Below are 54,736 nucleotides of genomic sequence, written 5' to 3'. Positions count from 1 at the left end.
TCCCGCTCCTCGCGCCCCTGTGCGAGCGCCTCCTCGCGCAGCCGGCGGACCTCCGCCCAGCGCCGCTCGCGCGGCAGCAGCTTCAGCACCTGGTCCGTCAACTGTGCTTCGGTGAGCGGCAGTTCGCCGCGCGCCAGGTCCAGGAAGGCGGACCGGCGGGACGGCGGGAGTGCGCGCAGCAGGGCGGCCAGCCGGTGCGGCTCGGCCAGCCAGCGGCGGCCCAGCGCGGGCAGCGCCGCCGGTTCGGCGCGGGCGAGCAGGCGCAGCGCGGCGCGGGAGGGCAGCGGCGACCAGTGCCGCGGGGCGCGGTCCGGGTGGGCCAGCCAGGCGGTGGCGCGCTCCACGTCGAGCCGGGCCAGGTGGCCGAAGCTCGCGGCGAGCCGGCTGGAGAAGTAGCGCGGGCCGAAGCGCTCCAGCAGCTCCAGCACCCGGGCGGGCCGGAGCGGCAGGGCCTCCAGGACGCTGTCGTCGTGCTGCTGCCACCACCCGCTGCGGTCCTCCGTCGGCCAGCCGGCGAGCTCGCGCTCGGCGTGGTCCAGCACCAGGTCGGGATGCCAGGTGGCCAGCCGGTACCAGGAGTTGACGGCGTGTGCGAGGCCCGGAAGCTCGGCGGCGATCACCGCGGGGGAGCAGGCCGGCAGCAGCGCCGCGGCCTCCGCCGCGCCCCAGTGCTCCCGCACCTGCGGCAGCAGGCGCTCGGCGAGCGCCGTCCGCCGGCCGAGCACCACCGCGTTCCGCAGACCGGCGCGGACCTCCATCGACCCGTCCCGGTACGCGGCCACCACCGCCTCGTCCGGCACCGGCAGGTCCCGCACCGCGCGGATCGCCCGCCCGCGCACCTCCCGGTCCGGATGCGTGAGCCACCCCGCCAGCCGGTCGGTCCGGGCCGCGACCACCGCCGCGAACACGGCCAGCCGCAGCTCGAACCAGCCCCGTCCGGCCAGCTCCTCGATCAGCGCGTCGACCTCGGCGGGCGACGCCTCCCGCACCGCCCGGGCCAGCAGCGTGTTCCGCTCGCGGTAGGGGAGCGGGTCCAGGGCGGCGAGGAGGCGATCGGCGTCGAGTCGAGACATGCGGGTCATTCTGGCGGACGACCGGCGGCGGTGGCCTGCGAGTTTCCACCGCCGACGGGAACGCCCCAGGGGAACGCCCCGCCGGGAGCGGGTCGCGGCGGGGCGTCTCCTGGCGGGGCGTCAACTCGCGGAGTTCAGCCCGCTCAGCCCTTGTACTGGGCGAAGATCTTGGAGAACTCGTACGGCGACTGCGTCACGTTGGTGCACTTGTAGAGCGGGCCGCCGGTGCACGCCGCGGCGTCGCGGGTCATCTCCCAGAAGGCCAGTTCGCCGAGGTGGTGCTGCTGGGCGAAGGTGACGAGCTGCTGGGCGTCGGCCTGGTTGTAGATGCCGTGGTCGTCGTTCTCGCCGAGCATCGGGGTGATGCCGGTCATCGCCCACAGCTGGGCGTCGGTCTTGGCGGGGTAGAGCGTCGCCAGCTGGTCGTGGGTGCTCTGGCCGGCCTGGACGGCGTCGGTGCCGTAGTCGGTGGTGGGCCGGTTGTAGTCCATCGCCATCACGTTGACCACGTCCACGGTGACGCCGGCGTCGCGGGCCGAGCGGACCACGCTGACGCCGTCCGCGGTGAGGCCCTCGGGGAGCACCGGCAGGGTCAGCGAGACCTTGAGGCCGGGGTGGGCCTGCTGGAGCTTGGCGAGCGCGGCGGAGCGGCGGGTGTTGGCGGCGGAGTCGACCACCGCGGTGCCCTCGATGTCGAAGTCGACGTACTTCAGGTCGTAGGCCTTGACCACGGCGTCGTACTCGGCGAAGAGCGAGTCCACGGTGGAGCAGGCCTGGGCGAGTTCGGTGCCGGAGGCGCCGCCGAAGGAGACCTTGACGTCGCCGCCCGCGGCGCGCAGCGCGTCGATCTGGTCCTTGGCCCAACCGGTGCGCGGGTCGTAGGCGTTGAACCAGGTGGCCTTGCAGCCGTTGGAGGTGACGAAGGCCAGCGTGAAGGACTTCAGGTTGCCCGCGGCGGCCATGTCCTTGAGCACGGGGGTGGGCCAGGAGCCCATGTCCACGTACGGTGCGACCGGCAGCGCCACGCCCGGCGGCGGGGTGGTGGTGGCGGACTGGCTCGGGCTGGCGCTCGGGGACGCCGACCGGGAGGGCGAGGCCGAGGCGCTGGGGGAGGTGGACTGCGACGGCGAGGCCGAGGGGGAGGAGCCGGCCGGGCCGGAGAGCACCACGTCGTCCACCTGGTAGGCGCCCTGGCCGTACCAGCCGTGGGTGTAGACGGTGACGCTGGTGGTGGCCGCGCCGGTGGTGAAGGAGGCCGAGAGCTGCTGCCAGCCGCCGTTGCCGGGCGTCCAGGTGGCCGGGTCGGTGACGCCGCTGCCGGTCGCGCCGAGGTAGACGTAGTGGCCCTGCACCCAGGCGGAGAGGCTGTAGGTGGTGTTGGGCTGCACGGCGACGGTCTGCGAGCACTGGGCGGTGTCGCTGCTGCTCGCCGCCGCGTTCAGCGCGTAACTGCCGCCGTGCACCGGCGAGGTGACGACCGTTCCGGTGCCGTTGGCGCAGCTCCACGCCCCGAGCGAGCCGGACTCGAAGCCGGGGTTGGCCAGCACGTTGACGGCGGCGGCGTCCGCGCCGGAGGCCAGGGTGGCGAGCGCGCCGGCCGCGACGACGGTGGCGCAGGCGAGCGGGAGCAGCTTGCCGCGCCGGGAGGCGGCGTGGCTGCGGTGGAGCGCGCGGGGCATGGGGGTGCCTTTCGGGACGTAGCCCGGCCTGACCGCGTGGAGGTCCGTGGGGGAGCGCGGTCGCCGGACCGGTGGGGGTCGGTCCTGAACGCCCGTCCGGGGGACGGGCCTTGAGCACGGTGCAGGGCGGGCGGCTGAGGCCGTCCGGTGCAACTCAAAATGGACTAGACCAACTGCGCGCGTCAAGCACCCGGCCGGCACTTGACCCGTCCTTAAGGCTCCCTTCGCCTGATCATCCGGGGTTGACTTCGAGTGCACTCCAACCGGCAGGGTGGCTCCCGCAGACGCGATCAGCGAGACGAGGGGAAGTCGGGATGCAGCAGCGGACGGTGGGTCAGGGCGGTTCGGCGGTCGGCGCGGTGGGCCTGGGCTGCATGGGGATGTCCTGGGCCTACGACCCGACCGGGTGGGACGAGCGGACCTCGGTGGAGGTGATCCGCACGGCGGTGGACTCCGGGGTCACCCTGATCGACACCGCCGACTACTACGGTCCCTACGTCAACGAGGAGTTGGTGGGCCGGGCGCTGGCCGACGGCTGGCGGGAGCGGGCGTTCCTGGCCACCAAGGTCGGGCTGACCGTCGGCCCGAACGGCGAGCGGATGGTCCGCGACGGGCGGCCGGAGCACATCCGCCGCTCCATCGACGAGTCCCTGCGGCGGCTCGGCACCGACCACGTCGACCTCTACCAGCTGCACCGGGTCGACCCGGCCGTCCCGCTGGAGGAGAGCTGGGGCGTCCTCGCCGAGGCGGTCGCCGCCGGAAAGGCCCGGGCGATCGGGCTCTCCGAGGTGACGGTCGAGGAGATCCGGCGGGCCCAGGCCGTCCACCCGGTGGCCTCGGTGCAGTCCGAGCTCTCGCTGTGGAGCCGCGGCGCCCTGGCCGAGGTCCTCCCCTACACCGAGCGGCAGGGCATCGCCTTCCTGCCGTTCTCCCCGCTCGGCCGCGGCCTGCTCACCGGCCGCTTCACCACCCCCGCCGACCTGCCGCCCGGCGACCTGCGGGCCCAGCTGGAGCGCTTCCAGCCCGACGCCCTCCAGGCCAACCAGCCGCTGGTCGACCGCGTGCAGGCCGTCGCGGACCGGCACGGCGCCACCTCGGCCCAGATCGCCCTCGCCTGGGTCCTCGCCCAGGGCGAGTACGTCATCCCGATCCCCGGCACCAAGACCCCGCGCTACCTCGCGCAGAACGCCGGCGCGGCCGGGCTGACCCTGACCGCCGATGACCTGGCCGCCCTCGACGCCCTCCCGCAGGCGGTCGGCAGCCGGTGACACCCGCCCGCGGGAGCTCGGCGCGGTGGACGCCGGGTCGCCGCGGGGGCGTCAGCCGCGGACCAGGCTACGGCCGGCCTTGCGCGCGGCGTCCAGCGCCTCGGTGTGGAACTGCTCGGCGAGCGGCTTGAGTTCGGCCATCGCCGGGTTGGCCGCGGCCATCGTGAGCTCGCGCTTGACCACGGTCAGCTCGCCGCCCCAGATGTCGCCGAGGACGCGCTCCAGGTACGGGGTGGAGTGGTCCCAGCCCTCGCGCGGGGTGCCGGGGCCGTAGCCGCCGCCGATGGTGGTGACCAGCAGGGTCGGGGTGTCCTTCAGCAGCTGGGCGGTCGGGCCGGCGGCCGCGATGACCAGGTCGACCCAGGTCTTGAAGTGCTGCGAGACGCCGTAGTTGTAGAGCGGCACGGCGATGATGACGGCGTCCGCGGCGCGCACCTCCTCGGCGAGGGCGGCGGCGGTGGCCAGCGCGGCCCGCTGCTCGGGGCTGCGCTGCTCCTCGGGGGTGAAGCTGCCGAGGGTGGCGTGGGTCCAGGCGTCGCCGGGCAGCGGGTCGGTGCCGAGGTGGCGGCTGGTGACGGTGCCCTCCGGGTGGGCGGCGGCCCACTCGGCCTGGGCGGCGTCGGCGATCTCGGCGCTGGAGGAGGCGGCGGGCAGGATGCTGGCGTCCAGGCGGAACAGGTTCATGACAGGTTCTCCAGGAGCATGGTCGGTCGCCCCGGCGGGTCCGGGGCGTGGCGGGTCGGCGGCACGGCGAAGTGGCGGTGCCCGTGGGATCGGGCCCGGCATCACCTAAACGGACTGTACCCCGGTTATCTTCCCGGGCGGTAGGTTGGTCCCATGGACAGACCGCTGGTGCCCTTCGGCGAACCCCCCGCCGAGCGGGCGGACGCCGCCCGCAACCGCGTGCTGCTGCTGGCGGCGGCGCGCGAGATGATCGACGAGCTGGGCGTGGAGAAGGTCACCATGGACGGCCTCGCCGAGCGGGCGGGCCTCGGCAAGGGCACGGTCTTCCGTCGCTTCGGCACCCGGGCGGGCATCTTCCGGGCGCTGCTCGACCACGACGAGCACGCCCTGCAGGCCCGGGTGCTCAGCGGCCCGCCGCCGCTCGGCCCCGGCGCCGACCCGGTCGACCGGCTGATCGCCTACGGCCGGGCCCGGATCGACTTCCTGGTGGGGCGTCACCAGCTGGCCCGGGCCACCCTGGACCGCAAGGCGCCCATCCCGGCGGCCGGCAGCCCGATGTTCTCCCGGCCGCACATCAGGATGCTGCTGACCCAGGCCCGCCTGGGCGTCCCCGAGGTGGACAGCCTCTCGCTCCAGCTCACCAGCGCGCTCGAGGGCCCGCTGCTGCTCTACCTGTCCGCCGACCCGGCCGAGGACGCGGACCGCACCGCGGCCGGCCGGGCGCTGGCCGACAGCTGGCAGTCCCTGATCGAACGGATCGCCCGCCGCTGACGGCCCGTCACCCCCTTCCGGCCCCCCTCCGAACGCGAAAGCACCGCGGGAGGCGCCTGCCCTCCCGCGGTGCTGACGTGTGCCCGGCGGCCGCTCAGCCCTGGTGGACCCAGATCATCTTCCGGCCGGTCTCCGCCGGGGCGGTGGGCTCCTCGTCGGCGATCCGGTCCAGGGCGTACCCGAGCTTGCGCGGGACGGCGGCGCTGGCGGCGTTGGCCTCGTCGCAGTGGATCTCGACCCGCTCGATGCCCGGCAGGCCGAGGGCGGCGCCGGTGAGCGCGCGGGCGGCGGCGGTGGCCAGGCCGCGCCCGGTGTGCTCGCGGTCGACCCAGTAGCCGATCTCCAGCGCGCCGGGGCCGATCCGGCCGTGCAGGCCCAGCGCGCCGATCACCTTGGCGGGGTCGTCGTCCAGCCCGAGGACGTACATGAAGTCGGTGCCCTGCTCCCAGATCTGCTCGCCGCGCACCGACATCTCCAGGCTGCCGGAGAGGGTGGGCGTCTGCTGGGCCCAGGGCATCCACGGGCGCAGGTGGTCGAGGTTGGCCGTCACCGCCGCGTTGAGTCCGGGGGCGTCACCGACCCGGCGGCGGCGCAGGTGGACGCCCCCGTCGAGGGCGAGGTGCTCCGGCGGGCGGCCCGTGGTGATCGGCTGCGGAGCGTTGTCAGATGCGTCGGTGGAGTAATACATGGAGCGGAGTATGAACCATGTGATACCGCCCCGACCAGGGGATATCTGGTTCCGGACGCCTCCCGGGCCGGTCAGAGCCGCACCAGGACCTCCTCCAGCGGTTTGCGCTCCAGGTCCGGGACGCGGGCGCCCTCGGCGGGGTAGCCGACCGGGATGACGTAGGCGGCGCGCTCCTCCGGCGGGCGGTCGCAGACCTCGTTGAGGAAGCGCATCGGGCTGGGGGTGTGGGTGAGGGTGGCCAGGCCCGCCTGGTGCAGGGCGGCGAGCAGCAGGCCGACCGCGATCCCCACGGACTCCTTCGTGTAGTAGGGCCTGGGCGAGTCGGGGCCCTTGTGCACCTCGAAGACCACGATCACCGCGGGCGCGTCCTCCAGGAACGGCTTGCGCCAGTCGGTGCCGATCGGGGCGAGGGCGGCCAGCCATTCCGCGGACGCCCGGTGCCCGTAGAACTCCCGCTCCTCGGCCTCGGCGGCCTCCCGCAGCCGCCGCTTGCGCTCCGGGTCGGTCACCACGACGAACCGCCAGGGCTGGACGTGCGCCCCGCTGGGCGCGGTCGCCGCGGTGCGCACCGCCCACTCCAGCACGCCCTCGGGCAGCGGACGGGTGTCGTAGTCGCGGACGGTGCGGCGCCGGGCCATCACCTCGTGGAAGGCCCGGCAGCGGTCGGCCGCCTCCTGGGCGGGGACGGCCATCGGGTGGAGCGGCACCGTCGGGTAGGTCGGCGCCTCGCTGGATGCACTGTCAACCATGCGCGACAGCACAGCACATGAGGGATCGTCAGTGGAAGGCGCCGTGCAGTCGAAGGCGCAACCTGGCAAGAACTGTCAGGCTTCGCGGACCTTGCCGTCCGCCACCACCAGCCGGCGGTTGACCGCGACGGTGTCCAGCATCCGCCGGTCGTGGGTGACCAGCAGCAGGGTGCCGGTGTACGAGGCGAGCGCCGCCTCCAACTGCTCGATCGCGGGCAGGTCGAGGTGGTTGGTGGGCTCGTCCAGCACCAGCAGGTTCACCCCGCGGGCCTGCAGCAGGGCGAGCGCCGCCCGGGTCCGCTCACCGGGGGAGAGGGTGGCCGCCGGGCGCAGCACGTGCACCGACTTGAGGCCGAACTTGGCCAGCAGGGTACGGATGTCCTCCGGGTTGGCGTCGGGCACCGCGGCGGAGAAGGCGTCCAGCAGCGGCTGCGTGCCGTCGCCGCCGTCGAAGAGGTGGCCGCGGGCCTGCTCGACCTCGCCGATCTGCACCCCGGAGCCGAGCGCGGCGCTGCCGGAGTCCAGCTCCAGCCGGCCGAGCAGGGCGGCCAGCAGGGTGGACTTGCCCGCGCCGTTGGCGCCGGTGATGGCGACCCGGTCCGCCCAGTCGATCTGCAGGTCGACCGGGCCGAAGGCGAAGTCGCCGCGCCGGGCGGCGGCCTGCCGGAGCGTGGCGACCACCGAGCCGGAGCGCGGCGCGGCGGCGATCTCCATCCGCAGCTCCCACTCCTTGCGCGGCTCCTCGACCACGTCCAGGCGCTCGATCATCCGCTGGGTCTGCCGGGCCTTGGCGGCCTGCTTCTCGGTGGACTCGGCGCGCTGGGCGCGGGCCTTCTTGTCGTTGTCGCCGCCCTTGCGACGGGCGTTGCGCACGCCGTGCTCCAGCCAGTTGCGCTGCATCTGGGCGCGCGCCTCCAGCCCGGCCCTGGTGTCGGCGTACTCCTCGTACTCCTCGCGGGCGTGCCGCCGGGAGATGGCGCGCTCCTCCAGGTAGGCGTCGTAGCCGCCGCCGTAGAGGTTCACCTGCTGCTGGTGCAGGTCGAGTTCGAGCACCCGGGTGACCGTGCGGGCGAGGAACTCGCGGTCGTGGCTGATCAGCACGGTGCCCGCCCGCAGACCCTTGACGAAGGACTCCAGGCGCTCCAGGCCGTCCAGGTCGAGGTCGTTGGTGGGCTCGTCGAGCAGGAACACGTCGTAGCGGGAGAGCAGCAGCGAGGCCAGGCCCGCGCGGGCGGCCTGGCCGCCGGAGAGCGCGGTCATCGGCAGGTCGAGGGAGACCTTCAGGCCGAGCGTGCCGGCGACCTCCTCGGCGCGTTCCTCCAGGTCGGCGCCGCCCAGCTCCAGCCAGCGGTCCAGGCTCACCGCGTACGCGTCGTCGGCGCCCGGGCGGCCCTCCACCAGGCCCTCGGTGGCCTCGTCCAGCGCGGCCTGCGCCGCGGCCACACCGGTGCGGCGGGCCAGGAAGTCGCGCACCGACTCGCCCGCGCGGCGCTCCGGCTCCTGCGGGAGGTGGCCGACGTTGGCGGTCGGCGGGCTGAGCCGCAGGCTCCCCGCCTCGGGGGTGTCCAGCCCGGCGAGCAGCCGCAGCAGGGTGGACTTGCCCGCGCCGTTCACCCCCACCAGCCCGATCACGTCGCCCGGGGCGACGACCAGGTCGAGCCCGGCGAACAGCGTGCGCTCACCGTGGCCGGCGGCGAGGTCCTTGACGACGAGAGTGGCAGTCATGATGCCCCGATCCTAAACGGGACTCCTCCCGGGACTTAATTCCGTTGCGGCGGCTCCCGGCGGCTGCGTAGCCTCGGAGGCGTCACATCCCCGCCTGTCTGGAGAAAGCCGTTGCTCGTCTGAGGTCATGAGACACCGCGCCACGCCACACCCGTGTCATCTCCGGGTGCCCATCGGCGTGCGGGCGCGAGTGCGACCTCGGCAGGGCAGCAGGCCGTTCGACTGCGCACCCGTGTCCCCGGTGTCTCTCCGTGTTGCTCCCCTTTCCACGGCAACCACGCAGGAGGCTCCTCCATGGCGCAACCGACCACCTCCATCCTCTGCACCGACCTCGGCTTCGAGTGGCCCGACGGCCGCAGCGTGCTGAGCGGCTTCCACCTCGCGGTCGGCCCCGGCCGCACCGGGCTGATCGGGCTGAACGGCGCGGGCAAGTCCACGCTGCTGCGGCTGATCGCCGGGCGGCTCACCCCGGTCTCCGGCACCGTCCGGGTGGCGGGCGAACTCGCCTACCTGCCACAGGACCTGACGGTCGCTTCGGACCAGCGGGTGGACGAGACGCTCGGCATCCGGGGCAAGCGCGAGGCCCTGCACGCCATCGAGTCGGGAGACGTCGACGAGCGGCACTTCACCGCGCTCGACGACGACTGGGACGTCGAGGAGCGCGCCCGCGCCACCCTCGACCGGCTCGGCCTGACCGAACTCGAACTCGACCGCACCACCGGGCAGCTCTCCGGCGGCCAGGCCGTCCTGCTGCACCTCGCCGCGCTGCTGCTGCGCCGCCCGGACGTCCTGCTGCTCGACGAGCCGACCAACAACCTGGACACCCAGGCCCGCGCCCGGCTGTACGACGCGGTGGCCGCCTTCCCCGGCGTGCTGCTGCTGGTGAGCCACGACCGCGAGCTGCTCGACCTGGTGGATCAGATCGCCGACCTGCGGGACGGCGAAGTCACCTGGTACGGCGGCAACTTCACCGCCTACCAGGAGGCGCTGGAGCAGGAGCAGGAGACCGCCGAGCGGCTGGTGCGCAACGCCGAGGCCGACGTGAAGCGGCAGAAGCGGGACTTGGTCGAGGCGAGCCAGCGGCTGGCCAAGTCCGCCGCCTACGGCAAGGCGCGCGCGGTCCGGCGCAACGACCCCAAGGCGCTGGCCGACAAGATGCAGGCCAAGGGCGAGGAGACCGCCGGCCGGCTGCGCGGCATGCACACCGAGCGGCTCAACGAGGCCAAGGAGCGGCTCGCCGCCGCCGAGGAGGCGGTGCGGGACGACGCGGAGATCCGCATCGACCTGCCGCGCACCGCCGTCCCCGCCGGGCGCACCGTGCTGACGCTGGACCACGTCCGGCTGGCGTACGGCGGCGAGGTCGACCTGGAGCTGCGCGGGCCGGAGCGGATCGCCCTGGTCGGCCGCAACGGCTCCGGCAAGACCACGCTGCTGCGCACCATCGCGGGGGAGCTCTCCCCGGCCGGCGGCGGCGAGGTGACCGTCCCGGTGCCGATGCGCCACCTGCCGCAGCGGCTCGACCTGCTGGACGACGACGCCACGGTGTTCGAGAACGTCCGGGGGTTCGCCCCGGGCGCGGGCGACAACGCGATCCGGGCCCGGCTGGCCCGGTTCCTGTTCCGCGGAGCCCGCGCCGACCAGCCGGCCGGGACGCTCTCCGGCGGCGAGCGCTTCCGCGCCACGCTGGCCGCCCTGCTGCTGGCCGACCCGCCGCCGCAGCTGCTGCTGCTCGACGAGCCGACCAACAACCTGGACCTGGCCAGCGTCCGCCAGCTCACCCAGGCCCTCGCGGGCTACCGGGGCGCGCTGATCGTCGCCAGCCACGACCTGCCGTTCCTGCGGGAGATCGGGATCACCCGCTGGCTGGAGTGGGACGGGGGTGAGCTCCACCCGGTGGACCCGCGCTGACGCGTTCCCGGGCCGGTCGCCGCCCCCGGAGCAGTGGTTGACGGCGCGTCAGATCCTGCTGACGGTCACGTCGTCGCAGTAGCCGTAACCGCTGCCGCTGCGCGCGTAGCAGTAGATGCGCGCGGTGGTGGCGGTCGGCCCGGTGGTGAAGACCGTCGAGCCCTGGCTGTAGGCGGTGGCGGTGAAGGCCGCCCGGGTGCTGGACCCGGCGGTGTCGTACTGCTTCACGCCCAGCGACAGTTCGCTGCCCGTCGCCGACACCTTGCCCCAGCCGGCGAGGCGGTAGCTGGTGTTCGGCTGCACGCTGATCACCTGCTCGGCGGCGGCCTGCGCCGGGCCGACCCGCACCGCGTAGCCGCCGCTGTGCGCGTTGGCGGTGTCCAGCACCGCGCCGCCGTAGTACGTCCAGGGGGCGAGGGCGCCGGATTCGAAGCCGCCGTTGCGCACCGGGTCGGCGGCGGTGCAGGCCGCGTCGTCGAAGGCGGCGGCCTGCGCGAAACCGGTGTCCGGTCGGCAGACCTGCGGCACGGCGGCGCCGAAGTAGTCGTGCCCGCCGTTGGCCGGCACGCTCGCGCCCGCGCCGCGGGCCGGGGACGCGGCGCCGAGCCGGTAGTCCGCCGGGTCGGTACCGCCCGGATTGACGAGCTGCGGGTCGGCGGTCAGCTTGCCCGGGTCGGTCGGCTCGTTGGCCGGGTGGCCGCCGTAGAACGCGTTGGAGTCCCAGCCGAAGTCGCCCGGCTTGTAGGCGTTGCCGCCGAAGCCGGTGTAGCCGCCGCTGCCCAGGTTGTAGAAGAGGTTCCCGCTCATCGCGGTGGTCGAGGTGCCGGAGCCCTGCTGGATGATCGCGGTGGTCGAACCGCTCGGCAGGTACGCCGTGTTGTTGTACATCCGGGCGTTCTTCTCGCCGACCGCGAACAGCCAGCGGCTCTGGTCGGCCCGGCTCAGGTTGTAGCGGACCACCGTCCCGGTCGAGGACGACCCGGCCCCGCAGGCCCCGCAGAACAGCATGAAGCCGCCCTGGTTGTCGTGGCTGTAGTTGTACTGGAAGAGCGCCCCGGTGTTGCCGTAGTCCGAGTCGAAGGCCATGCCGTCGTTGTTGTCGGAGAGCCGGCGGACGTGGTGCACCTCGTTGTACTGGACGGTGGTGTAGTCCGAGTTGATGGTCCAGATGCCCGCGTTGGAGCCCATCGGACGCATCGCGATGTCGTACGCGGTGTTGTGCTCGACCAGGGCGTGGTCGGCCGCGCGGACGACGATGCCGTCGCCGCCGGTGTCGCTGATCGTGTTGCCGCGGAAGACCAGGCGGGTGCTGGCGCGCCAGTTGCTGGTGGTGCCGCAGCCGTCGCCGGTGCCGTAGCTCGGGCGGCACATCCAGGTCGAACGGTTCGTCAGGCCCTCGCGGTCGACGTGCGCGACGGTCGAGTTCTGCACCGTCACGTCGTCGAAGTTGGTGGGCGTGGTGGTGCCGGAGACCCGGAACTGGATGCCGTTGGACCACTTGGTGGCGTCGCCGTTGACGTCGTGCACGTAGACGTCGTCGACCAGGTAGTGGGTGCCGACGCCGTCGGGGAGGTCGGCGATCTCCACCAGCAGGCCGTTGCGTTCGCGCTTGGTGGCGGCGGTGTCGGTGTAGGTGATCTCCAGGTCGCGGATCTCCCACTGCTCGACGTCGGACAGGTGGACGGCGGCGTTCTCGGCGGACGCCGGGTCGCCGGCCACCACGGGCCGCGCGCCGCCGGTGCCGTAGCCCGCCAGCGTGATCGGGGCGCCGGGGGTGCCGGAGCCCTGCGGCTTCAGGGTGCCGGTGCAGGTCGCGCCGCGCTTGAGCAGCAGCTGGTCACCGGGCTGGAACAGGTGCGCGTTCGCGGTGGCGAGGCCGTTCCACGGCGAGGCCTGGGTGCCGACGCCGTTCGAGGCGGCCGAGCAGTCCAGGTACCAGGCGGTTGCGGTGGCCGCGCTCGCCGCGGTCGCGGGGAGGGCGGGGGAGACGAGGGTGGCGGCGGCCAGCGCCAGGGGCACGGCACGCCGGAGGGTGGCGGGCAGGAGCATCGTGGGGACTCCCGAGAATGGAAGGGTGGGATGGGCGCCCGCCCCGCACCGTAGGTTGGCCGTCTGATCGAGTCAATATATTCAGACCTTTCGATCGATAGGCGATCGAATGATGCGAATTGATCGGACGTCAGCTACTCATCCCGCCGTACCCGCATGCCTTCGCCGGGTCAGTGGTACCAGGACTCCTCGGTCGGCCGTGCCCGGTGGGGCATCGGCCGCTGCGGCATCGGCAGCCGCTCGCCCGCCGCGACCAGGGTGCACTCCGGGTCGCCGCGCATCGCCGCGGGCAGCGCCGCCTCGACGGACACCGGCTGCGGCGGGTCGGTGGGCAGCGTGGTGTGCAGGACGGACACCTGCTCGTGGTGCCCCGCCACCTGCTCCCGGCCCACCTCGTGGCCGTCCACCAGCAGCTCGACCGCCCGGGCCGTCCCCAGGTACACCCCCACGGTGACCGAACACCCGGCGTACTCGCGGTGGAAGTAGTAGTCGCGGCTCATGACCTGCTCCCGGACGGGACGAGACGAGGGGTGTGCTGCTCCCATCCTGGCACCGCCCGCCCTGTCCAACCCGTAAGACGCTCCGGCGCGGGCCCGCGCGGGCCGGGCAGGATCGGGGCGCCCTGTTCCCGTCGCGCCTGGAGCGTCCCCGTGACTCCCGTCGAGATCCCCGGTTCGAAGTCGGTCACCGCGCGTGCGCTGTTCCTGGCCGCCGCCGCCGACGGGGTGACCACGCTGGTGCGGCCGCTGCGCTCGGACGACACCGAGGGCTTCGCGGAGGGACTGCTGGCCCTCGGCTACCAGGTGGAGCGCGGCGAGCGGGAGTGGCGGATCACCGGCCGCCCGCAGGGCCCGGCCGTCGACGGGGCGAGCGTGTACTGCCGGGACGGGGCGACCACCGCGCGGTTCCTGCCGACGCTGGCCGCCGCCGGGCACGGCACCTTCCACTTCGACGCCTCCGAGCAGATGCGCCGCCGCCCGCTCGGCCCGCTGACCGGGGCGCTCAAGGCCCTCGGCGTGGAGTTGGAGCACCACGGCAGCGACGGCCACCACCCGCTGAGCATCCGCGCGAACGGCGTCGAGGGCGGCGAGGTGACGCTGGACGCGGGCCTGTCCTCGCAGTACCTGACGGCGCTGCTGCTGCTCGGCCCGCTGACCCGCACCGGCCTGCGGATCACCGTCACCGACCTGGTCTCCGCGCCGTACATCGAGATCACCCTGGCGATGATGCGCAGCTTCGGCGTGCAGGTGGTCCGGGAGGGCTCGGTCTTCACCGTCCCGCCGGGCGGCTACACGGCGGTCCGCTACCCCGTCGAGCCGGACGCCTCCACCGCCTCGTACTTCTTCGCCGCCGCCGCGCTGACGGGCCGTGAGGTGACCGTTCCGGGTCTGGGGCGGGACGCCCTGCAGGGGGACCTGCGGTTCGTGGAGGTGCTGGAGCGGCTCGGCGCGAAGGTGGAGGTCGGGGCGGACTCCACCACGGTCACCGGCGGGACGCTGACCGGCGGGACCGTCAACATGCGGGACATCTCCGACACCATGCCGACGCTGGCGGCGATCGCGCCGTTCGCCTCCGGGCCGATCCGGATCGAGGACGTCTACAACACCCGGGTCAAGGAGTGCGACCGGCTGGACGCCTGCGCGGAGAACCTGCGCCGGCTCGGCGTCGACGTGGCGACCGGGCGGGACTGGATCGAGATCCGCCCGGGAACGCCGAAGGCGGCGGAGATCGCCACCCACGGCGACCACCGCATCGTGATGTCCTTCGCGGTCGCCGGACTGCGCACGCCCGGGATCACCTTCGACGACCCCGGGTGCGTGCGCAAGACCTTTCCCGACTTCCACGAGGCGTTCGCCGCCTGGGCGCGGGGCTGACCGGCCGACGGTCCGTCAGCCTGCCGGCCCGGCCCGTCAGTCCTTCACCGCGCCGCCGAGGCCGGACACCATGTGACGCTGCACCAGCACGAAGAAGACCAGCACCGGCACGGTCATCAGGGTGGAGGCCGCCATGATGCCGCCCCAGTCGTTCTCGTCCGGCTTGAAGAAGACCAGCAGCGCGGCCGGCAGGGTCTGGTGGTCGGTGTCCAGGATCAGCGTCTTGGCGAAGACGAAGTCGTTCCAGGCGGTGATGAAGGAGAACACGCTGGTCGCCGCGAGGCCGGGGGCGACCAGCGGGAACAGGATCCGCCACAGGATGGTGAACCGGCTCGCGCCGTCGATCCGGGCGGCCTCCTCCAGCGACTCCGGCACGGCGGCGACGAAGCCGCGCAGCATCCACACCGCGAAGGGCAGCGAGAACGCCAGGTTCACCAGCATCAGCGAGCCCAGGGAGGACAGGCCGAAGCCCGGGGCGACCGTGCCGAGGTCGCGGACCAGGAAGAACAGCGGAATGGTCAGCGCCTCGACCGGCACCATCTGGGCCACCAGGAACATGATCAGGACGGTGGTCCGGAACCGGAACCTGAACCGGGACAGCGCCACCGCCGCCAGGAACGCCACCGCCGCGGAGAGCACCACCACGACCACCGCCACCAGCAGGCTGTTGGCGAAGTAGCGGGCGAACCCGGAGACCCCCAGCGCGTTGCGGAAGTTCTCCAGGGTCGGCGCGAAGGTCCACGGCCGCGGGTGCGCGGAGGTGATCTCGCCCTTCGGCTTCAGCGCCGAGAGCACCATCCAGTACAGCGGGAAGACGGTGAGCAGGGCGATCACCACCGCGGCGGTGTCGGCGCCGTGCCGCAGCACCCGGTTGTCACGCTTGCCGATCACAGTTCCTCCCCGGAACGCCGCAGGGTGCGGATGTACAGGGCGGTGACGGCGAGCAGGATCAGCGTCATCAGCACGCCGATCGCCGCGCCCAGGCTGTAGTTCTCCGCCACGAAGGCCTTCTGGTAGGCGTACACGTTGAGCACCAGGTTCTGGCCGGCGATGCCGCCGCCCCCGGTCATCACGTAGATCTGGGTGAAGACCTTGAAGTCCCAGATCACCGACTGGATCACCACGATGACCAGCAGCGGCCGCAGCATCGGCAGCATGATCCTGCGGAACACGGTGACGGTGCCCGCGCCGTCGAGGCGGGCGGCCTCCAGGACCGAGTCCGGGATGGCCTGGATGCCCGCGTACAGGGTGATCATCACGAACGGGAAGCTGTGCCAGACCACCACGACCGCGACCATCGCGAACGCCGACCACTTGTCGTACATCCAGTTGTGGCCCTGGGTGCCGAGCGCCTCGTTGACCAGGCCGGTGTTGGTGTCCAGCAGGAACATCCACACCGTGGAGCCGGTCATGGCGGGCGCCGCCCAGGCGCCGAGCGCGCCGAACATCAGCATCAGCCGGGGCCACTTCCCGACCCGGGTGAGCAGCACCGCGCAGACCGCGCCGACCACCAGGGTGGCGACCACGCAGAACGCGGCGAAGCCCAGGGTCTGGCCGAGCACCGACCAGAACTGCCGGTCGCCCAGCACCTCGGTGTAGTTCCGCAGCCCGACGAACTCGGCGGGCACCCCGCCGGAGGCCTGCGGCTGACCGAACTTCAGCACCGAGAGCAGGCCCAGCTGGTACAGCGGATAGCCGAACAGCGGGATCAGCACCAGCGCGGCCGGCAGCAGCAGCCACAGCGGGGCGGGGATCCGGGCGAGCCGCCCGGCGGCGCGGCGGCCCTTCACCGGGCGGACCGGGGCGTCACCCTGGTCCGCCCGGGTGGAGACGGTCGTGGCAGACATCGACAACTTCCCGTCGCTTCTTCTCGGTTGACGGATGATCGGGTGGTGGTGGGGCGACTGACGGCTACTTGGCGCTGAAGGCGGAATTCATCGCGGTCGCCGCCTCCTTGCTCGCGCCGGCCACGTCGGCCTTGCCGGTGATCACCTTCTGCAGCAGGGTCGGCACCACGGCCTGGGCGTCGATCCTGGCCCAGGCGGCGTCCTTCGGGACGAACTTGGTGCCCGCCGCGATGGTGTCCGTGAACGGCTTCAGCCACGGCTGCTTCTGCACCACCTCGGCGCGGGCCGAGGAGAGCGTCGGCAGGTTGCCCATCGCGTCGAAGAGCGCCAGCTGGTTCTTCTTGTCCGCCAGCACCTTGATGAAGTCGACCGCCAGGCTGCGGTGCTGGGTGGACTTCATGACGCCCAGGTCGTTGCCGCCGGAGAACGCCGGGGCGATCGACCCGGCCGCGGTGCCCGGCAGCGGCACGATCGCGTACTTGCCCTTCGCGGCGCCCGCCTCCACCGCGCTGCGCGAGGAGTTCGGCAGGATCGCCATGCCGGCCTTGCCGGCGGCGAACGACTCCACCGTCTTGCCGCCGGTCAGGTCCGCGCACTGCTGGGCCGGACAGATCGCGTCCGAGAACAGGTCGGTGTACGCCTTCACGCCCGCCTGCGACTTCTCCGAGTCGATCGACGCGGTGTACGCCCCGCCCTTCGCGGTGGCCAGGTCGCCGCCCGCCGCCCAGACGAACGGCAGCGCGCCGAAGGTGTACTTGCCGCCGACCGCGATGCCCTGCAGGTCGCCGTGGGCGGCCCGGACCTTCTCCGCCGCGGACTTCAGCTCGGCGTAGCTGGTGGGCGCCTGCAGGCCCAACTCGCCGAACAGGTCGGTGCGGTAGTACAGCGCACGGACGCCCAGCCACCACGGCAGGCCGTAGGTCCTGCCGTCCACCACCGCGGTGTCCTTCAGGTCCTGCGGCAGGTCCTTGCCCTCGGCCCAGTTCGCCAGGTCGGCGGTGATGTCGGCCAGGCCGCCGGAGGCGGTGTAGCCGAACAGGTCGGTGTTGCCGAACTCCACCACGTCCGGGGCGGAGGCCGGGTCGTTGAACGCGCCCTTCATCTTCTCGGCGCGCGGGCCCGCGTCGGTCGGGATGTAGCTGACCTGCACGTCCACGCCCGAGTGCTGCGCCTTGAAGTCGGCGATCGCCTGTGCCACCACCTGCTCCTTGGGGGCGCGGTTCGCCTCGTCGTACAGCCACACCTTCACGGTGCCGGTCTGCTTGTCCTCCGACGAGGTGCTCTTCGCGGTACCCGGGGCGCAGGCGGTCGCCACGGTGCCCGCCAGCACGGCCAGGGCGGCTCCACGGGCCAGCTTCTTCATGCTCAACTCACATCTCCTCGCCACAGGCGGGACGCACCTGCACGTCACAAAACGGGACATGCAGTGGGGGATCGGTGTGAGCGGGACGTTAGAAAGCCGCCGGGCACGGCGACAAGAGCCAATCGCGAAAGTTGTGCACTGCACAACGAGGTTCCGCGGAACTGGCACGGGAGCCCGTGCAGGCCGTACCGTCACACCCCATGACCAGCACCGCCGCCGACACCCCCGCGGACCGGGGCGCCGAACGCCCCGAGCGCAACCAGTCCGCGTCGCTGCGCCGCGCCCTGGCCGTCCTGGAACACGTGCGCGACCACGTCCGGGACCACGCGGGCGCCGACCTCAGCCTCACCGCGCTCGCCGACGGCCTCGGCATGTCGAAGTCCACCGTGCTGCGGCTCGCAGCGCCGCTGGTCGACGCCCAACTGCTCGCCCGCGACCGGGACTCCGGCCACTACCGGCTCGGCCCCGGCGCGCTCCGGCTCGGCCAGGCCTACCTCGCCACGCTCGACCTGCGCACCGCCGCCTCCGAGGAGGCCCACCAGCTGATGCGCGAGGTCGGCGGCACCGTCCACCTGTGCGTCCCCGACGCCCCGTACGTGGTCTACGTCGACAAGGTCGAGAACGAGACCGCCGTGCGGATGGCCTCCCGGATCGGCAGCCGCGCCCCGATGTACTGCACCGCCGTCGGCAAGGCGATGCTCGCCTGGATGCCCGAGGACGTCCTCGGCGCGGTGGTCGCCGCCGGCCTGCCCGCCATCACCACCCGCACCCTCACCTCCGCGAACGCCCTGCGGGCCGAGCTCACCCGCATCCGCACCCGCGGCTACGCCGTCGACGACCGCGAGAACGAACCCGAGGTCCGCTGCATCGCCGCCCCCGTCTTCGACCACAACCACACCGTCATCGGCGCCATCTCGGTCTCCGCCCTCACCTCCCGCATCACCGCCGCCCGCGTCCGCGACCTCGGCCCCACCGTCGCCGCCACCGCCACCCGCGTCTCCCGCACCATGGGCGCCGCGCGCTGACGACCCGTCAGGAAGCCTCGGCCGGGTGGGGGGTGAGGCGGGTGCGGAGGGTGGTGCCGAGGCGGTCGAGGGCCACGACGAGGGTGGCCAGGATGATGAACTCGACGGTGAGTTGGGCGATCTGGAGGCCGACCCAGCCGTAGCCGTGGTCGGTGGGGTCGAGGAAGAAGTAGGGGTAGCGGACGGGGAAGTCGGGGAAGGCGATGGCGCGGGCCTCGGTGAGGAGGGCGTAGCCGAGCGGGAAGGACAGCCAGAGCGGGAGGTCGCGCCAGCGGGAGGCGTTGCGGGGGGAGAGCACCAGCCAGTCGGCGAGCACCATCAGCGGGGTGGTGTAGTGCAGGAAGAAGCTGGACCAGTGCTGCAGGCGGTCCGGGCCGGAGACCAGGCCGGGCAGCGGGTTCTCGCCGTGGTTGAGCAGCACGTGGGCGACGATGCCGGTGATGGTGATGTACAGGACGGCGGCGCCGCGCAGCCGCGGCGCGGGCCCGTCGGAGGTGTTCCGCTTGACCATCCAGTAGGCGGCGCCGAGGAAGTAGCCGAGCACGATGACGTTGCTCTGGATGGTGAAGTACACCAGCGAGCTGTTGCTGAGCACCAGTCCGAGGAACGCGGACAGCGCGATGGCGAGGCGCCACCACAGGGCGGGACGGGTCCAGGCGGTCATGTGCGGTCACCGGTTCGCTCGACGGTGCCCCCCGTGGGCACGACGGATCGACGCACTCTACCCGCCGGTACGGCGGCGTGGAAGATCACCGTCCGGGTGCGGCGGCGGCCGGCGCGTAGGTCAGAGCGCCAGGTGCGCCGGGTTGTGGGTGCGGTTCTCGATGCCGGTGGCGGCCTGGCCGATCAGCTGGTGGGCGAGGTCGGAGCAGGCCCGGGCGGCGGCCAGTTCCTCGCCGATGACGCTGTCGGCGTCGTCGGTGGGATTGCGTCGCGCGGTGCCCGTGCCCTCCGCGCCGGGCGCGCTGAAGCCGCTCAGCTTGGCGGTGCAGGTGGTGCGGCTCTCGTCCTCGTCGAAGTTCAGGTCGACGACCCAGTGGTTCTGCATGGCGGATCACCTCTCGCTGCCGCCCGGTCGCGCGGGCTCGCCCGGCCGGGACGCCACAGGCTCCCAGGATCCGCCCGCGGCACCGGACGGGGCAAGGGCTGGCGGTCGCGGCCTCGGACCTGGCGTCGCCGACCCTCGCTGCACCGGCCCCTCGGGTCGCCGCTACCCGGCGGCGGTGCCCGGGGTGCGGAAGCCGCGGAAGACCACCGGCCGCCGGACCTCGAAGCCGAGCCGCCGGTACAGCGCGAGCGCGCCGCTGTTGGCGGCGGCGACGTGCAGGAATGGGCGTTCGCCGCGGGCGGTGATCCGGGCGGCGAGTTCGGCGACCAGGCGGGCGGCGTGTCCGCGGCCGCGGGCCTCGGGGGCGGTGCAGACGGCGCTGATCTCGGTCCAGCCGGGCGGGCGCAGCCGCTCGCCGGCCATCGCGACCAGCGCGCCGTGCTCGCGGACGCCGAGGTAGCCGCCGAGTTCGGCGGTGCGCGGGCGGAACGGCCCTGGCCGGGTGCGGGCGACCAGGTCGAGCATCTCGGGGACGTCGGCGGCGCCGAGTTCGACCAGGCCGTCGGCCCCGGCGGGCGGCCGGACCTCGGCGGGGCCGGTCAGCTGCAGCCCGTCGAGCGTGAACTCGGGCTCCCAGTGCGGGGGCGGCGGCGCGGGGCAGCTGAACAGGTCGGCGAACTCGCCCGGGCCGAGCAGCGCGGCCAGGTCGTCCCAGGCCGCGGCGTCCGGCGCGGTGCCGGTGGAGGAGAAGCTCGCCACCTCGGGCAGGTAGCTCAGGGCGCCGCCGCGGCGGCGGGCCAGGTGGGCGTGGGCGCCGCGCAGCGACGCGCCCACCGGGTCGTCGAGTACGGCGGTGTCGTGGTCGAGCATGACGGAGGTCCCTCCCGGTTCGGCGCTGCTCCCATGATCGTGCAGCGCCCCGGCGCGGCGCTGGATTCCCGGCTCGCGGGCCCTTGTTACCGGCGAGTTGCATCCCTATCATCGCCACTGTGACAGCTTTACTGTCAAACCTGGGAGGCGACCGATGACCCGCGATGCCGCGCAGCCCGCGGCCGGCGGCCCGCTGGCGGGCGTACGGGTGCTGGAACTCGCCGGGATCGGCCCGGGCCCGTTCGCCGCGATGCTCCTCGCCGACCTGGGCGCCGACGTGGTGCGGGTCGACCGCCCCGGCGGCGCCGCGCTCGGCCCGGCTCCCGAGTACGACCTGACCAACCGCAACAAGCGCTCGGTCACGGTCGACCTGAAGTCCCCCGAGGGCCCCGGCCTGGTCCTCGAACTCGCCGCCCGCGCCGACCTGTTGATCGAGGGCTACCGCCCCGGCGTGGCCGAGCGACTGGGCGTCGGACCGGACGCCTGCCTGGCCCGCAACCCCGCCCTGGTGTACGGCCGGATGACCGGCTGGGGCCAGCAGGGCCCGCTCGCCGCCAGCGCCGGACACGACATCGGCTACCTCGCGACCTCCGGCCTGCTCGGCATGATCGGCCCCGCCGACGGCCCCCCGGCCGTCCCCGCCAACCTGCTCGGCGACTACGCGGGCGGCTCGCTCTACCTGGTGGTCGGCCTGCTCGCCGCCCTGCACCACGCCCGCACCACCGGCACCGGCCAGGTGGTGGATGCCGCCATCGTGGACGGCGCCGCCCACCTGTCCACCCTGCTCTGGGGCCTGCTCGCGGCCGGCCAGTGGCACGACGCCCGCGGCGTCAACCTGCTGGACGGCGGCGCCCCCTGGTACGGCGTGTTCCGCACCGCGGACGACCGCTGGATGGCCGTCGGCGCGCTGGAGCCGCAGTTCTACGCCGAGTTCGCCCGCCTGCTGGAACTCGGCGCCGACGCCCCCGCCCAGTACGACCTGGCCCGCTGGCCGGAGCTGCGGGAGCGGATCGCCGCCCGCTTCGCCACCCGCACCCAGGCCGAGTGGAGCACCGTCTTCGAGGGTCGCGACGCCTGCGTGGCACCGGTGCTGACGATGCGTCAGGCCGCCGTCCACCCGCACCTGGCGGCCCGCGGCAGTTACACCGAGCACGACGGCGTCGTACAGCCCGGCGTCGCCCCGCGGCTGTCCGCCACCCCCGGCCGGCTGCGCACCCCGCCCGCCCGGCCCGGCGCGCACACCGCCGAGGTGGCCCGCGACTGGGCCGTCCCGGGACTCGAAGCCCTCCGGCCCGAAGCCACCTGACCGGCCCGAGCCCACCTGACCCGAACCGCTCCGAGCTGACCGGCCTGAGCCCACCTGACCGACGCCAAGCCCCTGACCCGAAAGGACCGTGCCGCCCGTGCAGCGCGAGCTCTACACCGAGGAACACGAGGACTTCCGGGAGACCGTCCGGGCCTTCCTCGCCAAGGAGGTCACCCCGCACCACGACCGCTGGGAGCGGGCCGGCATCGTCGACCGCTCCGCCTGGCTGGCCGCCGGACGGGCGGGCCTGCTGGGCCTGGCGGTCGACGAGCGGTACGGCGGCGGAGGCACCCCGGACTTCCGGTTCGCCGCGGTGCTGGCCGAGGAGTTCGTCCGCGCCGGGGCCAGCGGCCTCGCCATTGGCCTGCACAACGACATCATCGGCCCCTACCTGACCGGCCTGGCCACCGAGGAGCAGCGGCAGCGCTGGCTGCCCGGCTTCTGCACCGGCGAGCTGATCACGGCGATCGCCATGACCGAGCCGGACACCGGCTCCGACCTGCAGGCGATCCGCACCACCGCGGTCGACGCCGGCGACCACTACCTGCTCAACGGCGCCAAGACCTTCATCTCCAACGGCATCCTCGCCGACCTGGTGGTGGTGGTCGCCAGGACCACCGCGGAGGGCGGCGCGCACGGCCTCAGCCTGCTGGTGGTCGAGCGCGGCACGCCGGGCTTCGAGCGCGGCCGCAACCTCGACAAGATCGGCCAGAAGGCCCAGGACACCGCCGAGTTGTTCTTCCAGGACGTGCGGGTGCCGAAGGCCAACCTGCTCGGCGAGGAGAACCAGGGCTTCCTCTACCTGATGCGCAACCTCGCCCAGGAGCGCCTCGCCATCGCGGTCGCCGCGATCGCCGGAGCCGAGTACCTGGTCGAGGAGACCACCGCGTACGTCAAGCAGCGCACCGCCTTCGGCCGGCCGCTCGGCAAGCTGCAGCACGTGCGCTTCGAGATCGCCGAACTCGCCACCGAGTGCGCCGTCACCCGCACCTTCGTGGACCGCTGCATCCTGGAGCACAACCGGTACGCGCTGACCCCGGTGGACGCCTCGATGGCCAAGTGGTGGGCCACCGAGCTGCAGAAGCGCACCGCCGACCGCTGCCTGCAACTGCACGGCGGCTCCGGGTACATGAGCGACAGCGCGGTCGCGCGGGCGTTCACCGACGGCCGCGTCCAGACCATCTACGGTGGAACCACCGAGATCATGAAAGAGATCATCGGCCGCTCGCTGCTCGGCTGAACCCCCGATCCACCGCTGACCCGCAACCGCTGACCTGCAACCGCTGACCTGCGAAAGGCACCGACACCGTGACCACCGAAGCGTACGTCTACGACGCGATCCGCACGCCGCGCGGACGCGGCAAGCAGACCGGCTCCCTGCACGGCACCAAGCCGATCGACCTGGTGGTCGGCCTGATCCACGAAATCCGCCGCCGCTTCCCGAGCCTGGACCCGGCCGCCATCGACGACATCGTGCTCGGCGTGGTCAGCCCGATCGGCGACCAGGGCTCCGACATCGCCCGGGTCGCGGCGATCGCCGCCGGACTGCCCGACACCGTGGCCGGCGTGCAGGAGAACCGCTTCTGCGCCTCCGGTCTGGAGGCGGTCAACCTGGCCGCGGCGAAGGTCCGCTCCGGCTGGGAGGACCTGATCCTGGCCGGCGGCGTCGAGTCGATGTCCCGGGTCAAGATGGGCTCCGACGGCGGCGCCTGGTTCGCCGACCCGATGACCTCCTACGAGACCTCGTTCATCCCGCAGGGCGTCGGCGCCGACCTGATCGCCACCATCGAGGGCTTCAGCCGCACCGACGTGGACGCCTTCGCCGCCGAGTCCCAGGCCCGCGCCGCCAAGGCCCAGGCCGACGGTCTGTTCGACCGCTCGGTCGTCCCGGTCCTCGACCGCAACGGCCTGACCGTGCTGGCGCGCGACGAGTTCATCCGCCCCGGCACCACGGTGGAGAGCCTGGCCGCCCTCAAGCCCTCCTTCGCGGACATCGGCGACCTCGGCGGCTTCGACGCCGTCGCGCTGCAGAAGTACCACTGGGTGGAGTCCATCGACCACGTCCACCACGCCGGCAACTCCTCCGGCATCGTCGACGGTGCCGCGCTGGTCGCCATCGGCTCGCGGGAGGTCGGCGAGCGGTACGGGCTCACGCCGCGCGCCCGGATCGTCTCCGCCGCGGTCACCGGCTCCGAGCCGACCATCATGCTCACCGGCCCGGCCCCCGCCACCCGCAAGGCCCTCGCCAAGGCCGGCCTCACCGCCGCCGACATCGACCTGGTGGAGATCAACGAGGCCTTCGCCGCCGTCGCGCTGCGCTTCATCCGCGAACTCGGCTTCCGGCACGACCAGGTGAACGTCAACGGCGGCGCGATCGCGCTCGGCCACCCGCTCGGCGCCACCGGTGCGATGCTGATCGGCACCCTGGTCGACGAGTTGGAGCGCCGCGACCTGCGCTACGGCCTGGCCACCCTCTGCGTCGGCGGCGGCATGGGCATCGCCACCGTCATCGAGCGTATCTGATCACCCGCCAACTCTCGGACTCTTCCAAGGACTTCCATCACATGACTGACGTGAGCCCCATCCGCTGGGAGCAGGACCAGGACGGCGTGGTCACCCTCGTCCTCGACGACCCCGCCCAGTCCGCCAACACGATGAACGCCGCGTTCACCGACGCCCTCGAGGCGACGGTCGAACGGCTCGCCGCCACCGAGGAGTTGACCGGCGTCATCATCACCTCGGCGAAGAAGACCTTCTTCGCCGGCGGTGACCTCAAGCTGCTCTCCGCCGCCCGGCCCGAGGACGCCGCCCGGGTCTTCACCAACTCGATGCGGATCAAGCGGGCGCTGCGCAGGCTGGAGACGCTGGGCAAGCCGGTGGTCGCCGCGATCAACGGCGCCGCGCTCGGCGGCGGCCTGGAGATCGCCCTCGCCTGCCACCACCGGATCGCCCTGGCCGCCCCCGGCAGCAAGATCGGCCTGCCCGAGGTCACCCTCGGCCTGCTCCCCGGCGGCGGCGGCGTGGTCCGTACCGTGCGGATGCTCGGCATCGCCGACGCCCTGCTGAAGGTGCTGCTGCAGGGTCAGCAGTACCGTCCGGCGCAGGCCCTCGCCAACGGGCTGGTGCACGAACTCGCCGCCGACGCCGACGAGATGATCGCCAAGGCGCGGGCCTTCGTGGCGGCCAACCCGACCGCCGTCCAGCCGTGGGACGTCCGGGGGTACAAGATCCCCGGCGGCACCCCCAGCACCCCCGCGTTCGCCGCCAACCTGCCCGCCTTCCCGGCCAACCTGCGCAAGCAGCTGAACGGCGCGCCCTACCCGGCGCCGCGCAACATCCTGGCCGCCGCGGTGGAGAGCTCCCAGGTCGACGTGGACACCGCGTTCGAGATCGAGGCCCGGTACTTCACCGAACTCGCCTGCGGGCCCACCTCCAAGAACATGATCCAGGCCTTCTTCTTCGACATGCAGGCCGTCAACTCCGGTGCCAGCCGCCCGAGTTCGGTGCCGGCGTGGCAGGCGTCGAAGGTCGCCGTGCTGGGCGCCGGCATGATGGGCGCGGGCATCGCGTACTCGTGCGCCAAGGCCGGGCTGACCGTGCTGCTCAAGGACGTCACCCTGGAGGCCGCCGAGCGCGGAAAGGCCTACAGCGCCGGCCTGTTGGACAAGCAGGTGGCCCGCGGCCGGATGACCGCCGAGGAGCGCGAGGCGTTCCTGGCCCGGATCACCCCCACCGCCGACGCCGCCGCGCTGGCCGGCTGCGACACCGTCATCGAGGCGGTGTTCGAGAACCCCGAGCTCAAGCACAAGGTGTTCCAGGAGATCCAGCACGTCGTCGCCCCCGACGCGCTGCTCTGCTCCAACACCTCCACGCTGCCGATCGGCCTGCTCGCCGAAGGCGTCGACCGGCCCGCCGACTTCATCGGCCTGCACTTCTTCTCCCCGGTCGACAAGATGCCGCTGGTGGAGATCATCCGCGGCCCGCAGAGCGGCGACGAGGCGCTCGCCCGCGCCTTCGACCTGGTCCGGCAGATCCGCAAGACCCCGATCGTGGTCAACGACTCCCGCGGCTTCTTCACCTCCCGGGTCATCGGCCAGTTCATCAACGAGGGCGTCGCGATGGTCGGCGAGGGCCTCGACCCGTCCTCCGTCGAACAGGCCGCCGCGCAGGCCGGCTACCCCGCCAAGGTGCTCTCGCTGCTGGACGAGCTGACCCTCACGCTGCCCCGCAAGATCCGCAACGAGTCCCGCCGCGCGGTCGAGGAGGCCGGCGGCACCTGGCACACGCACCCCGGCGAGATCGTCATGGACCGGATGCTCGACGAGTTCGACCGCCCCGGCCGCAGCGGCGGCGCCGGCTTCTACGACTACGCCGACGGCCGCCGCACCCGGCTGTGGCCCGGCCTGCGCGAGCACTTCGCGCAGCCCGGCGCGGAGATCCCGTTCGAGGACATGAAGGAGCGGATGCTCTTCGCCGAGGCCATCGACTCGGTCCGCTGCCTGGACGAGAACGTCCTCACCTCGGTCGCCGACGCCAACATCGGCTCCATCCTCGGCATCGGCTTCCCCGCCTGGACCGGCGGCGTCCTGCAGTACATCAACGGCTACCCCGGCGGCCCGGCCGGCTTCACCGCCCGCGCCCGCGAACTCGCCGCCGCCTACGGCGAGCGCTTCACCCCGCCGGCCTCGCTGGTCGCCCTGGCCGAGAGCGGCGGCCGGTACGCCGACTGACCCCCGCCGGCAGTCCCTCTCCGACGGCCCGTCCGGTGCGCGCTACTCCGCCGCCGGGCGGGCCGCCAGCTCCTCCGCGAGCGAGCGCTGAAACGCCGTCACCAGGGCCTGCACCACCATGGGTTGGATCCGGTCGGTCAGCTCCTTCATCCGCTCCAGCTCGTCCGCCCCCGGGTCGCTCTCCCGGTACGGGCGCCACACCGTGTCCCGGAACAGCCGGTGCAGGTCGTGCGCCGTCGCCCGGCTGTGCAGCCGCACCACCGCGCGGGCCGCCACCAGGGTCTCCAGCGGGATCGGCACGTCCAGCACCCGCACCCCCAGCGGCAGCAGCCCCGGCTCCACCTTGAACACCTCCGGGTCGCCGGTGCGGTGCAGGGCGCCCATCGCCGCCAGCGAGTCCAGGTCGCGGTCCGACAGCGCCCGCCCGGTCCGCCGCTCCAGCTGCGCCCGGGTCGCCTCCTCCGCCGACTCCGGCGTCCACGACGCGACCAGCGCCCGGTGGATCGCCAGGTCCAACGACCCGATGTCCTCGGGCAGTTGCGCCAGGTAGCGCTCGATCGCCGCCAGCGTCAGCCCCTGCCGCTGCAACTCCTCGATCAGCTCCAGCCGCCCCAGGTGCACCGCCCCGTACACGCCCACCCGGCGCGGCCCCAACTCCGGCGGCGGCAGCAACCCCTTGGCCCCGTAGAACCGCAGGGTCCGGACCGTCACCCCCGCCCGGGCAGCCAGCTCATCCACCGTGAACCGCAGCTCCCCGCCGCTCATCCGCACCCCAGCCCTCACACCACCACCACTGTGACACCGCCAGTGTGACACCGCCCTCCGGTGTCACACCAGTGACGCGTGGGCGGGCGGGTCAGCGTACGGCGAGGAGTTCGGGGTGGTGGCGGCGGGTGACCTCGGGGTGTGCTCGGCTGTATCCCTTGAGTTCGTTCTCGCCGAAGTCCGCATACAGAGGGTTGGCGGGGTCCTGGGTCGCGCCGGGGGCGTGGTGGGCGTGCGGGAAGTCGAGAGGGGCGATGTGGGCGTCGAGGCGGGGGTTGAAGAAGAAGGGGACGGAGAAGCGCTCGCGGGTGGCGGGCGGGGAGACGACCCGGTGGCTGGTGGCCTTGAGGTAGCCGTCGGTGGCGACTTCGAGGAGTTCGCCGAGGTTGACGACGAAGGCGCCGTCCAGCGGGGGGACGTCGAGGAAGGTGCCGTCGGGGCGTTCGACCTGGAGGCCGCCGACGGTGTCCTGGAGGAGCAGGGTGATGAAGCCGTAGTCCTTGTGGGTGCCGACGCCCTGCGGCTCGCCGTCGGGGGCGGTGCCGGGGTAGCGGACGAGCTTGAGGTGCAGGTGGGGGTGGGGGGCGAAGGCCTCGTCGTAGAAGTCGGGGCGGGCGCCGATGGAGGCGAGGAGTTCGTGCAGCAGGCGGTGGGCGACGCCGTTCAGGCGGTCGATCCAGTGCAGGGCGGCGGTGCGCAGTTCGGGCAGGGCGGCGGGCCACTGGTTGGGCCCCTCCAGCCACCAGTAGGCGGGCTCGCCGGGCGCGGGGACGTGCGCGGGCAGCTCGGTGCCGATGTCGAGCTGGTCGCGCCAGTCGCGGCTGCCGCCGGTGCGCTCGTCGCCGGTCCGGGTGTAGCCGCGGAAGTGCGGGGAGTTGAGGTTGCTGACGGCCAGCCGGTCGGCCTCGGGGAGGGCGAAGAAGGCGCGCATCGCGTCGGTGAGCGCGGCGGTCTCCCGGCGCGTCACCCCGTGGCCGACGAGCTGGAAGAACCCGACCCCGGTGGCCGCGTCGCGCAGGGTGCGGTGCAGGACGGCCCGCTGCTCGGGGCCGCCGTCGGCGAGCGAGAGGTCGATCACGGGGAGGGAGGTGGGGTGCTGCTGCGTCATGGTGTGCGTCCGCTGGTTCGGGGCCCCGGCGCGGCCGGCGGGTCTCGCCGGGGGTGCCCTCCGCGGGCCGGGCCTGGTGCGGCGCGGCGGGCGGAGCCGGGGGTTCGGGTGCCCGGGCGGTCAGGACGGCCGGGCGGGGGAGGGGATGAGGTCAGCCGGAGCGTCGACAGGACATGCTCGTGACGCGGAGCAGGTCCACGTGGCGACGACTGACGAGAAGAAGCACCTCACCAGGCTACAACCCCCGCCGGGAAACCCTCCCGGGCGGCCCCCGGCACCGCGCTCAGTACCCGGTGACCCCGTCGATCCGCTCCCGCAGCAGGTCGGCGTGCCCGTTGTGGCGGGCGTACTCGGCGATCACGTGGACCAGGATCCGGCGCAGCGACACCGGCTCCCCGCTCGCCAGGTGGATGCCGGTCTCGTCCAGCGACCCGGCGCCGGCGACGATCCGCCGGGAGATGTCGCACTGCTTGCGCCACACCTCCAGGTCCTCGCCGAAGTCGCCGTCGAGGCCCTCGAAGTCCTGGTCGGGGTTCTCGTCCGAGTAGTACAGCGGCGGCCGCGGCTCGCCGGCGAACTGGGTCTCGAACCACCACTGCTCGGCCCCGGCGAGGTGCCGCACCAGCCCGTGCAGGGTCAGCGCGGACGGCGGCACCGCCCGCTCGTCCAGGGCCTCGGCGGACACCCCCGCGCACTTGAGGGCGAAGGTCTCCCGGTGGAAGTCGAGGAAGGAGGTGAGGATCTCGCGCTCGTCGCCGACCAGCGGCGGAGTGGTGCGGGTGTCGGCTTCCGCCCAGGTCCGGGCGAAGTGCTTCGGCGTCGCGAGGGCGTCGGGCTGCGGTGCTGTGCTGTGGCTCACGTTTCCACCCTCCCACGGCGTGCCGACCACGCCGGGACGGCGCACCGGCCGGGCGGGTCAGCCTGCTGACCAGGCCGACCCGTCGGCCGGACCGGCCTGCAGGGACCGGCCGGTCAGGTGCGCGGCTCGCCGCGGTAGGTGCCGAACGACCAGCGGTTGCCCTCCGGGTCGCGCACCGCGAAGTCCCGGGAGCCGTAGTCGGTGTCGTGCGGCTCTGCGGTCACCTCGGCGCCCGCCGCCACCGCCCGCCGGAACAGCCCGTCCGGGTCGTCGGTGACCACGTACGCGCCGAAGGTGCCCGGGCGCAGCGGCCACGGGTCGTCGGGGCGGTCGCTCGCCGAGCCGAGCATGATCCCGCCGCCGGGCGGCCAGGCCAGCTGGGCGTGGTGCACCTGTTCCTCGTCGGCGTACACCGCGGTCTCCTCGAAGCCGAAGGCCTCGACCAGGAAGCGGATCAGCCCCCTGGCATCGCGGGCCCGCAGGCTCGGCCACACCTGCGGGGGCGGGGGGACGGCGGCTTCGGTCATGCCCGTGGCTCCTCGGGTCGGCGGGAGGCCACCACGGTAGGCGGCCCGCCGGTGCGGCGAGCGGCCGCCACACCGGCGGGCTGACGGTCGGTCAGTCCGATGGCCGCGGCCCGGCGGCGCGGGAGGCCGACGGGGCAGGGCGGGGTCAGTGCGAGACGGCCCACTGCACCGCGTGGTGCGCGGGGGCGTCGATCTCGTCGAGCAGCGCCACCGCCAGGTCGGCGTGCGAGATCCGGCCGGTGCCGACCACCGCGCCGACCGCGCCGACGTACCGGCCGGTGACCGGGGCCTCGGCGTTCAGGTCCATCGGCGGGACGACCATCAGCCAGTCCGGCCCGGCGGCCCCGGCCGCCCCGTCCGGCCCCGTGGTCTCGGCGGTCAGCAGGTCGAACTCGTCGACGTGTCCCTGCGAGAACGCCCGGTACGGCTCGGGGAAGGCCGGGTCGTCCATGATCCGCGTGCCCGGTGCGACCTCCAGCGTGGTGGCGATGCCCAGCACCAGCAGCCGGCCCACTCCGGCCCGGCGCAGGCCGTCCAGCAGGGCGCGGGCGGTGGCGGTGAAGTACTCCGCGGCGGGGACGTCCAGGCGCGCCGAGGCGTTCAGCGCCGCGTCGTGGCCGGCCGCGGCCGCGGCCACCGCGTCGGCGTCGGTCGCGTCGCCGCGTACCACCGTCACGCCCGAAGTCCCCGCCAGCGCCGGGTACTTCGCCGGGTCGCGGACCACCGCCGTCACCCGGTGGCCGCGTCGCACCGCCTCCGCCACCGCGGCGCCGCCCACCCGTCCGCCCGCACCGAAGATCACGATCCTGCCCATGGCCCCTCCCGGGGATCCGCGTCCGTTCCGACGCCGCCGACGGTAGGACGCCGACCCCCGGTTACTTCAACGGAACCGGCTCTAGGGTGGGGTGATGACCACACCGCTGGACCCCGACCGGTTCGACGTCGACTGCGGCCACCGGATGCCCGTCCGGGTCGGTGACAAGTGGACCGGCATGGTGCTGCGCTGCCTGGAGGACGGCCCGCGGCGCTTCTCCGAGGTGAAGGCCGCGCTGCGCGGCGTCAGCGCCAAGGTGCTGACCGAGACCCTGCGGGCGATGGAGCGCGAGGGCTGGCTCACCCGCACCGACTACGACGAGAACCCGCCGCGCGTGGAGTACGCCCTCACCGACTTCGGCCGCTCGCTGCTCGGCATGCTGGACACCGCCTGCGACTGGGCCCGCCGGAACCTCGACCGGCTGCGGGTCGTGGAGGAGTGAACGGGCCCAGCGGGCAAGGGTGATGACGGTCCGTCGGCCGAGGACCGGTCAGGTGTCGACGTACCCGGCGAGGTGCTGTCCGGTCAGGGTGGTGCGGTCGGCGATCAGGGCGGCGGGGGTGCCCTCGAAGACGACCCGGCCGCCGTCGTGGCCGGCGCCGGGGCCGAGGTCGATGATCCAGTCGGCGTGCGCCATCACCGCCTGGTGGTGCTCCACCACGATGACGGACTTGCCGGAGTCGACCAACCGGTCCAGCAGGCCCAGGAGTTGCTCGACGTCGGCGAGGTGCAGGCCGGCGGTGGGCTCGTCCAGCACGTAGATACCGCCCTTCTCGGCCATCTGGGCGGCCAGCTTGAGGCGTTGGCGTTCGCCGCCGGAGAGGGTGGTGAGCGGCTGACCCAGCGTCAGGTAGCCGAGGCCGACGTCGGAGAGCCGCTTGAGGACGGCGTGCGCGGCGGGGGTGCGGGCCTCACCGGCGCCGAAGAACCGCTCCGCCTCGTCCACCGACATCGCCAGCACCTCGCTGATGTCCCGGCCGCCGAGCCGGTACTCGAGCACCGCGGCCTGGAACCGCTTGCCCTCGCACTCCTCGCACACGGTGGCCACCCCGGCCATCATCGCCAGGTCGGTGTAGACCACACCGGCGCCGTTGCAGGTCGGGCACGCGCCTTCGGAGTTGGCGCTGAACAGGGCCGGCTTCACCCCGTTCGCCTTGGCGAAGGCCTTGCGGACCGGCTCCAGCAGCCCCGAGTAGGTGGCCGGGTTGGAGCGCCGCGAACCGCGGATCGGGCTCTGGTCGATCGCCACCACGCCCTCCGGCGAACCCCCTTCCAGCGCCGCGCCGTTGACCAGCGAGCCGTGCACCAGCGAGCTCTTGCCGGAGCCCGCCACGCCGGTCACCACGGCGAGCACGCCGAGCGGCACGTCCACGTCGACGTCCCGAAGGTTGTGCGCGGTCGCCCCGCGGATCTCCAACACGCCGGTGGGCGTGCGGACTTCGGCCTTCACCGCGGCGCGGTCGTCGAAGTGCCGGCCGGTGATGGTGCCGCTGGTGCGCAGGCCGTCCACGCTGCCCTCGAAGCAGACCGCGCCGCCCGCCGAACCGGCGCCCGGGCCCAGGTCCACCACGTGGTCGGCGATCGCGATGGTCTCCGGCTTGTGCTCCACCACCAGCACCGTGTTGCCCTTGTCGCGCAGCCGCAGCAGCAGCTCGTTCATCCGCTGGATGTCGTGCGGGTGCAGGCCGGTGGTCGGCTCGTCGAAGACGTAGGTGACGTCGGTCAGCGAGGAGCCCAGGTGCCGGATCATCTTCACCCGCTGCGCCTCGCCGCCGGACAGCGTGCCGGCCGGGCGGTCCAACGAGAGGTAGCCGAGGCCGATCTCGGTGAACGAGTCCAGCGTCTGCTGCAGCGAGGCCAGCAGCGGTCCCACCGACGGCTCGTCCAACTCCCGTACCCAGTCCGCCAGATCGCTGATCTGCAGGGCGCAGGCGTCGGCGATGCTGATCCCCGCGACCTTCGAGGAGCGGGCGCCCTCGCTCAGCCGGGTGCCCGCGCAATCCGGGCAGGTGGTGAAGGCGACCGCGCGGTCCACGAACTCCCGGATGTGCGGCTGCAGCGCGGCCCGGTCCTTGGACAGCATCGACCGCTGGATGCGCACCACCAGGCCCTCGTAGGTCATGTTGATGCCCGCGATCTTCATCCGGGTCGGTTCGAGGTACAGGAAGTCGTGCAGTTCCCTCTTGGTGTACTTCCGGATCGGCTTGTCCGGGTCGACGAGTCCCGACTCGGTGTACATCCGGTAGTTCCAGCCGCCCGACTTGTAGCCGGGGATGGTCAGCGCGCCCTCGTTCAGCGACTTGGACTCGTCGTAGAGCTGCCCCGGGTCGACGTCGGAGACCGAGCCGCGGCCCTCGCAGCGCGGGCACATGCCGCCCGCCCGCGAGTAGGTGCGCTTCTCGGTCTTCGACTCCTCGCCGCGTTCCACCGTGATCGCCCCGGCGCCGTGCACCGTCGGCACGTTGAACGAGAACGCCGGTGGCGGCCCGATGTGCGGCTCGCCGAGCCGGCTGAACAGGATCCGCAGCATCGCGTTGGCGTCCGTGGCGGTGCCGACGGTCGAACGCGGATCGGCGCCCATCCGCTGCTGGTCCACGATGATCGCGGTGGTCAGCCCCTCCAGGACGTCCACCTCCGGGCGGGCCAGCGTCGGCATGAACCCCTGGACGAAGGCGCTGTACGTCTCGTTGATCAGGCGCTGCGACTCCGCCGCGACCGTCCCGAACACCAGCGAGCTCTTCCCCGACCCCGACACCCCGGTGAACACCGTCAGCCGCCGCTTCGGCAGCTCCACGCTGACGTCCTTCAGGTTGTTCACCCGGGCCCCGTGCACCCGGATCAGGTCGTGCCCGTCCGCCTCGTGCGGCCGCTGCGCGCTGCCCATGAACCTCATCCCTCCGTCCGGCCGCGCCCGTCCCGGGCGCCACCGCCCCGACTCTAGCCAGCCGGACCGGGCGGGCGGCGGATCACACCCCGTCCGCGGCACCCGCGCACTCCCTGCCGGGCCCGGTCAGCGCGGCTGCACGGTGACGGGGAGCCGGTCGGGGCGGCTCACCCCGGCCATCACCTCCTTGACCTGGTGGCCAGGGACGGGCCGCAGCTGCCAACCCGGTCGACCGGGAAGACCCGACCATGTGAATCGTACGGATGTTCGAACAAGGCGTACGCTGGCGCCATGAGCTACCAGCTGCAGGGTTCGCTGTTCGATGCCGCGGGGGTCGAGGGGGAGGTGCGGCTCGGGCCGCTGGCGGGGGTGGAGCGGACGGAGCTGGGGCAGGGGGCGTGGATCGACGTGCTGCCGGGGTGGGTGCGCGGGGCGGACCTGCTGTTCGAACGGCTGGTCGTGGGGGTGCCGTGGCGGGCCGAGCGGCGCGAGATGTACGACCGGGTGGTCGACGTGCCCAGGCTGCTGGCGCACTACGGGGAGGGGGCCGGGCTGCCGGATCCGGTGCTGGGGCGGGCCCGGGAGGCGCTCAGCGGGTACTACCTGCGCGAGCTGGGGGAGCCGTTCGCCACCGCCGGCCTGTGCTACTACCGGGACGGGCGGGACAGCGTGGCCTGGCACGGCGACCGGATCGGCCGGGGCGACCGCGAGGACACCATGGTGGCGATCGTCTCGGTGGGGGAGGCGCGGCCGCTGCTGCTGCGGCCCCGGTACGGCGGCGGGCCGGTCCTGCGGCGTGCGGTCGGCCACGGCGACCTGCTGGTGATGGGCGGCTCCTGCCAGCGCACCTGGGAGCACGCGATCCCGAAGAGCAGCCGTCCGGTCGGCCCGCGGATCAGCATCCAGTTCCGCCCGCGCGGCGTCCGCTGAGACCGTCACCGAGCGTCGCCGAACGGGTGTTTCTGCAGCTCAGTCAGATTCTCGGACTTGAATATTTGCGAACGAGTGTTCGATGCTGGAGTCGTGCAAATGTTCGAACCTGATTCGCTCGACCTGTCCGGGACCGGCGGTTTCGCCCCGGCCGCGCCCGCCCGCCCGGCGGCTCGTGTTCGAACGCTTGCCCCCGTGACGGTGGGTAACGGAGTCGACGGTCGAACGGTGGTTCCGCTGCGGCCGAACGTCTCCGCCCTGCCCGGGTGGAAGGCCGCCGCGACGCCGTCGTCGCCGCAGCCCTCGGCGCCGTCGACCGAGCCGGAGCTGCTGCCCGTGCTGCCCGCCCTGGCACCGCTGCTGCCCGGCGGCGGGCTGCGCCCCGGCACCGCCGTCTCGGTCACCGGCGACACCGGACTGCTGCTCGCCCTCGGCGCCGGCGCGTTCACCGAACCCGAGCACCAGGGTGCGAGCCGCTGGGCCGCCGCCGTCGGACTGCCCGAACTCGGCCTGGCCGCCGCGGCCGGCTACGGCTACGACCTGCGCCGCCTGCTGCTCGCCGACCACCCCGGGCAGCACTGGCCCGAGGTGGTCGCCGCGCTGGCCGGCGCGGTCGGCCTGATCCTGCTGCGCCCCACCGGACCGGTCGCCCCGGCCCTCGCCGCCCGCCTCGCCGCGGTCCTGCGCCGCGGCCGCTGCGCGCTGCTGGTCGCCGGGCCGTGGCCCGGTGCGACGCAGCGCCTGAGCGTCCGGACCGGCCGATGGTTCGGCCTCGGCGACGGGCACGGCCAACTGCGCGGCCGCCAGGTCGAGGCCGTCGCCGAAGGCCGCGGCACCGCCACCCGCCCCCGCACCGCGCACCTCTGGCTCCCCGACGAGCACGGCACCGCCCGCCCCGTCGACGCCACCGAAACCCCCCTCCCCCTCACCCGCCCGACCCTGGCGGCGGTCTGACATGCCCGCCGGCCCGGAACCGGCCACCGGTTCGACGAGGCGTCAGGCCGAACCCGGGCCGCCGCCCGGTGACGGGGCCGCCGTCGTCGACCTCGCGCAGTGGCGGGAGCGATCGCCCCGGTCCCCTCGACCCCGTCCACCCCGTCCACCCCGTCCGCCCCGCCACCGATCCCGGTCTCCTCAGCTGATGAAACACTCCTCTCCGATCCCCAAGCCGCCGAAGCCCTGGAGCCGCGACGGCGCGGGTCCGCTGTGGGGGACGTCGCGCGACGGGGAGGCCGCGGGGCCGGGGGCGACGGCGCAGCGGGTGCTGGTGGTGTGGTGTCCGGACTGGCCGCTGGTGGCGACCGCGCCCGCGGGCGGGGACGTGACCGCGGTCGCGGTGGTGGCGGACGGCCGGGTGCTGGCGTCCTCGGACGCGGCGCGGGCGGCCGGGGTCCGGCGCGGCATGCCGTTGCGGCTGGCGCAGCGGTACTGCCCGGAGCTGCGGCTGCGGGACCGCGACGAGGAGGCGGAGGCGCGGCGGTTCGAACCGGTGGTCGCGGCGGTGGAGGCGTTCACCCCGCGGGTGGAGGTGCTGCGGCCGGGGCTGTGCGCGATCCCGGTGAAGGGCCCGGCCCGTTACTTCGGCGGCGAGGAGTCGCTGGCCGGGCAGATCCAGGACGCGGTGGCCGCCGTGCTCGCCCTGACCTGGCCGGTCACCGCGCCCGCCCCCGCGGAGCAGCCCGCCGACGAACTGACCGGCGAGGACGCCGAACCGGCCTGGGTCGGCGAGGTGTTCACGGACCCGGAAGGCGATCGCACCCCGCCCCTCACGGTGGTCGACGGCACCTCCCGGCCCGACCCGGGCACTCCCGCCGCACCGCTGCCCGCCGAGCCGCCTGCCGCACCGCCGGGCATCAACGTGCCATATCCGGAAGCGAGTTCGCCGCCGGCCGCGCCGCCCCGCGGGCTGGTGGGGATCGCCGACGGCCTGTTCGCCGCGGTGCTGGCGGCCCGGGTCGAGTCGGTGGTGCCGGCCGGGCGGACGCCGGAGTTCCTGGCGCCGTACCCGGTGTCGGCGCTGGGCGACCTGGAGTTGGCGGAGCTGCTGCACCGGCTGGGCATCGACACGGTCGGGGCGTTCGCGGCGCTGTCCGCGGACGCGGTGGCCAACCGGTTCGGCCCGGGCGGCACCGCCGCGCACCGGCAGTCCCGCGGCCTGGACCCCCGTCCGCTCGCCCCCAAGGACCAGGGGCTGGACCTCGGGGTCGAGCAGGTCTTCGACCCGCCGGAGGAGCTGGCGGAGCCGCTGGTGTTCGTCGGCCGGACCCTGGCGGAGCAGCTGCACGCCCGGCTGGCCGGGGTCGGCCTGGCCTGCCAGCGGGTGTCGGTGGAGGTGGCCTGCGTCAGCGGGCGCTCCGCGGCCCGGCTGTGGCAGCACGAGGGGCGGCTGTCGGCGGCGGCGCTGGCGGAGCGGGTGCGCTGGCAGCTGGGCGCCTGGCAGTCCGCGGGGACGTTCACCGACGCGGACGGCGGCTTCACCGTGCTGCGGCTCGTCCCGGACGGCCTGTTCCCGGACCGGGGGCGGCAGTTGGCGCTCTGGGGCGAGGCGGTCGCGGAGGACCGGGTGGAGCGCGCGGTGGCCCGGGTGCAGTCGCTGCTCGGCTACGCCGGGCTGCGGCGCGGCGAACCGGCCGGCGGGCGCGGCCCGGACGAGCAGCAGGTCCGCCTGCCGTGGGACGAGTCCGCCACCGGTGCGGGCGGGACGACGGCGCCGGACGCGTCCTGGCCCGGCCGGCTGCAGGACCCGGCGCCGTCCGTGGTGCCGCCCGCCCCGGTGCAGGTGACGGTCCTGGACCGCGACGGGCAGCCGGTCACCGTGGACGGCCGGGCCGAGGTGTCCGCCGCGCCGCACCTGGTCGAACTGCACGGCCGCACCCTGACGGTGATCGGCTGGACCGGCCCGTGGCCCGCCGTCGAACGCTGGTGGGACCAGCGCACCGCCCGCCGCCGGGCCAGGATCCAGGTCGCGGTCGACGGCGGCCGCGCCCTGCTGCTCACCGTGGAGGGCGGCCGCTGGTACGTGGAGGGGGCCTATGACTGAAGCCAGCCGACGGAACTGACGGCACGTCAGTCAGCAAGCGGTGCCCCGGGGGGGAGCGCCGGCACCATCAGCCACCCCGAGACCGGAGCACCACCCGCGATGGGATTCACCAGCCACCCCTCGCTCCCCTGGACCGAGTTGCAGCGCCGGATGTCCGGCATCCGCACCCCGGACGGGCCCGCGCAGCCGCACCCGCCGGCGGAACGGCAGCCGCAGCCCAGGCCCCAGGACGCCGTCCCCTGGGCGGAGTTGCACGTCCACTCGGCGTTCAGCTTCCTGGACGGCGCCAGCGACCCGGAGCAACTGGTCGACGAGGCCGTGCGGTTGGGCGTCGAGACGCTGGCGCTCACCGACCACGACGGGTTCTACGGGGTGGTCCGGCTGGCCGAGGCGGCGCGGCGCGCCGGGATCGGCACGGTCTTCGGCGCGGAGCTCAGCGTCGCCGCGGACGACCACCTGCTGGTGCTGGCCCGCGACCCGGAGGGCTACCGGCGGCTGTCGGCGGCGATCAGCGCCGCCCAACTGCGCGGCGGCGCCAAGAACAACCCGACGTACGACTTCGCCGAACTCGCCGAGGCGCACGAGGGCCACTGGGCGGTGCTCTCCGGCTGCCGCCGCGGCCGGGTCCGGCACGCCCTGGCGACCGCCGGGGAGGACGCGGCGGAACGCGAACTGCGCACCCTCACCGAGGCGTTCGGCGCGGAGAACGTGTACGTCGAGCTGATCGACCACCGGTTGCCCGGCGACGACCTGCGCAACGACCGGCTGGCCGCGCTGGCGGAGCGCACCGGGCTGCCGACGGTGGCCAGCAACAACGTCCACCACGCCGCACCCGCCCAGGGCAGGCTGGCGCAGACCCTGGCCGCGCTGCACGAACGCCGCACCCTGGAACAGGCCGCCCCGTACACGATGGCGTCCGGCACCGCGCACCTGCGCTCCGGCCGGGAGATGGCCCAGCGGCTGCGGCGCTTCCCCGGCGTCCGGCAGGCCACCGCCGAACTGGGCCGGGCCTGCGCCTTCGACTTCGCCAAGCTCGACCCGCAACTGCCCGGCTACCCCGTCCCCGAGGGCCACACCGAGACCAGCCACCTGCGCGCCCTGGTCGCCGCGGCCGGACCGCTGCGCTTCGGCGCCGACAACGAGGACGCCCGCCGCCAACTCGCCCGCGAACTCGACGTGATCGAGACCCGCGACCTGGCCGGGTACTTCCTGATCGTCCACGACATCGTCGACTTCTGCCGCCGCGAGGACATCTGGTGCCAGGGCCGCGGCTCGGCCGCCAACTCCGCGGTCTGCTACGCCCTCGGCATCACCGCCGTCGACCCGATCGCCTACGGCCTGCTGTTCGAACGCTTCCTCAGCGTGGCCCGGGACGGCCCGCCCGACATCGACCTGGACATCGAGAACCGCCGCCGCGAGGAGGTCATCCAGTACGTCTACGGCCGCTACGGCCGCGGCCACGCCGCCCAGGTCGCCAACGTGATCACCTACCGGCCGCGGCTCGCCCTGCGCGACGCCGCCCGGGCGCTCGGCTACCCGGCCGAGCAGGTCGACGCCTTCACCCGCCAGGTGGAGTTCCACGGCACCGTCCGGGACGACGCCGTCATCCCCGCTGACGTCGTCGACATCGGCAGCCAACTCCACGGCCTGCCGAGGCACTTGGGCATCCACTCGGGCGGCATGGTGCTCACCCGGGAGCCGGTCGGCCAGATCTGCCCCACCGAGTGGGCCCGGATGCCGGGCCGGTCCGTGCTGCAGTGGGACAAGGACTCCACGGCCGGCGCCGGACTGGTCAAGATCGACCTGCTCGGCCTCGGCATGCTCGCCGCCCTGCACGACACCTGCGACCTGATCGAGCGGCACTACGGGCGGCGGATCGACCTCGCGTCCATCCCCCAGCACGATCCGCAGGTCTACCAGATGCTCCAACGGGCCGACACCGTCGGCGTGTTCCAGATCGAGTCGCGGGCCCAGATGGCCACCCTGCCCCGGCTGAAGCCGGAGAAGTTCTACGACCTGGTGGTCGAGGTCGCACTGATCCGGCCCGGCCCGATCCAGGGCGGCTCGGTCCACCCCTACCTGCGCCGCCGGGCCGGCGTCGAACCCGTCGACATCCCGCACGAGACGATGCGGCGCGCCCTCGCCAAGACCCTCGGGGTCCCGCTGTTCCAGGAGCAGATGATGCAACTCGCCATCGACTGCGCCGGGTTCAGCCCCGACGAGAGCGACCGGCTGCGCCAGGCGATGGGCGCCAAACGCTCCCTGGAACGGGTCGCCGAACTGCGCACCCGGCTGCTGGAGGGGATGGCCGAGCGCGGCATCCCGCCCGAGGTCGCCGAGGACGTCTACACCAAGATCGAGGCCTTCTCCAACTACGGCTTCCCGGAGTCCCACGCGATCAGCTTCGCCTACCTGGTGTGGGCCAGCTCCTGGCTCAAGTACCACCACCCGGCGGCCTTCACCTGCGCCCTGCTCGCCAACCAGCCGATGGGCTTCTACTCGCCGCTCAGCCTGATCACCGACGTCCGGCGGCACGGCGTGCGGGTGCGCGCCGTCGACGTCGCGGTCAGCGCCCCCGGGCCCACCCTGGAACCGCCCTTCCACCCCTCCTTCCGGCACCCGCTCACCGCCGGCACGCCGCAGGCCGCGATCCGGCTCGGGCTCACCTCGGTGCGCGGCCTCGGCCAACCCCAGGCCGAGACCATCGTCGCCGGACGCCCCTACGCCGACCTGGAGGACTTCGCCCGCCGCACCGGCCTGGCCCGGCCCGTGCTGGAGGCGCTCGCCACCGCCGGCGCGTTCTCCTGCTTCGGCCTGGGCCGCCGTCAGGCCCTCTGGTCGGCGGGCATGTTCGCCGCGGTCGACCCGAACTCGCTGCCCGGCACCGTCCCCGGCGCGGACGCCCCGCCGCTGCCGCCGATGACCCCCGTCGAGGAGACCATCGCCGACCTCTGGGCCACCGGCAGCTCCGCCACCACCCACCCCGTCCAGCACCTGCGCGCGGCCCTGCGCCACGGCGGCGCCGTCACCGCCGCCGAACTCCAGGACGTCCCGCCCGGCACCTCCGTCGTGGTCGGCGCCCTGGTCACCCACCGCCAACGCCCGCCCACCGCCGGCGGCGTCCTCTTCCTCAGCCTGGAGGACGAGACCGGCCTGATCAACGTCATCTGCAACCGCCCGGTCTGGCAGGCCCACCGCCGCACCGTCCTGGAACGCGCAGGCCTCCTCATCCACGGCACCGTCGAACGCACCCACGGCGCCACCAACCTCATCGCCACCCGCATCAGCCCCCTGCGCATCGGCTTCTGACCGCCCCCCCGACGGGCTTGCGCGAAGGTCCGCTGACGGTTGGTCGGGCGGCGTCGGGTCAGCCCTGTGGTGGGCGGCCCGGGCCGGGAGGGCCGGCGAAGGCCTGGGCGATCGGGAGCCAGGTGCGGGCGGCGGGGCCCTCGGCGGTGAGGGCGAGGTCGTCGCGGTGGCGGCGTTGGGTGACCAGGAGGCAGAAGTCGAGGGCGGGGCCGGTCACCCGGTCGGTGGCGTCGTCCGGGCCCCAGGTCCACAACTCGCCTCCGGGGGAAAGCAGTTCGACGCGGAACGGGGCGGTCGGGGTGGCCAGCCCGTGCGCGGCGAAGGCGAAGCCGACGGTGCGGATGCCCAGGTGGGCGATGTGCCGCAGCCGGTCGGTGGGGACGCGGTCGGCGCCGAGCGCGTCGGCCACGTCCTGGCCGTGCGCCCAGGTCTCCATCAGACGGGCCGTCAGCATCGAACGGGCCTTCATCGGCGGGCCGAACCACGGCAGCCGCACCTCGTCCGGGACCGCGGCGAGCGCCTGCGCCACCTCCGTGCGGCCTTCGCGCCAGCGCCCGAGCAGCGCGGCGGGCTCCTCCCCGGCGCCCTCCGCCGCGCCCTCGTCCACCGCCGACATCCCGTGCTCGAACTCGCGGGCCAGCGCCGCCGCGAAGCCCTCCGGGTCGCGGGCCGAGAGCAGCGTCCAGCGGTCGGTCCAGGCCAGGTGCGAGAGTTGGTGCGCCACCGTCCAGCCCGCCGCGGGCGTCGCCGTGGCCAGCCCCGCCGCATCCAACCCGGCCACCAGGGAGTCGAGTTCGGCCCCCTCCGCCAGCAGGTCCCGCGCCAACCCGTCCATCCGCCACCCTTTCCCGCGACCGGTACCCCAGTCCTACCCTGCCCGCCCGCCCGACGCGAGCCCCTCGACACCCGCGTGACGGTCGTCACCGGAAGGGACGAGGGGAGGCGGGCGGCGGCGGGGTCAGAGGGGGAAGACCGCGCAGGTGGTGGTGCCGTGGGCGTAGAGCTTGCCGTTCTCGCCGATCACCCGGGCCTCGGCGGTGGCGACGGTGCGGCCCACGTGGAGGGCGGTGCCCTCGCAGCGCAGCAGGCCGGTGTCGGCGAAGACCGGCCGGACCAGATGGATGTTGAGCTGGGTGGTGGTGTAGCCGGTGCCGGCCGGGAGGCGGCTCATCACGGCGCTGCCCAGCGCGGAGTCCAGCAGGGTGGCGAGGTAGCCGCCGTGCACGCTGCCCAGCGGGTTGTACAGGTGCTCGCCGGTCTCGCCCTCGAACACCGCCGTGCCCGGGCCGGCCTCCACCAGCCGGAAGCTCAGGGTGCCGGCGATCGGCGGCGCCGGGATGCGGCCCTCGATGATCCCGCGCAGCACCTCCTCGCCGGAGAGCTCGTCATCGCCGAACTCGGCGCCTGGGCGGGCGGATGGGACCGCCGCGGACTGCAGCCCGGCCACCTCGACCCGCAGGCGCTCACCTGGGACATGCGCCGCCGCCTCCACCACGACCGCCTCCCCGCCGGCCGCACCGTGGTCGAACTGCACTTCCCGGAGGCGGTGCCGGAGCGGTTCTTCCTGCACCTGACGGCGGTCGACCCCGTCCTGTGCACCGAGGACCTCGGCCTCTCCGTCGACCTCCGGATCCGCGCCGACCTCGACGCCTTCACCCGCTGGTGGCTGGGCGAGTTGCCCTGGGGCGCCGTGCTGCGCACCGGAGCCGCCCGCCTCGACGGCCCCACCGCGCTGCGCCGCGCCTTCCCCACCTGGTTCCGCGGCTACCTCTTCGCACCGGAGTCCGCGTTCGACCCCGCGCCCGCGCCCGTAACCGTGCCGCTCGCACCCGCGACCGCGCCGCCCGCCGTCCCTGCCGCCGCGCCCGAACCCGCCTGACCGGCGTCGCACCGCCGGGTCCCCGACCGGTGGCGGCGGGCGTGGTACTGATGGTGCGGCAGCGCTGACGGAGAGTGAAGGCGGCTAGGGATGCGGGTCGCGGTCATCGGGGCGAACGGCGGGATCGGCCGGTGCGTGGTGACCGAGGCGCTGGCGCGGGGGCACCGGGTGACGGCGGTGGTGCGGCGGCCGGAGGAGTACCAGGGGCTGGCGATCAGGGTGGTGCGGGCGGACGTGCTCGACCCGGCGGACGTGGCCCGGGCGGCGGCGCAGGAACAGGCCGTGGTCAGCGCGGTCGGCGGCGGTGACGGCCCCGGACGTGGGCGGCTGATCGAACCGGCGGCCCACGCGCTGGTCGCCGGCCTGCGCCGACTCGCCGACGCCGCACCGCGGCTGCTGGTGGTCGGCGGGGCGGGCGGGCTCGAGGTCCGGCCGGGCGTGCTGCTCTGGGACGACCCGGCGCTGGCACCCCGCACCCTGGAGGTGATGCGCGCGCACGGCCGCGCGCTGGACTACCTGCGGACCGTCGCCGACCTGGACTGGACGGTGCTCAGCCCGCCGCAGAGCCTGCTCCCCGGCGAGCGCACCGGCCACTACCGCACCGCCACCGACGAGTTGGTGACCACCCCGGACGGGTTGAGCAGCATCTCCCTCCCCGACTTCGCCACCGCGCTGGTCGACGAACTCGAGCAACCCAGCCACCACGGCGAACGGTTCACCTGCGGCTACTGAACCGCCGTTCGGTCAGCGGCAGTCCACCCGCCCGCTCACATCCCGCTCGGGAAGGCGTACGAACCCGGCACGCTCACCCGCGCGTTGTCGGCCGCGGTGCCGTACACCAGGGCGATCTCGTCGTGCGCGTGCAGCGTGATCGCGGCCGGATCGCCGCTCACCGCCTGGCCGTTGACGTACGCGGTGAGGGTGTGGTCGGCGTCCGTGCGCAGCCCGCCGAGGTGGTCGGCGGAGGTGGAGACCTGCCACTCGGTGAGGAACTGGCCGAGGGTGAAGTCCGCCTGGACGGGCGACTCGACGTGGATCACGCCGCTCCCGTCGTGGGTGTGCAACGGGCTGACCTGCCCGGCCTGTTCGTCGATGCCGAGGTCGGCGGGGACCGGCACCGCCTGCCCGTTCACGTACACGTCGAGGTGGGCGTGCAGGTGCAGGGCGGTGCCCTCGGCGGTGAGCATCGGCAGTCCGGCCTGTCGGACTGCGGCCGCGGCGGCGGCGCCGCTCGGGGCGTCCCACGGCGGGGCGGTGGTCCGCCCGTCGGCGGTGGTGCGCGGTTGGGCGGGGATCGCGGCAGCGGCGGGGGAGGAGCCGGAGTGGGTGGTGGTCACCGCCATCGCGGTCACCCCGCCGAACAGCGCCAGTGCCGCCGCGCCGAGTCCGCCCCGGAGCGCGATCCGCCGGCGCCGTTCCCGGCGGGCCTCGGCGGCCCGCTCGGCGGCCAGCCGGGCGCGCCGGTCCTGCTTCGAACTCCGTTCGTGGGAGCGGTGGTTGTCGCGGCCGGAAGCAGCCATGAAGAGTCTCCTGAGGTGCGTTCCCCCCTCGGGAACCCCCCCACGTCCGGTCGACCCCCCCCCACAAGGCCCGGGTGTGACGTCAGCCGAGCTGGACGGAGCGCTTGGCCAGGCCCATCCAGAAGCCGTCGATGACGCTGCGCTGCGCGCCGAGGTCGGCCTCGCCGGCGCCGAGGGTGACGAAGAGCGGGGCGAAGTGCTCGGTGCGCGGGTGGGCGAGCCGGCCGGCCGGGGCCTTGGTCTCGAAGTCGAGCAGCGCGTCCAGGTCGCGGGCCTCCAGGGCGCGGCGGCCCCAGTCGTCGAACTCGGCCATGACGGACGTCACACGGCCGTCGGGCGAGAGGGCGCGCAGGTTGTGGGTGAAGAAGCCGGAGCCGACGATCAGCACGCCCTCGTCGCGCAGCGGCGCGAGCTTGCGGCCGATCTCCAGCAGCTTCTGCGGGTCCAGGGTGGGCAGCGAGATCTGCAGCACCGGGATGTCCGCGTCGGGGTACATCTCCACCAGCGGGACGTACGCGCCGTGGTCCAGGCCGCGGTCCGGGACGTCCTGCACCGGGGTGCCGGGGCCGCGCAGCAACTTGCGGACGGACTCGGCGAGTTCGGGCGCTCCGGGGGCGGCGTAGCGGACCTGGTAGTAGTGCTCGGGGAAGCCCCAGAAGTCGTAGACCAGCGGCACCGCGGCGGTGGCGCCGATGGCCAGCGGGGCCTCCTCCCAGTGCGCGGAGACCATCAGGACGGCCTTCGGGCGGGGCAGGTCGGCGGACCAGGCGGCGAGCTCGCCGGGCCAGATCGGGTCGTCGGCGAGCGGCGGGGCGCCGTGCGAGAGGTAGAGCGCGGGCATGCGCTCGGTGCTGGCGGTGCTCATCGTCCATCTCCCATAGTTCAAATTTGAACCTCGTGCTTTCGACGGTACACCCGAGTTCGAATTTGAACAACAAGAGTAGGATGCGGGTATGGACGAACGGCCCACGGACCAACCGCGCTGGCTCAACGAGACCGAGATGGCCGCCTGGCGGGGCTTCGTCGCGGCCACCAACCTGGTCGCCCGTCGCCTGGAGCGCCAGCTCAAGGACGACGCGGGCCTCTCCCACACCCAGTACGAGATCCTGGTGCAGCTCTCCGCCGCGCCCGGCGGGTCGCTGCGGATGACCGACCTGGCCGACCGGCTGATCACCTCCAAGAGCGGCCTGACCTACCAGGTCACCCAGCTGGAGAAGGCCGGCCTGGTCGGCCGCCGCTCCTGTCCCAGCGACGTCCGCGGCGTCTTCGCCGAGATCACCGAGGAGGGCTGGCAGGTCCTGCGCGCCGCCGCCCCCGGCCACGTCGCGGCCGTCCGCGAGGCGCTGATCGACGTCCTCAGCCCCGCGCAGCTCGCCGCCCTGGCCGAGAGCCTCGGCACCGTCAGCGACCGCCTGCGCGCCACCGACGCCTGACCGCCGCGCGGCCCCGCGCGGGGAGCGTCAGAGCGCCGCGGCCCGGACGCACAGGACGTCCGGGAGGTGCGAGGTGAGCAGGGACCAGTGCTCGCCGCCGTCCGGGGAGCCGTACACCTCGCCGTTGCGGTTGCCGAAGTACACGCCGGCCGGGTCGGCGTCGTCGGTGCAGAGCGCGTCGCGCAGCACCACGCCGTAGTGCTGCTCCACCGGCAGTCCGGTGGCCAGCGGCTGCCAGGTCTCGCCGGCGTCGGTGGTGCGGAAGACCCGGCAGCGGCGGTCGACCGGGAGGCGGGCGTAGTCGGCGTCGAGCGGGAAGAGGTAGGCGGTGCCGGGGGTGTGCGGGTGGGCCGCCACGCCGAAGCCGAAGTCGGCGGGGAGGTCGCCGGCGATGGACTTCCAGGTGCGGCCGGCGTCGTCGCTGCGGTAGACGCCGCCGTGGTTCTGCAGGTAGATCCGGTCCGGGTCGCCCGCGTCGCGGGCCATCTTGTGCACGCACTGGCCGAACTCGGGGAACCGCTCGGGCAGGAAGTCCGCGCGGATCCCGGCGTTGGACGGCTCCCAGCTGCGGCCCCCGTCGGTGGTGCGGTAGACGCCGCCGGAGGAGACCGCGACGGTGACGGTGTCCGCGTCGCGCGGGTCGGTGAGGACGGTGTGCATGCCCTGCCCGCCGAAGCCGGCGCCCCAGTGCTCGCGCTGCGGGTGGTCCCAGAGCGCGTCGACCAGGGTGAAGCGCTCGCCGCCGTCGGTGGAGCGGAACAGGGCGGCGGGCTCGGTGCCCGCGTAGACCACCCCGGGCGCCTCCTCGCCCGCCGGGCAGAGCTGCCAGACCCGCTCCAGCGAGGCGCCGGTCCGCTCGGGGAAGCGGACGGCCGGCTGCTCCGGCTCCTGCCAGCTCGCGCCGAGGTCGTCCGACCACCAGACCGACGGCCCCCAGTGGCTGGAATCGGCGCCCACCAGCAGCCGGGTGCGGCCGCCGCGCTTGTCGACCGCCACCGAGTAGATCGCGTTCATCTGGAAGTGCGGGCCGCTGAACTCCCAGCTCCGCCGGTCCGAACTCCGGCCGAGGAAGAGGCCCTTCTGCGTGCCCACGGCCAGCAGGACATCCCGTACGTCAGTCATGGCGAACCATCCGGAGTCGGTTGTGCGCGGTCTCGCGACAGTGTGCTCCGGGGGTCTGACAGCTGCACGGCACCGCGCCGGAATGTTCGCCGACCCGGGATGGTTTATGATTCAACAAAGACCCGAGAAGGAGGACCCGATGGCATCCACGATCGACCTGCGCCGAGCCGAGGACCGCTTCCACACCCAGGCCGGGTGGCTGGACTCCAAGCACTCCTTCTCGTTCTCCCGGCACTGGGACCCGGCCAACACCCACTTCGGCGTCCTGTTGGTCTCCAACGACGACATCGTCGCCCCGGGCACCGGCTTCGACACCCACCCGCACCAGGACATGGAGATCATCACCTGGGTGCTGGACGGCGGCCTGGTCCACCAGGACTCCGAGGGCCACAACGGCGTCATCTACCCGGGCCTGGCCCAGCGGATGAGCGCCGGCACCGGCATCCTGCACAGCGAGAAGAACGACTCCTGGACGCTCACCGGCGAGCCCGAGCACCGCGACCCGGTCCGCTTCATCCAGATGTGGACCATCCCGGACGCCGCCGGAATCGTCCCCGGCTACGAGCAGCTGGACATCAACGACCAGCTCGCCCGCGGCGGTTGGACCACCCTGGCGTCCGGCATGGCCAAGCACGCCAACCAGCGGGCGATCGGCATCCGGCAGAAGCACGCCGCGATGCACGTCTCCCGGGTGCGCCCCGGCGAGACCCTGGAGCTCGCCACCGCGCCGTTCGTCCACCTCTTCGTGGCCCGCGGCGAGGCCGCCGTCGAAGGCGCCGGCCTGCTCCACGAGGGCGACGCGCTGCGCATCACCGGTGCCGAGGGCCAGCGGGTCACCGCCGGACCGGAGGGTGCCGAGCTGCTCCAGTGGGAGATGACCGCCACCCTCAACTGACCGTCGCACCACACCCGTTCGGGCCCGTCCACCGGTGAGAGCCGGTCGACGGGCCCGAACGCACGCGCACGCCCGAAACGCACGCGCGGGGCGGGCGGGGCCGCGACAACAGGAACGCGGAAGGGGTACCGGGAGCCTTCCCGGTACCCCTTCCGCGTCAACGACCGCAGGCTGCGGCTCAGTTCTGACCGGCCTTCTGCGCCGCCACCCCGGCGTGCACCTCGGCCATGTCCAACTTCCGGGCCTGGCCGATCAGATCCTCCAGTGCGGCCTCCGGCAGCGCACCCGGCTGGGCGAACACCAACACGCCCTCGCGGATGATCGCCAGCGTCGGAATCGACCGGATGTCGAACGCCGCCGCCAGCTCCTGCTGCGCCTCGGTGTCGACCTTCGCGAAGGTGAGGTCGCCGTGCTTGTCCGACGCGCGCTCGAAGACCGGCGCGAACTGACGGCACGGGCCGCACCAGGCCGCCCAGAAGTCGATCAGGACGAAGGCCTTCCCGTCCTCACCCTGGACCACCTCGTCGAAGTTCTCCTTGGTCAATTCCACCGTGCTCATCTCGCCACCTGCCTTCCGCAGTCGGATTCGAAACCGTCCGGGTCCCTACCCGGACCCACGCCCGGCACAACCCCGCCGCCACCGGGACTATTCCATCCGCCGGAGCCGCTGAACACCCGCGCCGCGCCGTGCGTACTCCCGGGTGAACCGGCCGAACGGCCGTCCGACACCGTCCCGGGAACCGCCATGACCTACACCAGCCGACGTGCCACCCTCCTCGCCGCAGGCGCCCTCGCCGCCGCGGCCCTGGTCGCCGGGTGCGGCTCCGGCGGCTACTCCTCCAACTCCGCCAAGTCGCCCGCGTCCAGCGCCCCCGCCAGCCCCTCCGCGGGCGGGGCGGCCCTGATGACCGAGCAGAACGCCACCCTCGGCACCCTGGTCACCGACGGCCAGGGGTTCACGCTCTACCGCTTCGACCAGGACACCGCCAGCCCCTCGGCCTCGCACTGCACCGGCGCCTGCGCCACCACCTGGCCGCCCGCCCTGGCCGGTGGCGACACCAGCCAGCTCAAGGGCATCGACGCCAAGCTCGTCTCCACCGTCACCCGCGCCGACGGCAGCCACCAACTGACGCTGAACGGCTGGCCGTTGTACCGCTACGCGCCCGACACCAAGCCCGGCGACACCAAGGGCCAGGGCGTCCAGGGCACCTGGTGGGCAGCCACCCCGACCGGCGCCAAGGCGATGCCCGGCGGCGCGAGCCCGTCGACCCCGTCCACGCCGACGACCCCGTCCACGCCGACGACCCCGTCCACGCCGAGCAGCCCGTCCACCGGTGGCGGGTACGGCTACTGAGGCCGTCGTGGACTGGCGGGCCGAAGGGGTGCGGCGCGGGCGCCCGAGCCGCACCCCCGCCACGGTTATCGACACGAGCCACCCCGGACTTGAGGGTCCGGGGACGGCCCGCGGCCACCGTCCGACGCGCCCGATCGCCCCGGCGGGGCGCACGCGCGAGGATGGCGCCGTGGCCGAGCACCCCCGCGCCACCGGTCACCACGGCGGCCCCCCTCCCGCCGGCCCGCGGGCCCCGGACTCCCGCGCCGACCGGCCGCCGGCCCGTACCGTCGAGGACCGGACGACGCGGCCCGCGAGCGGCGGTCAGCCGGCCGAGGACGAGCTGATGCGGGCGCTGTACCGGGAGCACGCCGGTCCGCTGTACGGGCTGGTGCTGCACCTGGTCGGCGGCGACCGGCAGCGGGCCGAGGACGTGGTCCAGGAGACCCTGGTCCGCGCCTGGCGGCACCTGGACCGGCTCGACCCCGACCCCCACAGCCTGCGGCCCTGGCTGGTCACCGTCGCCCGGCGGATCGTCATCGACGAACACCGCAGCCGCGCCGCCCGCCCCCGCGAGGTCCCCGCCGAGGAGCTCGACCGACTGCCCGCCGTGGACCTCGGCGCCGAGGAGCAACTCGACCGCACCCTGCGGCTGATGACCGTCGCCGACGCACTCGGCGCGCTCTCCCCGCCGCACCGCGCGGCGATCGCCGAGACCTACCTGCGCGGACGGACCGCCGCCGAGGCCGCCGTCGTCCTCGGCATCCCGGCCGGCACCGTCCGCTCCCGGCTCTACTACGCCCTGCGAGCCCTCCGGCTCGCCCTGGAGGAACGGGGAGTGACACCATGACCACCCCCCACGACGACCGCCGCGACCACGACGACCCCCGCGACCGGCACAGCCGCCGCGACCACGACGACTACCCCGACCACGACGACTACCCCGACCACGACGACTACCCCGACCGGCCCGAGCACCGGGGCGACGCGGACCGGCCCGAGCGCACCGATCCGCCGCACTCGGACGTCGCCGCGTACGTCCTCGGCGTGCTCGACCCCGACCGGCGGGAGCGGTTCGCCGCCCACCTGGCCGACTGCCCGCGCTGCGCGCTCGACGCCGAGCGGCTCGCCGGGACGGCCGGACTGCTGGGAGAACTACGGGACGCCGCGCCGGAGTTGGCGGACCAGGTCGAGCCCCCGGCGGAGCTGCTGCCGCGGCTGCTGGCCGAGGTCTCCGGCGAGCGGCGGCGCGGCCGGGTGCGTCGGCTGGTGCTGGTCGCGGTCGCGGCGATCCTCGCGGTCGGTGGGCCCGCGGCCACCTGGGCGCTCACCCAGGGCAGCCAAGTCGCTGCCGCCGCCGAGCAGTTCAGTGCCACCGACCCGGCCACCGGGGTGTCCGCGAAGATCGGCGTCACCCCCGTGACCTGGGGCAGCCGGATCAGCCTCGACCTGGCGCACCTGCAGGGCCCGCAGACCTGCGACCTGGTCGCCGTCGCGGCCGACGGCGCGCGGCAGACCGTCACCAGCTGGCAGGTCCCGGCGGCCGGCTACGCGGGCAGCGCCGAGCTGAGCACCTCCGGCGGCACCGGGCTCGCCCCGTCCGCCATCGACCACTTCGAGGTCCGCGTGCTGTCCGGCCAGGCCCAGAACGGGCGGACCGTCCTGGTCACCGTCCCGGCCCAGCACTGAGCGGCACGCCCAAGCGCCGGTCCCGGCACGCTCCTGCGCCGGCTCCGGCGCGCCCCGCGCTGGCCCCGGCGGCCCGGGCGTCGCACCCTGGAAGGACCGGTCCCGAACACCCTGCTCGCACCCGGGAGGTGGCGGCCATGAGGACGCTGGTCGGATGGCACATCGAGATGGAGTTCGAGGAGGACGGCGACCGCACCAGGGCCGCCGCGATGGTCCGCCTCGCCGACGGCACGGAGGTGCGTGCGCACGGCTACTCCACCAGGCACCACAGCGACAGCCCGCAGCTGCGGGTGGGCGAGGAGGTCGCGGGAGCGCGCGCCCTCAACGACCTCGCCATGCAACTGCTCACCAAGGCGCACGGCGAACTCAAGCGGCCGACCGAGGCCCCGATCCGCCCGCTGATGTGAGGCGCCCGGGGGCCGCAGCCGTCGACGCCCCGTCAGATCTCGGTCAGCGGCACCGCCGGGTCCGCCAGCCGCTCCGGGTCCACGCTCCGCCCGGAGCGGACCAGCTCGCGGATCGGGTCGGTGACGTCCCAGACGTTGACGTTCATCCCGGCCAGCACCCGCCCGCCGGACAGCCAGAACGCCAGGAACTCCCGCCCGGCCACGTCGCCGCGGAAGACCACCCGGTCGTAGCCGCCGGGCTCCGCGTAGCCGGTGTACTCCATGCCCAGGTCGTACTGGTCGGTGAAGAAGTACGGCACCCGGTCGTAGACGGCGTCGCCGCCGAGCATCGAGGCGGCGGCGACGGCGGGCTGGTTGAGTGCGTTCGCCCAGTGTTCGACCCGGATCGGCTTCCCGAAGAGCGGATGGAAAGCGCTTGCCACATCGCCCGCCGCGAACACGTCCGGGTGCGACGTGCGCAGGTGCTCGTCGGTGCGCACGCCGTTGTCCACAGTGAGGCCGGCGGCCTCGGCGAGGGCGGTGTTCGGGCTGATGCCGACGCCGACCACGACGGTGTCGGCCGGGACGGTGCTGCCGTCGCCCAGCCGGACGCCGTCCGCGCGCAGCTCCGCGACCTGGACGCCGAAGCGCAGGTCCACGCCGTGGGCGCGGTGCAGGTCGGCGAAGACCTGGGCGACCTCGCGGCCGAGCACCCGCAGCAGCGGCAGTTCCGCGGCCTCCAGCACGGTCACCTCCGCGCCGGCGGTGCGGGCCGCGGCGGCGGTCTCCAGGCCGATCCAGCCCGCGCCGACGATCACCACGCGCGCGCCGGGCCGGAACGCCGCCCGCAGCCGGTCGCTGTCGCCGACCCGCCGCAGGGTCTGCACGAAGTCGCCGTCGCCGCCCGGCACGGGCAGCCGTCGAGGTGCCGAACCGGTGGCCAACAGCAGCTTGTCGAACGGCAGTTGCTCGCCCCCGTCGAGGGTGACGGTGTGCCCGTCCGGGTCGATCGCGGAGGCCGTGGCGCCCAGCCGCAGCGTCACGTCGTGCGCGGCGTACCAGTCGGCGGGGTGGACGAAGATCTTCTCCCGGTCGTCCTTGCCGAGCAGGTAGCCCTTGGAGAGCGGCGGCCGCTCGTACGGGCGCTCCGGCTCGTCGCCGACCAGCGTGACCGGCCCCCGGTAGCCCTGGTCGCGCAGTGCCTCGGCGGCCTTGGCCCCGGCCAGGCTCGCCCCGACGATCACCATTCCGTTGTCCATGCCTCTGTTCCTTCCCCGGTCCGTTCCCCCGACGCGTCGCACCGACCCTGTCACCGCACTCCGCACGCGCGGAGGCAGCGCGCCGTGGACCGGTGGTGACCGACCGCGATTCGCCCGCGAGGCGCACCACGGTCCGGCCGGACCGGCCGCCTAGGCTGGGTACGGGCCCGGTCGTCCGGCCGGTGGAGCTGTCGAGAGGAGCCCGCGGGATGGGTGAGCGAACGGCCAAGGTGCGCTGCGTGCCCGCGGTGCCGTGCTGGGTCAGCCTGATGGCACGCGACCTCGACGCCGCGCAGGGCTTCTACGGTCCGCTGCTGGGCTGGGAGTTCGTCCCGGGCCCGGACCGCTGGGGACCGTACGTGCGCGCGGTGGTCGACGGCGTGGAGGTCGCCGGGCTCAGCGTGGTCTCCGAGGACTGGCAGCGCCCGGTCGCCTGGACCACCTACTTCGGCATCGAGAGCGCCGACCGGGCCGCGGACGGCGTGCGCGAGCGCGGCGGCACCCTGGCGGTCGGCCCGCTGGCCTTCGACGCGGGCCGGGTGGCGCTGGCCGCCGACCCGTTCGGCGCGACCTTCGGCATCTGGGAGGGCGAGCCCGGCGCGGACACCTGGCCGGCCGACCCCTGGACGTCCGACCCCGGCGCGCCGGTCTGGATCGAGCTGCGCACCGCCGACCCGTTCGCCGCCGCGTTGTTCTACGGCGAGGTGTTCCGCTGGGACGACCGCGGTCCGGCGCATTTCGAGGTCCGGTACGAGCACGAGCGGGTGGTGCTGCGCTCGGAGGGCCGCAGCGTGGCCGCGCTGTGCGCCGCGCAGGAGGTCGGCTCGCACTGGGAGGTGTTCTTCTCGGTCGCCGACACCGACGCCGCGGTCAAGCGGGCGGTGGGCCTGGGCGGCCGGGTGCTGGACGTGCCGGCGGACTCCCCGTACGGGCGGGTGGCCCGGCTGGCGGACGCCGAGGGCGGGCGCTTCTCGGTGATCAGCCCGGAGGGGTGAGCCGTTCCCTGACGGTTCGTCAGTTCTCGCTGCCGAGCGCGGTGGTACGGCGCCGCGCGGTCGGGGCGGTGGCGTGCGCGAACAGGCGGTGCATCGCCTCGGGCAGGTCGTCCGGCCCGGTCACCGGGTGGTGGAAGTCGAAGCGGGCGTCGAGCAGTGCGGCGGGGTCGGTGCCGAGCAGGCGCAGCCGCAGTCCGCGGCGGTCCAGGGCGATCGGGCGGACCTCGCGCAGCCGGTTGGCGGGCCCGTCCCAGCCGGACGGGCCGGCGCGGTGGTCGAGGGCCTGCGCGCCGAGCACCAGCAACTGGTCGGCGTGGGCGGTGGCGAGGTGCTGCAGCAGCGGCGGCTCCTCGGCGGCGACCGGGTCGGGCGCGGCGGCGGCCAGCGCGTCCGGGTCGAGGCAGCACTCGGCGCCCCACAGGTCGTCCAGCGCCAGGTGGTCGAGCTCCAGCCGGAGCAGCGCGTGGCTGCCGGCGGCGTGGCGGCGGAAGTGGGCGGCGGGGTCCTCGGCGGGGGCGCCGGTGAGGATGCCCCGGGCCTGGAGGCGGCCGCGGATGCGGTGCGGGACGGCGACCGGGGCGACGTCGACGCAGTCGAGTTCGGCGGTGAGCGGGGTGCGGGCCAGGGCGGTGATCCGGTGCAGCGCGGACTCGCGTTCCACCAGGACCGCGACCGAGCCGTCCGGGCGCAGCGCGCAGGCGACCAGCGGCGGCAGCCCGGGCCGGGCGGCCAGGTCGGCGCCGCGGATGTCGAGCACCGCGGAGGAGGCGAACTCCAGCAGGGTGCGGGCGCGTTCGGCGGGGCTGGGGGCGGACGACCGGCGGGCGGAGTCGGGCAGCACGGGGAGCCTCCTTGGTTGCTTAGGTGAGGCTAACCTAAGTCAAGGAGGGTGGTGAGGTCCAGGCGCGGCGCGCGGGAGGGGGGTGACCGTCGGCGATGCTCCTATAGACGTCAAGCGGCAGGCGCGAGGTCGTTTCGAGTGATTCGTGCGGCTGCTGTGCTGGTGAGCGCGCGGTAGACCTCTCGTGCGACGAAGCGCTTGAGGCAACGCGTGATGTCCTTCTTCGAGAGCCCTTCCTTGGTGCGACGGGTGACGTAGGCGCGGGTGCGCTCGTCGTAGCGCATGCGGACCAGCACGATGGTGTGCAGGGCGTTGTTGGCGGCCCGGTCGCCGCCTCGGTTGAGGCGGTGGCGGTGGGTGCGGCCCGAGGATGCAGGGATCGGTGCGACCCCGGCAAGGTGCGCGAACGCGCTCTCGGAGCGCATCCGTTCGGGGTTGTCCCCGGCGGATGCGAGGAGCTGGCCGGCAGTCTCGGGGCCGACGCCGAACAG

The 54,736-nt window shown here is 73.9% G+C and carries 53 protein-coding genes (1 of these 53 cut by a window edge); 23 read left to right on the top strand and 30 right to left on the bottom strand.

Going from position 1 to position 54,736, the window contains the following annotated elements; translation table 11 throughout:
• A protein-coding gene (locus AB0K51_RS11790; protein ID WP_363453239.1) for a hypothetical protein crosses the window boundary here: on the bottom strand, positions 1–1,073 show its 5' portion. It extends 2,302 nt beyond the left edge of the window; 1,073 of the gene's 3,375 nt are visible here — the first part of the coding sequence; it begins with the start codon at positions 1,071–1,073; the stop codon falls past the left edge of the window.
• Between the two features lie 143 nt (positions 1,074–1,216).
• Positions 1,217–2,752: a carbohydrate binding domain-containing protein gene (locus tag AB0K51_RS11785; RefSeq protein WP_363453237.1), complete on the bottom strand. Its 1,536-nt coding sequence runs from the start codon at positions 2,750–2,752 to the stop codon at positions 1,217–1,219.
• A 314-nt stretch (positions 2,753–3,066) separates the two neighbouring features.
• Here AB0K51_RS11785 and AB0K51_RS11780 point away from each other — a divergent pair, with 314 nt between their 5' ends.
• Positions 3,067–4,020: an aldo/keto reductase gene (locus AB0K51_RS11780; RefSeq protein ID WP_363453235.1), complete on the top strand. Its 954-nt coding sequence runs from the start codon at positions 3,067–3,069 to the stop codon at positions 4,018–4,020.
• A 51-nt stretch (positions 4,021–4,071) separates the two neighbouring features.
• Here AB0K51_RS11780 and AB0K51_RS11775 read toward each other — a convergent pair whose 3' ends face one another.
• The gene (locus tag AB0K51_RS11775; protein WP_363453233.1) at positions 4,072–4,704 is read right to left on the bottom strand and encodes an NAD(P)H-dependent oxidoreductase; all 633 of its coding nucleotides are present in this window, start codon (positions 4,702–4,704) and stop codon (positions 4,072–4,074) included.
• Between the two features lie 153 nt (positions 4,705–4,857).
• Between AB0K51_RS11775 and AB0K51_RS11770 the strand changes: the two genes are divergently transcribed.
• Positions 4,858–5,475, top strand: a complete 618-nt coding sequence (locus AB0K51_RS11770) for a helix-turn-helix domain-containing protein (protein ID WP_363453231.1) — start codon at positions 4,858–4,860, stop codon at positions 5,473–5,475.
• Between the two features lie 94 nt (positions 5,476–5,569).
• Here the strand turns inward: AB0K51_RS11770 and AB0K51_RS11765 are convergent, their stop codons facing one another.
• The 3 genes from AB0K51_RS11765 to AB0K51_RS11755 all read right to left on the bottom strand — a co-directional run bounded on the left by AB0K51_RS11765 (position 5,570) and on the right by AB0K51_RS11755 (position 8,637).
• Positions 5,570–6,163 (bottom strand): GNAT family N-acetyltransferase, encoded by a 594-nt coding sequence (locus AB0K51_RS11765; RefSeq protein WP_363453229.1) that lies wholly within the window; start codon positions 6,161–6,163, stop codon positions 5,570–5,572.
• A gap of 71 nt (positions 6,164–6,234) precedes the next feature.
• Positions 6,235–6,912, bottom strand: coding sequence for a nitroreductase family protein (locus tag AB0K51_RS11760; RefSeq protein WP_363453227.1), 678 nt, complete (start codon positions 6,910–6,912; stop codon positions 6,235–6,237).
• A 75-nt stretch (positions 6,913–6,987) separates the two neighbouring features.
• Entirely contained in the window at positions 6,988–8,637 is a 1,650-nt protein-coding gene (locus AB0K51_RS11755) for an ABC-F family ATP-binding cassette domain-containing protein (RefSeq protein WP_363453225.1), read from the bottom strand.
• Between the two features lie 294 nt (positions 8,638–8,931).
• Between AB0K51_RS11755 and AB0K51_RS11750 the strand changes: the two genes are divergently transcribed.
• Positions 8,932–10,545, top strand: coding sequence for an ABC-F family ATP-binding cassette domain-containing protein (locus AB0K51_RS11750; protein ID WP_363453223.1), 1,614 nt, complete (start codon positions 8,932–8,934; stop codon positions 10,543–10,545).
• A 48-nt stretch (positions 10,546–10,593) separates the two neighbouring features.
• Here the strand turns inward: AB0K51_RS11750 and AB0K51_RS11745 are convergent, their stop codons facing one another.
• Both AB0K51_RS11745 and AB0K51_RS11740 read right to left on the bottom strand, forming a co-directional pair.
• Positions 10,594–12,594, bottom strand: a complete 2,001-nt coding sequence (locus tag AB0K51_RS11745) for a carbohydrate binding domain-containing protein (protein WP_363453221.1) — start codon at positions 12,592–12,594, stop codon at positions 10,594–10,596.
• Positions 12,595–12,764: 170 nt separating this feature from the next.
• Positions 12,765–13,094, bottom strand: a complete 330-nt coding sequence (locus AB0K51_RS11740; RefSeq protein ID WP_363453219.1) for a hypothetical protein — start codon at positions 13,092–13,094, stop codon at positions 12,765–12,767.
• A 150-nt stretch (positions 13,095–13,244) separates the two neighbouring features.
• Here AB0K51_RS11740 and aroA point away from each other — a divergent pair, with 150 nt between their 5' ends.
• Positions 13,245–14,468, top strand: a complete 1,224-nt coding sequence (gene aroA, locus AB0K51_RS11735; protein ID WP_363453217.1) for a 3-phosphoshikimate 1-carboxyvinyltransferase — start codon at positions 13,245–13,247, stop codon at positions 14,466–14,468.
• A gap of 36 nt (positions 14,469–14,504) precedes the next feature.
• On the opposite strand, the gene AB0K51_RS11730 is transcribed toward aroA, so the two are convergent.
• The 3 genes from AB0K51_RS11730 to AB0K51_RS11720 form a co-directional block, all read right to left on the bottom strand.
• Positions 14,505–15,359, bottom strand: coding sequence for a carbohydrate ABC transporter permease (locus tag AB0K51_RS11730; RefSeq protein ID WP_363453215.1), 855 nt, complete (start codon positions 15,357–15,359; stop codon positions 14,505–14,507).
• Positions 15,356–16,315 carry a sugar ABC transporter permease gene (locus AB0K51_RS11725; protein WP_363453213.1) on the bottom strand — a complete coding sequence of 320 codons (960 nt, stop codon included), beginning with the start codon at positions 16,313–16,315 and terminating at the stop codon, positions 15,356–15,358. Before AB0K51_RS11725 ends, AB0K51_RS11730 begins: the two co-directional genes overlap by 4 nt.
• A gap of 64 nt (positions 16,316–16,379) precedes the next feature.
• Complete coding sequence (locus tag AB0K51_RS11720; protein ID WP_363453349.1) at positions 16,380–17,678, bottom strand: extracellular solute-binding protein; 1,299 nt, start codon at positions 17,676–17,678, stop codon at positions 16,380–16,382.
• Positions 17,679–17,878: 200 nt separating this feature from the next.
• Between AB0K51_RS11720 and AB0K51_RS11715 the strand changes: the two genes are divergently transcribed.
• A complete protein-coding gene (locus tag AB0K51_RS11715; RefSeq protein ID WP_363453211.1) occupies positions 17,879–18,703 on the top strand; it encodes an IclR family transcriptional regulator in 825 nt (274 codons plus the stop codon).
• A gap of 7 nt (positions 18,704–18,710) precedes the next feature.
• Here the strand turns inward: AB0K51_RS11715 and AB0K51_RS11710 are convergent, their stop codons facing one another.
• From AB0K51_RS11710 to AB0K51_RS11700, 3 genes are all read right to left on the bottom strand, one after another.
• Complete coding sequence (locus tag AB0K51_RS11710; protein ID WP_363453209.1) at positions 18,711–19,367, bottom strand: Pr6Pr family membrane protein; 657 nt, start codon at positions 19,365–19,367, stop codon at positions 18,711–18,713.
• 120 nt (positions 19,368–19,487) lie between these two features.
• The gene (locus tag AB0K51_RS11705; RefSeq protein WP_363453207.1) at positions 19,488–19,751 is read right to left on the bottom strand and encodes a DUF1876 domain-containing protein; all 264 of its coding nucleotides are present in this window, start codon (positions 19,749–19,751) and stop codon (positions 19,488–19,490) included.
• A gap of 162 nt (positions 19,752–19,913) precedes the next feature.
• Positions 19,914–20,621 carry a GNAT family N-acetyltransferase gene (locus AB0K51_RS11700; RefSeq protein ID WP_363453205.1) on the bottom strand — a complete coding sequence of 236 codons (708 nt, stop codon included), beginning with the start codon at positions 20,619–20,621 and terminating at the stop codon, positions 19,914–19,916.
• Positions 20,622–20,775: 154 nt separating this feature from the next.
• On the opposite strand from AB0K51_RS11700, the gene AB0K51_RS11695 reads away from it, so the two are divergent.
• From AB0K51_RS11695 to AB0K51_RS11680, 4 genes are all read left to right on the top strand, one after another.
• Complete coding sequence (locus AB0K51_RS11695; protein ID WP_363453203.1) at positions 20,776–21,927, top strand: CaiB/BaiF CoA-transferase family protein; 1,152 nt, start codon at positions 20,776–20,778, stop codon at positions 21,925–21,927.
• 97 nt (positions 21,928–22,024) lie between these two features.
• Positions 22,025–23,167 (top strand): acyl-CoA dehydrogenase family protein, encoded by a 1,143-nt coding sequence (locus AB0K51_RS11690; RefSeq protein ID WP_363453201.1) that lies wholly within the window; start codon positions 22,025–22,027, stop codon positions 23,165–23,167.
• A 68-nt stretch (positions 23,168–23,235) separates the two neighbouring features.
• Complete coding sequence (locus AB0K51_RS11685; protein WP_363453199.1) at positions 23,236–24,450, top strand: acetyl-CoA C-acetyltransferase; 1,215 nt, start codon at positions 23,236–23,238, stop codon at positions 24,448–24,450.
• 41 nt (positions 24,451–24,491) lie between these two features.
• Entirely contained in the window at positions 24,492–26,657 is a 2,166-nt protein-coding gene (locus AB0K51_RS11680) for a 3-hydroxyacyl-CoA dehydrogenase NAD-binding domain-containing protein (RefSeq protein WP_363453197.1), read from the top strand.
• A gap of 42 nt (positions 26,658–26,699) precedes the next feature.
• Here AB0K51_RS11680 and AB0K51_RS11675 read toward each other — a convergent pair whose 3' ends face one another.
• From AB0K51_RS11675 to AB0K51_RS11650, 6 genes are all read right to left on the bottom strand, one after another.
• A complete protein-coding gene (locus AB0K51_RS11675) occupies positions 26,700–27,422 on the bottom strand; it encodes a MerR family transcriptional regulator (protein WP_363453195.1) in 723 nt (240 codons plus the stop codon).
• Between the two features lie 91 nt (positions 27,423–27,513).
• A complete protein-coding gene (locus AB0K51_RS11670; protein WP_363453193.1) occupies positions 27,514–28,530 on the bottom strand; it encodes a 2-oxoglutarate and iron-dependent oxygenase domain-containing protein in 1,017 nt (338 codons plus the stop codon).
• Between the two features lie 151 nt (positions 28,531–28,681).
• Positions 28,682–28,756 carry a putative leader peptide gene (locus AB0K51_RS11665; protein WP_354644872.1) on the bottom strand — a complete coding sequence of 25 codons (75 nt, stop codon included), beginning with the start codon at positions 28,754–28,756 and terminating at the stop codon, positions 28,682–28,684.
• 57 nt (positions 28,757–28,813) lie between these two features.
• Positions 28,814–29,389 carry a DinB family protein gene (locus AB0K51_RS11660; protein ID WP_363453191.1) on the bottom strand — a complete coding sequence of 192 codons (576 nt, stop codon included), beginning with the start codon at positions 29,387–29,389 and terminating at the stop codon, positions 28,814–28,816.
• Between the two features lie 113 nt (positions 29,390–29,502).
• Positions 29,503–29,916 carry a VOC family protein gene (locus AB0K51_RS11655; protein ID WP_363453189.1) on the bottom strand — a complete coding sequence of 138 codons (414 nt, stop codon included), beginning with the start codon at positions 29,914–29,916 and terminating at the stop codon, positions 29,503–29,505.
• Between the two features lie 145 nt (positions 29,917–30,061).
• Complete coding sequence (locus AB0K51_RS11650; protein ID WP_363453187.1) at positions 30,062–30,730, bottom strand: NAD(P)H-binding protein; 669 nt, start codon at positions 30,728–30,730, stop codon at positions 30,062–30,064.
• Between the two features lie 94 nt (positions 30,731–30,824).
• Between AB0K51_RS11650 and AB0K51_RS11645 the strand changes: the two genes are divergently transcribed.
• Positions 30,825–31,172: a helix-turn-helix domain-containing protein gene (locus tag AB0K51_RS11645; protein ID WP_363453185.1), complete on the top strand. Its 348-nt coding sequence runs from the start codon at positions 30,825–30,827 to the stop codon at positions 31,170–31,172.
• 48 nt (positions 31,173–31,220) lie between these two features.
• Here AB0K51_RS11645 and AB0K51_RS11640 read toward each other — a convergent pair whose 3' ends face one another.
• Positions 31,221–33,614 carry an excinuclease ABC subunit UvrA gene (locus tag AB0K51_RS11640; RefSeq protein WP_363453183.1) on the bottom strand — a complete coding sequence of 798 codons (2,394 nt, stop codon included), beginning with the start codon at positions 33,612–33,614 and terminating at the stop codon, positions 31,221–31,223.
• 291 nt (positions 33,615–33,905) lie between these two features.
• On the opposite strand from AB0K51_RS11640, the gene AB0K51_RS11635 reads away from it, so the two are divergent.
• From AB0K51_RS11635 to AB0K51_RS11620, 4 genes are all read left to right on the top strand, one after another.
• The gene (locus AB0K51_RS11635; RefSeq protein WP_363453181.1) at positions 33,906–34,544 is read left to right on the top strand and encodes an alpha-ketoglutarate-dependent dioxygenase AlkB; all 639 of its coding nucleotides are present in this window, start codon (positions 33,906–33,908) and stop codon (positions 34,542–34,544) included.
• Between the two features lie 228 nt (positions 34,545–34,772).
• A complete protein-coding gene (locus tag AB0K51_RS11630; protein ID WP_363453179.1) occupies positions 34,773–35,498 on the top strand; it encodes a hypothetical protein in 726 nt (241 codons plus the stop codon).
• Positions 35,499–35,685: 187 nt separating this feature from the next.
• Positions 35,686–37,584, top strand: a complete 1,899-nt coding sequence (locus AB0K51_RS11625; protein WP_363453177.1) for a DNA polymerase Y family protein — start codon at positions 35,686–35,688, stop codon at positions 37,582–37,584.
• 99 nt (positions 37,585–37,683) lie between these two features.
• Positions 37,684–40,893, top strand: coding sequence for an error-prone DNA polymerase (locus AB0K51_RS11620; RefSeq protein ID WP_363453175.1), 3,210 nt, complete (start codon positions 37,684–37,686; stop codon positions 40,891–40,893).
• Positions 40,894–40,951: 58 nt separating this feature from the next.
• Here AB0K51_RS11620 and AB0K51_RS11615 read toward each other — a convergent pair whose 3' ends face one another.
• Both AB0K51_RS11615 and AB0K51_RS11610 read right to left on the bottom strand, forming a co-directional pair.
• Positions 40,952–41,728, bottom strand: coding sequence for a TIGR03084 family metal-binding protein (locus tag AB0K51_RS11615; RefSeq protein ID WP_363453173.1), 777 nt, complete (start codon positions 41,726–41,728; stop codon positions 40,952–40,954).
• A gap of 123 nt (positions 41,729–41,851) precedes the next feature.
• Positions 41,852–42,388 carry a PaaI family thioesterase gene (locus AB0K51_RS11610; RefSeq protein ID WP_363453171.1) on the bottom strand — a complete coding sequence of 179 codons (537 nt, stop codon included), beginning with the start codon at positions 42,386–42,388 and terminating at the stop codon, positions 41,852–41,854.
• On the opposite strand from AB0K51_RS11610, the gene AB0K51_RS11605 reads away from it, so the two are divergent.
• Together AB0K51_RS11605 and AB0K51_RS11600 are read left to right on the top strand one after the other, a co-directional pair.
• The gene (locus tag AB0K51_RS11605; protein ID WP_363453169.1) at positions 42,368–42,772 is read left to right on the top strand and encodes a hypothetical protein; all 405 of its coding nucleotides are present in this window, start codon (positions 42,368–42,370) and stop codon (positions 42,770–42,772) included. The two genes, AB0K51_RS11610 and AB0K51_RS11605, sit on opposite strands and share 21 nt — an antisense overlap.
• Before the next feature lie 90 nt (positions 42,773–42,862).
• The gene (locus AB0K51_RS11600) at positions 42,863–43,504 is read left to right on the top strand and encodes an NAD(P)H-binding protein (RefSeq protein ID WP_363453167.1); all 642 of its coding nucleotides are present in this window, start codon (positions 42,863–42,865) and stop codon (positions 43,502–43,504) included.
• Positions 43,505–43,539: 35 nt separating this feature from the next.
• Here the strand turns inward: AB0K51_RS11600 and AB0K51_RS11595 are convergent, their stop codons facing one another.
• Together AB0K51_RS11595 and AB0K51_RS11590 are read right to left on the bottom strand one after the other, a co-directional pair.
• Positions 43,540–44,292 (bottom strand): hypothetical protein, encoded by a 753-nt coding sequence (locus tag AB0K51_RS11595; RefSeq protein WP_363453165.1) that lies wholly within the window; start codon positions 44,290–44,292, stop codon positions 43,540–43,542.
• Positions 44,293–44,374: 82 nt separating this feature from the next.
• Positions 44,375–45,157, bottom strand: a complete 783-nt coding sequence (locus tag AB0K51_RS11590; protein WP_363453163.1) for a class III extradiol ring-cleavage dioxygenase — start codon at positions 45,155–45,157, stop codon at positions 44,375–44,377.
• A gap of 88 nt (positions 45,158–45,245) precedes the next feature.
• Here AB0K51_RS11590 and AB0K51_RS11585 point away from each other — a divergent pair, with 88 nt between their 5' ends.
• The gene (locus tag AB0K51_RS11585) at positions 45,246–45,725 is read left to right on the top strand and encodes a MarR family transcriptional regulator (protein ID WP_363453161.1); all 480 of its coding nucleotides are present in this window, start codon (positions 45,246–45,248) and stop codon (positions 45,723–45,725) included.
• 27 nt (positions 45,726–45,752) lie between these two features.
• Here AB0K51_RS11585 and AB0K51_RS11580 read toward each other — a convergent pair whose 3' ends face one another.
• Positions 45,753–46,847 (bottom strand): exo-alpha-sialidase, encoded by a 1,095-nt coding sequence (locus tag AB0K51_RS11580; protein WP_363453159.1) that lies wholly within the window; start codon positions 46,845–46,847, stop codon positions 45,753–45,755.
• A 139-nt stretch (positions 46,848–46,986) separates the two neighbouring features.
• Between AB0K51_RS11580 and AB0K51_RS11575 the strand changes: the two genes are divergently transcribed.
• Positions 46,987–47,742, top strand: a complete 756-nt coding sequence (locus AB0K51_RS11575) for a pirin family protein (RefSeq protein ID WP_363453157.1) — start codon at positions 46,987–46,989, stop codon at positions 47,740–47,742.
• A gap of 178 nt (positions 47,743–47,920) precedes the next feature.
• On the opposite strand, the gene trxA is transcribed toward AB0K51_RS11575, so the two are convergent.
• Complete coding sequence (gene trxA, locus AB0K51_RS11570; protein WP_363453155.1) at positions 47,921–48,301, bottom strand: thioredoxin; 381 nt, start codon at positions 48,299–48,301, stop codon at positions 47,921–47,923.
• Between the two features lie 186 nt (positions 48,302–48,487).
• Between trxA and AB0K51_RS11565 the strand changes: the two genes are divergently transcribed.
• The 4 genes from AB0K51_RS11565 to AB0K51_RS11550 all read left to right on the top strand — a co-directional run bounded on the left by AB0K51_RS11565 (position 48,488) and on the right by AB0K51_RS11550 (position 51,171).
• A complete protein-coding gene (locus AB0K51_RS11565; RefSeq protein WP_363453153.1) occupies positions 48,488–49,096 on the top strand; it encodes a hypothetical protein in 609 nt (202 codons plus the stop codon).
• Positions 49,097–49,265: 169 nt separating this feature from the next.
• The gene (locus AB0K51_RS11560; RefSeq protein WP_363453151.1) at positions 49,266–49,925 is read left to right on the top strand and encodes a sigma-70 family RNA polymerase sigma factor; all 660 of its coding nucleotides are present in this window, start codon (positions 49,266–49,268) and stop codon (positions 49,923–49,925) included.
• Positions 49,922–50,764: a zf-HC2 domain-containing protein gene (locus AB0K51_RS11555; RefSeq protein ID WP_363453149.1), complete on the top strand. Its 843-nt coding sequence runs from the start codon at positions 49,922–49,924 to the stop codon at positions 50,762–50,764. The genes AB0K51_RS11560 and AB0K51_RS11555 overlap by 4 nt, the downstream gene beginning before the upstream one ends.
• Before the next feature lie 137 nt (positions 50,765–50,901).
• Entirely contained in the window at positions 50,902–51,171 is a 270-nt protein-coding gene (locus AB0K51_RS11550) for a DUF1876 domain-containing protein (protein WP_363453147.1), read from the top strand.
• Positions 51,172–51,203: 32 nt separating this feature from the next.
• On the opposite strand, the gene AB0K51_RS11545 is transcribed toward AB0K51_RS11550, so the two are convergent.
• A complete protein-coding gene (locus AB0K51_RS11545) occupies positions 51,204–52,409 on the bottom strand; it encodes an FAD-dependent oxidoreductase (protein WP_363453145.1) in 1,206 nt (401 codons plus the stop codon).
• A gap of 209 nt (positions 52,410–52,618) precedes the next feature.
• Here AB0K51_RS11545 and AB0K51_RS11540 point away from each other — a divergent pair, with 209 nt between their 5' ends.
• Positions 52,619–53,404 (top strand): VOC family protein, encoded by a 786-nt coding sequence (locus AB0K51_RS11540; protein ID WP_363453143.1) that lies wholly within the window; start codon positions 52,619–52,621, stop codon positions 53,402–53,404.
• Between the two features lie 19 nt (positions 53,405–53,423).
• Here AB0K51_RS11540 and AB0K51_RS11535 read toward each other — a convergent pair whose 3' ends face one another.
• Positions 53,424–54,245: a DUF2470 domain-containing protein gene (locus AB0K51_RS11535; RefSeq protein ID WP_363453141.1), complete on the bottom strand. Its 822-nt coding sequence runs from the start codon at positions 54,243–54,245 to the stop codon at positions 53,424–53,426.
• A gap of 110 nt (positions 54,246–54,355) precedes the next feature.
• On the bottom strand, positions 54,356–54,736 hold a 381-nt coding region (locus AB0K51_RS11530; RefSeq protein WP_363453139.1), incomplete at its 5' end, for an IS110 family transposase.

This window comes from Kitasatospora sp. NPDC049285 (assembly GCF_040678815.1).
GTDB lineage: Bacteria > Actinomycetota > Actinomycetes > Streptomycetales > Streptomycetaceae > Kitasatospora.
The sequence above is the reverse complement of the archived record's forward strand: the minus strand, read 5'-3'. Positions and strand labels throughout refer to the sequence as shown.

What these genes read in the sequence shown, in the direction of transcription:
- AB0K51_RS11785 (WP_363453237.1), bottom strand. Translation starts at nt 2,752, where the DNA reads ATGCCCCGCGCGCTCCACCGCAGCCACGCCGCCTCCCGGCGCGGCAAG.
- AB0K51_RS11780 (WP_363453235.1), top strand. Translation starts at nt 3,067, where the DNA reads ATGCAGCAGCGGACGGTGGGTCAGGGCGGTTCGGCGGTCGGCGCGGTG.
- AB0K51_RS11775 (WP_363453233.1), bottom strand. Translation starts at nt 4,704, where the DNA reads ATGAACCTGTTCCGCCTGGACGCCAGCATCCTGCCCGCCGCCTCCTCC.
- AB0K51_RS11770 (WP_363453231.1), top strand. Translation starts at nt 4,858, where the DNA reads ATGGACAGACCGCTGGTGCCCTTCGGCGAACCCCCCGCCGAGCGGGCG.
- AB0K51_RS11765 (WP_363453229.1), bottom strand. Translation starts at nt 6,163, where the DNA reads ATGTATTACTCCACCGACGCATCTGACAACGCTCCGCAGCCGATCACC.
- AB0K51_RS11760 (WP_363453227.1), bottom strand. Translation starts at nt 6,912, where the DNA reads ATGGTTGACAGTGCATCCAGCGAGGCGCCGACCTACCCGACGGTGCCG.
- AB0K51_RS11755 (WP_363453225.1), bottom strand. Translation starts at nt 8,637, where the DNA reads ATGACTGCCACTCTCGTCGTCAAGGACCTCGCCGCCGGCCACGGTGAG.
- AB0K51_RS11750 (WP_363453223.1), top strand. Translation starts at nt 8,932, where the DNA reads ATGGCGCAACCGACCACCTCCATCCTCTGCACCGACCTCGGCTTCGAG.
- AB0K51_RS11745 (WP_363453221.1), bottom strand. Translation starts at nt 12,594, where the DNA reads ATGCTCCTGCCCGCCACCCTCCGGCGTGCCGTGCCCCTGGCGCTGGCC.
- AB0K51_RS11740 (WP_363453219.1), bottom strand. Translation starts at nt 13,094, where the DNA reads ATGAGCCGCGACTACTACTTCCACCGCGAGTACGCCGGGTGTTCGGTC.
- AB0K51_RS11725 (WP_363453213.1), bottom strand. Translation starts at nt 16,315, where the DNA reads ATGTCTGCCACGACCGTCTCCACCCGGGCGGACCAGGGTGACGCCCCG.
- AB0K51_RS11720 (WP_363453349.1), bottom strand. Translation starts at nt 17,678, where the DNA reads ATGAAGAAGCTGGCCCGTGGAGCCGCCCTGGCCGTGCTGGCGGGCACC.
- AB0K51_RS11715 (WP_363453211.1), top strand. Translation starts at nt 17,879, where the DNA reads ATGACCAGCACCGCCGCCGACACCCCCGCGGACCGGGGCGCCGAACGC.
- AB0K51_RS11710 (WP_363453209.1), bottom strand. Translation starts at nt 19,367, where the DNA reads ATGACCGCCTGGACCCGTCCCGCCCTGTGGTGGCGCCTCGCCATCGCG.
- AB0K51_RS11705 (WP_363453207.1), bottom strand. Translation starts at nt 19,751, where the DNA reads ATGCAGAACCACTGGGTCGTCGACCTGAACTTCGACGAGGACGAGAGC.
- AB0K51_RS11700 (WP_363453205.1), bottom strand. Translation starts at nt 20,621, where the DNA reads ATGCTCGACCACGACACCGCCGTACTCGACGACCCGGTGGGCGCGTCG.
- AB0K51_RS11695 (WP_363453203.1), top strand. Translation starts at nt 20,776, where the DNA reads ATGACCCGCGATGCCGCGCAGCCCGCGGCCGGCGGCCCGCTGGCGGGC.
- AB0K51_RS11680 (WP_363453197.1), top strand. Translation starts at nt 24,492, where the DNA reads ATGACTGACGTGAGCCCCATCCGCTGGGAGCAGGACCAGGACGGCGTG.
- AB0K51_RS11675 (WP_363453195.1), bottom strand. Translation starts at nt 27,422, where the DNA reads ATGAGCGGCGGGGAGCTGCGGTTCACGGTGGATGAGCTGGCTGCCCGG.
- AB0K51_RS11670 (WP_363453193.1), bottom strand. Translation starts at nt 28,530, where the DNA reads ATGACGCAGCAGCACCCCACCTCCCTCCCCGTGATCGACCTCTCGCTC.
- AB0K51_RS11655 (WP_363453189.1), bottom strand. Translation starts at nt 29,916, where the DNA reads ATGACCGAAGCCGCCGTCCCCCCGCCCCCGCAGGTGTGGCCGAGCCTG.
- AB0K51_RS11650 (WP_363453187.1), bottom strand. Translation starts at nt 30,730, where the DNA reads ATGGGCAGGATCGTGATCTTCGGTGCGGGCGGACGGGTGGGCGGCGCC.
- AB0K51_RS11645 (WP_363453185.1), top strand. Translation starts at nt 30,825, where the DNA reads ATGACCACACCGCTGGACCCCGACCGGTTCGACGTCGACTGCGGCCAC.
- AB0K51_RS11640 (WP_363453183.1), bottom strand. Translation starts at nt 33,614, where the DNA reads ATGGGCAGCGCGCAGCGGCCGCACGAGGCGGACGGGCACGACCTGATC.
- AB0K51_RS11635 (WP_363453181.1), top strand. Translation starts at nt 33,906, where the DNA reads ATGAGCTACCAGCTGCAGGGTTCGCTGTTCGATGCCGCGGGGGTCGAG.
- AB0K51_RS11625 (WP_363453177.1), top strand. Translation starts at nt 35,686, where the DNA reads ATGAAACACTCCTCTCCGATCCCCAAGCCGCCGAAGCCCTGGAGCCGC.
- AB0K51_RS11620 (WP_363453175.1), top strand. Translation starts at nt 37,684, where the DNA reads ATGGGATTCACCAGCCACCCCTCGCTCCCCTGGACCGAGTTGCAGCGC.
- AB0K51_RS11615 (WP_363453173.1), bottom strand. Translation starts at nt 41,728, where the DNA reads ATGGACGGGTTGGCGCGGGACCTGCTGGCGGAGGGGGCCGAACTCGAC.
- AB0K51_RS11605 (WP_363453169.1), top strand. Translation starts at nt 42,368, where the DNA reads ATGCGCCGCCGCCTCCACCACGACCGCCTCCCCGCCGGCCGCACCGTG.
- AB0K51_RS11600 (WP_363453167.1), top strand. Translation starts at nt 42,863, where the DNA reads ATGCGGGTCGCGGTCATCGGGGCGAACGGCGGGATCGGCCGGTGCGTG.
- AB0K51_RS11595 (WP_363453165.1), bottom strand. Translation starts at nt 44,292, where the DNA reads ATGGCTGCTTCCGGCCGCGACAACCACCGCTCCCACGAACGGAGTTCG.
- AB0K51_RS11590 (WP_363453163.1), bottom strand. Translation starts at nt 45,157, where the DNA reads ATGAGCACCGCCAGCACCGAGCGCATGCCCGCGCTCTACCTCTCGCAC.
- AB0K51_RS11585 (WP_363453161.1), top strand. Translation starts at nt 45,246, where the DNA reads ATGGACGAACGGCCCACGGACCAACCGCGCTGGCTCAACGAGACCGAG.
- AB0K51_RS11580 (WP_363453159.1), bottom strand. Translation starts at nt 46,847, where the DNA reads ATGACTGACGTACGGGATGTCCTGCTGGCCGTGGGCACGCAGAAGGGC.
- AB0K51_RS11575 (WP_363453157.1), top strand. Translation starts at nt 46,987, where the DNA reads ATGGCATCCACGATCGACCTGCGCCGAGCCGAGGACCGCTTCCACACC.
- trxA (WP_363453155.1), bottom strand. Translation starts at nt 48,301, where the DNA reads ATGAGCACGGTGGAATTGACCAAGGAGAACTTCGACGAGGTGGTCCAG.
- AB0K51_RS11565 (WP_363453153.1), top strand. Translation starts at nt 48,488, where the DNA reads ATGACCTACACCAGCCGACGTGCCACCCTCCTCGCCGCAGGCGCCCTC.
- AB0K51_RS11555 (WP_363453149.1), top strand. Translation starts at nt 49,922, where the DNA reads ATGACCACCCCCCACGACGACCGCCGCGACCACGACGACCCCCGCGAC.
- AB0K51_RS11550 (WP_363453147.1), top strand. Translation starts at nt 50,902, where the DNA reads ATGAGGACGCTGGTCGGATGGCACATCGAGATGGAGTTCGAGGAGGAC.
- AB0K51_RS11545 (WP_363453145.1), bottom strand. Translation starts at nt 52,409, where the DNA reads ATGGACAACGGAATGGTGATCGTCGGGGCGAGCCTGGCCGGGGCCAAG.
- AB0K51_RS11540 (WP_363453143.1), top strand. Translation starts at nt 52,619, where the DNA reads ATGGGTGAGCGAACGGCCAAGGTGCGCTGCGTGCCCGCGGTGCCGTGC.